41 protein-coding genes and 2 pseudogenes (1 of these 43 only partly in view) are annotated in these 41,419 nt (G+C 37.8%); 37 read left to right on the top strand and 6 right to left on the bottom strand.

Going from position 1 to position 41,419, the window contains the following annotated elements; genetic code table 11:
* The 7 genes and pseudogenes from SCALIN_RS06930 to SCALIN_RS06895 form a co-directional block, all read left to right on the top strand.
* Positions 1–540: hypothetical protein (locus SCALIN_RS06930; RefSeq protein ID WP_203415385.1), on the top strand; the 540-nt coding region annotated here is incomplete at its 5' end.
* A 10-nt stretch (positions 541–550) separates the two neighbouring features.
* Positions 551–763, top strand: coding sequence for a hypothetical protein (locus SCALIN_RS06925; protein WP_096893712.1), 213 nt, complete (start codon positions 551–553; stop codon positions 761–763).
* Positions 764–982: 219 nt separating this feature from the next.
* On the top strand, positions 983–1,522 hold the full coding sequence (locus SCALIN_RS06920) for a DUF4365 domain-containing protein (RefSeq protein ID WP_096893711.1): 540 nt from the start codon (positions 983–985) through the stop codon (positions 1,520–1,522).
* A 5-nt stretch (positions 1,523–1,527) separates the two neighbouring features.
* Entirely contained in the window at positions 1,528–1,935 is a 408-nt protein-coding gene (locus SCALIN_RS06915) for a hypothetical protein (protein ID WP_133111737.1), read from the top strand.
* Positions 1,936–2,019: 84 nt separating this feature from the next.
* Positions 2,020–2,370 (top strand): hypothetical protein, encoded by a 351-nt coding sequence (locus SCALIN_RS06910; RefSeq protein WP_133111735.1) that lies wholly within the window; start codon positions 2,020–2,022, stop codon positions 2,368–2,370.
* A gap of 55 nt (positions 2,371–2,425) precedes the next feature.
* Positions 2,426–3,333, top strand: a pseudogene (locus tag SCALIN_RS06905) (tyrosine-type recombinase/integrase).
* The gene (locus SCALIN_RS06895; RefSeq protein WP_096892569.1) at positions 3,330–4,448 is read left to right on the top strand and encodes an IS91 family transposase; all 1,119 of its coding nucleotides are present in this window, start codon (positions 3,330–3,332) and stop codon (positions 4,446–4,448) included. The pseudogene SCALIN_RS06905 and the gene SCALIN_RS06895 overlap by 4 nt, the downstream one beginning before the upstream one ends.
* Before the next feature lie 110 nt (positions 4,449–4,558).
* On the opposite strand, the gene SCALIN_RS22025 is transcribed toward SCALIN_RS06895, so the two are convergent.
* Entirely contained in the window at positions 4,559–4,720 is a 162-nt protein-coding gene (locus SCALIN_RS22025) for a hypothetical protein (RefSeq protein WP_162532133.1), read from the bottom strand.
* Positions 4,721–4,763: 43 nt separating this feature from the next.
* Here SCALIN_RS22025 and SCALIN_RS06890 point away from each other — a divergent pair, with 43 nt between their 5' ends.
* From SCALIN_RS06890 to SCALIN_RS06865, 6 genes are all read left to right on the top strand, one after another.
* A complete protein-coding gene (locus SCALIN_RS06890; RefSeq protein WP_096893708.1) occupies positions 4,764–5,192 on the top strand; it encodes a hypothetical protein in 429 nt (142 codons plus the stop codon).
* A 129-nt stretch (positions 5,193–5,321) separates the two neighbouring features.
* Complete coding sequence (locus SCALIN_RS06885) at positions 5,322–6,371, top strand: hypothetical protein (RefSeq protein WP_096893707.1); 1,050 nt, start codon at positions 5,322–5,324, stop codon at positions 6,369–6,371.
* Positions 6,372–6,493: 122 nt separating this feature from the next.
* A complete protein-coding gene (locus SCALIN_RS22020) occupies positions 6,494–6,697 on the top strand; it encodes a hypothetical protein (protein WP_096893706.1) in 204 nt (67 codons plus the stop codon).
* A gap of 650 nt (positions 6,698–7,347) precedes the next feature.
* Positions 7,348–8,358 (top strand): protein rep, encoded by a 1,011-nt coding sequence (locus SCALIN_RS06875; protein WP_096893705.1) that lies wholly within the window; start codon positions 7,348–7,350, stop codon positions 8,356–8,358.
* A 333-nt stretch (positions 8,359–8,691) separates the two neighbouring features.
* Positions 8,692–9,012, top strand: coding sequence for a helix-turn-helix domain-containing protein (locus tag SCALIN_RS06870; RefSeq protein WP_096893704.1), 321 nt, complete (start codon positions 8,692–8,694; stop codon positions 9,010–9,012).
* Positions 9,009–10,082: a tyrosine-type recombinase/integrase gene (locus tag SCALIN_RS06865; protein WP_096893702.1), complete on the top strand. Its 1,074-nt coding sequence runs from the start codon at positions 9,009–9,011 to the stop codon at positions 10,080–10,082. Before SCALIN_RS06870 ends, SCALIN_RS06865 begins: the two co-directional genes overlap by 4 nt.
* A 173-nt stretch (positions 10,083–10,255) precedes the next feature.
* Here SCALIN_RS06865 and SCALIN_RS06860 read toward each other — a convergent pair whose 3' ends face one another.
* Both SCALIN_RS06860 and SCALIN_RS06855 read right to left on the bottom strand, forming a co-directional pair.
* On the bottom strand, positions 10,256–11,305 hold the full coding sequence (locus tag SCALIN_RS06860) for a tyrosine-type recombinase/integrase (protein ID WP_096893701.1): 1,050 nt from the start codon (positions 11,303–11,305) through the stop codon (positions 10,256–10,258).
* Between the two features lie 119 nt (positions 11,306–11,424).
* Positions 11,425–11,805, bottom strand: coding sequence for a GxxExxY protein (locus tag SCALIN_RS06855; protein ID WP_096893699.1), 381 nt, complete (start codon positions 11,803–11,805; stop codon positions 11,425–11,427).
* Positions 11,806–12,471: 666 nt separating this feature from the next.
* Between SCALIN_RS06855 and SCALIN_RS06850 the strand changes: the two genes are divergently transcribed.
* On the top strand, positions 12,472–13,332 hold the full coding sequence (locus SCALIN_RS06850; protein ID WP_096893698.1) for a reverse transcriptase domain-containing protein: 861 nt from the start codon (positions 12,472–12,474) through the stop codon (positions 13,330–13,332).
* Positions 13,333–14,048: 716 nt separating this feature from the next.
* Positions 14,049–15,332, top strand: coding sequence for a group II intron reverse transcriptase/maturase (ltrA, locus tag SCALIN_RS06840; protein ID WP_096893695.1), 1,284 nt, complete (start codon positions 14,049–14,051; stop codon positions 15,330–15,332).
* 32 nt (positions 15,333–15,364) lie between these two features.
* Here ltrA and SCALIN_RS06835 read toward each other — a convergent pair whose 3' ends face one another.
* Positions 15,365–15,850 (bottom strand): hypothetical protein, encoded by a 486-nt coding sequence (locus tag SCALIN_RS06835; RefSeq protein WP_096893694.1) that lies wholly within the window; start codon positions 15,848–15,850, stop codon positions 15,365–15,367.
* A 585-nt stretch (positions 15,851–16,435) separates the two neighbouring features.
* Here SCALIN_RS06835 and SCALIN_RS23845 point away from each other — a divergent pair.
* Positions 16,436–16,714, top strand: a pseudogene (locus SCALIN_RS23845) (type II toxin-antitoxin system RelE/ParE family toxin); the annotation flags it as partial.
* Positions 16,711–16,896, top strand: a complete 186-nt coding sequence (locus SCALIN_RS06825) for a hypothetical protein (protein ID WP_096893692.1) — start codon at positions 16,711–16,713, stop codon at positions 16,894–16,896. The pseudogene SCALIN_RS23845 and the gene SCALIN_RS06825, both read left to right, overlap by 4 nt.
* A 29-nt stretch (positions 16,897–16,925) precedes the next feature.
* On the opposite strand, the gene SCALIN_RS06820 is transcribed toward SCALIN_RS06825, so the two are convergent.
* A complete protein-coding gene (locus SCALIN_RS06820) occupies positions 16,926–17,579 on the bottom strand; it encodes a transposase (protein WP_096893690.1) in 654 nt (217 codons plus the stop codon).
* A 402-nt stretch (positions 17,580–17,981) separates the two neighbouring features.
* Here SCALIN_RS06820 and SCALIN_RS06815 point away from each other — a divergent pair, with 402 nt between their 5' ends.
* Together SCALIN_RS06815 and rbr are read left to right on the top strand one after the other, a co-directional pair.
* Positions 17,982–18,842 (top strand): response regulator, encoded by an 861-nt coding sequence (locus tag SCALIN_RS06815; protein ID WP_096893688.1) that lies wholly within the window; start codon positions 17,982–17,984, stop codon positions 18,840–18,842.
* Positions 18,843–19,024: 182 nt separating this feature from the next.
* Positions 19,025–19,603 carry a rubrerythrin gene (rbr, locus tag SCALIN_RS06810; protein WP_096893725.1) on the top strand — a complete coding sequence of 193 codons (579 nt, stop codon included), beginning with the start codon at positions 19,025–19,027 and terminating at the stop codon, positions 19,601–19,603.
* 192 nt (positions 19,604–19,795) lie between these two features.
* On the opposite strand, the gene SCALIN_RS06805 is transcribed toward rbr, so the two are convergent.
* Positions 19,796–20,422, bottom strand: a complete 627-nt coding sequence (locus tag SCALIN_RS06805) for a PEP-CTERM sorting domain-containing protein (protein WP_096893687.1) — start codon at positions 20,420–20,422, stop codon at positions 19,796–19,798.
* A gap of 154 nt (positions 20,423–20,576) precedes the next feature.
* On the opposite strand from SCALIN_RS06805, the gene SCALIN_RS23840 reads away from it, so the two are divergent.
* The 18 genes from SCALIN_RS23840 to SCALIN_RS06715 form a co-directional block, all read left to right on the top strand.
* Positions 20,577–20,864: a transposase gene (locus SCALIN_RS23840; protein ID WP_203415387.1), complete on the top strand. Its 288-nt coding sequence runs from the start codon at positions 20,577–20,579 to the stop codon at positions 20,862–20,864.
* A gap of 454 nt (positions 20,865–21,318) precedes the next feature.
* On the top strand, positions 21,319–23,070 hold the full coding sequence (locus SCALIN_RS21610; protein WP_133111733.1) for a glycosyltransferase family 2 protein: 1,752 nt from the start codon (positions 21,319–21,321) through the stop codon (positions 23,068–23,070).
* A 108-nt stretch (positions 23,071–23,178) separates the two neighbouring features.
* On the top strand, positions 23,179–25,131 hold the full coding sequence (gene asnB / locus SCALIN_RS06790; RefSeq protein ID WP_096893685.1) for an asparagine synthase (glutamine-hydrolyzing): 1,953 nt from the start codon (positions 23,179–23,181) through the stop codon (positions 25,129–25,131).
* Complete coding sequence (locus tag SCALIN_RS06785; RefSeq protein ID WP_096893683.1) at positions 25,125–25,613, top strand: hypothetical protein; 489 nt, start codon at positions 25,125–25,127, stop codon at positions 25,611–25,613. The genes asnB and SCALIN_RS06785 overlap by 7 nt, the downstream gene beginning before the upstream one ends.
* A 15-nt stretch (positions 25,614–25,628) precedes the next feature.
* Complete coding sequence (locus SCALIN_RS06780) at positions 25,629–27,077, top strand: radical SAM protein (protein WP_096893681.1); 1,449 nt, start codon at positions 25,629–25,631, stop codon at positions 27,075–27,077.
* A gap of 88 nt (positions 27,078–27,165) precedes the next feature.
* Positions 27,166–28,035 carry a sulfotransferase domain-containing protein gene (locus SCALIN_RS06775; RefSeq protein ID WP_096893680.1) on the top strand — a complete coding sequence of 290 codons (870 nt, stop codon included), beginning with the start codon at positions 27,166–27,168 and terminating at the stop codon, positions 28,033–28,035.
* Positions 28,036–28,054: 19 nt separating this feature from the next.
* Positions 28,055–29,194, top strand: a complete 1,140-nt coding sequence (locus SCALIN_RS06770; RefSeq protein ID WP_096893678.1) for a glycosyltransferase family 4 protein — start codon at positions 28,055–28,057, stop codon at positions 29,192–29,194.
* A 94-nt stretch (positions 29,195–29,288) separates the two neighbouring features.
* Positions 29,289–30,377 (top strand): NAD-dependent epimerase/dehydratase family protein, encoded by a 1,089-nt coding sequence (locus SCALIN_RS06765; protein ID WP_096893677.1) that lies wholly within the window; start codon positions 29,289–29,291, stop codon positions 30,375–30,377.
* A 23-nt stretch (positions 30,378–30,400) separates the two neighbouring features.
* Positions 30,401–31,162, top strand: coding sequence for a class I SAM-dependent methyltransferase (locus SCALIN_RS23835; protein ID WP_133111731.1), 762 nt, complete (start codon positions 30,401–30,403; stop codon positions 31,160–31,162).
* The gene (locus SCALIN_RS06755; RefSeq protein ID WP_096893675.1) at positions 31,156–32,205 is read left to right on the top strand and encodes an SPASM domain-containing protein; all 1,050 of its coding nucleotides are present in this window, start codon (positions 31,156–31,158) and stop codon (positions 32,203–32,205) included. The genes SCALIN_RS23835 and SCALIN_RS06755 overlap by 7 nt, the downstream gene beginning before the upstream one ends.
* Before the next feature lie 61 nt (positions 32,206–32,266).
* Positions 32,267–33,586 (top strand): protoporphyrinogen/coproporphyrinogen oxidase, encoded by a 1,320-nt coding sequence (locus tag SCALIN_RS06750; protein WP_096893673.1) that lies wholly within the window; start codon positions 32,267–32,269, stop codon positions 33,584–33,586.
* Positions 33,568–34,692, top strand: coding sequence for a glycosyltransferase family 4 protein (locus SCALIN_RS06745; RefSeq protein ID WP_096893672.1), 1,125 nt, complete (start codon positions 33,568–33,570; stop codon positions 34,690–34,692). Before SCALIN_RS06750 ends, SCALIN_RS06745 begins: the two co-directional genes overlap by 19 nt.
* A gap of 20 nt (positions 34,693–34,712) precedes the next feature.
* Complete coding sequence (locus SCALIN_RS06740; RefSeq protein WP_096893670.1) at positions 34,713–35,681, top strand: aldo/keto reductase; 969 nt, start codon at positions 34,713–34,715, stop codon at positions 35,679–35,681.
* Positions 35,682–35,701: 20 nt separating this feature from the next.
* Positions 35,702–37,030: a B12-binding domain-containing radical SAM protein gene (locus SCALIN_RS06735; protein ID WP_096893669.1), complete on the top strand. Its 1,329-nt coding sequence runs from the start codon at positions 35,702–35,704 to the stop codon at positions 37,028–37,030.
* Entirely contained in the window at positions 37,021–37,980 is a 960-nt protein-coding gene (locus SCALIN_RS06730) for a GNAT family N-acetyltransferase (protein ID WP_096893667.1), read from the top strand. The genes SCALIN_RS06735 and SCALIN_RS06730 overlap by 10 nt, the downstream gene beginning before the upstream one ends.
* Complete coding sequence (locus SCALIN_RS06725; protein WP_096893666.1) at positions 37,934–38,926, top strand: polysaccharide deacetylase family protein; 993 nt, start codon at positions 37,934–37,936, stop codon at positions 38,924–38,926. Before SCALIN_RS06730 ends, SCALIN_RS06725 begins: the two co-directional genes overlap by 47 nt.
* Positions 38,927–38,983: 57 nt before the next feature.
* Positions 38,984–40,741, top strand: a complete 1,758-nt coding sequence (locus tag SCALIN_RS06720; RefSeq protein WP_096893665.1) for a hypothetical protein — start codon at positions 38,984–38,986, stop codon at positions 40,739–40,741.
* Between the two features lie 49 nt (positions 40,742–40,790).
* Positions 40,791–41,419, top strand: partial view of a hypothetical protein gene (locus SCALIN_RS06715; RefSeq protein ID WP_096893663.1) — the start only. The gene runs 1,135 nt beyond the window's last position; only the first 629 of its 1,764 coding nucleotides appear in the window; its start codon is at positions 40,791–40,793; its stop codon lies off the right edge, out of view.

Raw genomic sequence — 41,419 nt, 5'->3', positions numbered from 1 at the left:
AAGGAATATGATATGAAACAATTCATACTTACAACAATTTTGCTTCTCACTATTGCTGGCAATTCTTTCGGCAGTGAAACGGGGAATAGTATTATAAAGGAAAAATGGCCGGAGATAATTATTGCTAGCTGTAGTATTATTAGCTTGGCTATTAGCTTGGTTGCCGTTTATTTGGCAGGAAGAGCTTCAAATATAAACAAGAGGATATTCAAAAGGCAAGGGATAATTGATCTACATATGGCATGGAGAGGTGTAAACGAAATTGACACTGACAATTTAATTGGGCCTGATGTTAACAATGCAGCTAACGCTCTAGATTTAACTGCATCCTTATGGAATCATGATGTAATTGAAAAAATAGTATTGTATCAAAGCTACTGGCCTTCTTTTAAGCTTTTATATGAAACATTAAATGTTTGTAACAAGCAAGTCCCAGGTTATGCGAAGAGTTGCAAAGCTTTTTTAAGCTCTGAAATGACAAGGGCATATGAAGATATGAAGAAATTTGACATTTTATCAGTTAAAACCACGTCAGTATAGGAGGTAAAGCATGACAAAAAAAGAGGTTTTGCAGAAAATCAAAGAAGCTCGAAATGTAATAGAAGAATATAATAACGAATTGCGACCAAAGCATTCTTGGCAAAAAGAAACGACGGAAGATGAGAATATTAAACTTGAAGGGCAAATGCTTATCAAAGAAGCACTTACTTTGGGGTCTTCAGGTAAACCGTGCCCACAATGTGGTGGATCTGGTAGAATTTAATGGGAGTAGTAGTATAAAAGGATGGGGGCAATCCTTTATCGTTGATATGCATTTTTAACTGCGAAAAGGAATAGTCATTATTAAAATCGCATTAAGCCAACCACCAATAACCATGCGATTTAGTATTTATTGAAGCTGCCACTCCAAGCCTTTCTTGCTAACGTCACCGCATAGGTAGTGGTTACTTATGCAGGTCGTTATCCTCATAAAGGAAAGAATATGCCCAAACAATCTGAAGCTCAGATAATCGGTCGAGAGGGTGAAATATGGTTTGAGTCTCAACTTCCTTCGGGCTGGGTACTTCAACCTCCCAAAACTGATGTCGGTGTAGATGGTGTGGTTGTTATATGCGATAGCTCTGATCTAAATGGTCGAGAGTTTCGGGTTCAAGTAAAATCGTCAAATTATCCCAAGGTTCGTGAATTAAATATTGTAGTATCAGGTTTAAAGCACTCAACTATTGAATATTGGTTTCTAAGTCCTTTACCAACTCTTGTTGTCGTATATGATGCAACCGAAAAATGCGGTTATTACCGCTGGCATGTGGATATTTTTGAAGAAGTTCGGGATTCATTAAGAAATAGAGAAGATAAAACGATCTCAATCTGTGTTCCGAGAAAAAACTCATTGAATGTAGGCGCATGGGAAATCATCAAAGAAAATCTACGTTGGCACTACCGAAATTTGAATGAATCTCTATATGCAGCCCGTATGCCAAATCTTTGCTACCTACAATTCATGACCTTGTTGCTGCTGTAAGGCAATTGAACAGCATAGATCATCAGCCCATTCCAATTGATAGAAGAAACACAGAGCAGGACGGTATCCTTGGAATAATGGAAATGATACAGCATCGGCTAGTAGTTACTTCATTGTCGCAATTACTGTCTGAACTCGACCAAGATTCAGAAGGCACACATACGCTTCAAGCTTGGATTGGCTCCTATAGCTCCAAGGTTACTTCTGTATTTCCCAATTTTGAGAAATTGGATAGTTGGGAAAAAGTGCCTCCGGATTTTGATATTGTTTTCGATAAAAATAGCATTCATAACACTCGGTCTAAATTAATGGAATTGGTGCTTGAGATGGTAATGCTCTTAGCACCGGGACGATTTAACCATGAGGGTGAACCCAATCGCACTAAGCCAACCACTAATAAACATGCGGTTTAATATTTGTTGAGGCTGCCACTTCAAACCTCTCTTGCAAGCATTGTGCACAGGTGGTGGTTGTTTATGTGAAGCGTGAGTCGCTGAATGAGAATAAACATGTCTGATGATAAACAAGTCCTTTGCCTTTTTGATATTCTTGGCTTTGAAAGCCTTTTCTCGGCCATTGGACTCAAACAAATCAAAGAACGATATGACAGGTTGGTCGAGTATGTGAGGGAGCAAACTGGTGGCGTAGATGTTGTTCCAACCCCCGATGGACATGTTGCAGTTGGGTGGCTTGAACTTGGGAATGCCTATTTTAGCGACACGATACTTTTTTGGACTAAATATAGCAAAATGTCGTTGCCAAGTTTTACACATCTAATTGCTGAAACAATCTGTTGGACGAAGCCGCTATCGCGGAGAACAAAATCGGAAATTTATTATATAATGTAACCTCACACCCTCAACGGGAGGGTGAATCTATTAACAAATAGGAGGTTACAGGTCTATGAAAACATTATCTCAATCCGATTTCAACAAAAATTACCAAACGCATCTAAAGCACCTACGCTTGAAAGGACTCCGGCCAAAAACAATCGAGGCTTATTCACGTGCCATCCGACGGATCGGTGATTATTTTGACAATCAGATACACGATCTATCTGAACAGCAACTACTTGACTATTTTTCCAATCTCCTCAATACCCATTCATGGAGCGCAGTCAAATTAGACCTCTACGGACTAAAGTTTTTCTACACTCATGTGCTTCATAAGCGTTGGGAGCAAGTAAATCTTATTAAACCACCCAAAACGCAACGTTTGCCCGATATTGTCACCATTAATGAAGCCCACCAACTTTTCCAGGTGACGAGAAAACTCAGTTACCGGGCCTTCTACTTTGTTCTTTACAGTCTTGGTCTCCGCCTGGGTGAAGGACTACGTCTTGAGGTTAGCGATGTCGATTCTCAGCGAATGCGGGTGCATATCCGCGATAGCAAAGGCAATAAAGACCGTTTCGTACCCCTGCCAAAGGTAACCCTGAATCTCTTACGCCGTTTTTGGCTTGTTCATCGCAATCCTGTCTTTCTATTTCCAGGCCGTCATGGTGGCTTGAAATCAGCCCACCTGGCAAAAACACCTCTGAATAGAAATGGCGTTCAGGCCACTCTGCGTAAGGTAGCCCGGGAGTGTGGAATTAAAAAAAAATTACACCACACAGTCTGCGACACAGCTACGCAACCCATCTGATTGAGGCGGGTGTTGATCTGCTTGAAGTACAAAAAATCCTCGGCCACCACAGTATTTTAACCACTGCCAAATATACCCACCTGACCTCTCATACAAATCGTAATGCCTTGCAATTAATTAATGATTTGATGAATGGTTTTTCCATAGAATGGGGGAATGTTATATGATATCTCTCTCCTCTATAATTGAGACCTTCATTGCTGACTTTATCACTCTTTATCATGGTTCGATCCTGCCAAGTCAATTCAAAGCCCTGGCAGCCATGAAGGATTGTCGCACTACGCAAAGCCGCGTCATGCTGGTCCAATGTAATGACTGTGAAAAACAGGTTTTTGTACCGCACTCCTGCGGTAACCGCAATTGTCCTCATTGTCAGAGTCATGAGTGTCAGCAGTGGTTGGAGCGTCAACTGAAAAAAGAAGTGCCTGCTGACTATTTTATGCTCACCTTTACTATACCCAAAGAGCTTCGATCATTAGCATGGCAGCATCAACGCTTGCTTTACTCGATAATGATACAGTGTTGTTGGGAAACCGTAAAAACCTTTGTCCAAAATGACAGCGTATTACAAGGAAACGCTGGAGCCATCACTGTTTTGCACACCCACTCTCGCTCTCTCGATTACCACCCGCATATCCATCTGGTAATGCCAGCCGGGGCCATCAATCAGAAGAAAAAGCTTTGGAGCTTCAAAAAAAGCGAAGGAAAGACGCGGTACCTTTTCAATCACAAAGCGCTGGCTAAAGTGTTTCGAGCAAAAATGCTCGATGCCGTGAACAAAGCGGCTCTTACGCTTCCAGTTAATTATCCCAAAACATGGGTCGTCGATTGCAAATTTGTCGGCAACGGTGAAAAGGCACTGGTCTATCTTGGTCGTTATCTCTACAAAGGGGTCATTCAAGAGAAAGATATTATTACGTGCAAAGATGGTCAGGTGACCTTTCGTTACCAGGATAGTAAGAGCAAAAAAATGCTCACAAGAACACTTCCCGGCCCGCAGTTTCTCAGGTTGATTCTCCAGCATGTTCTACCCAAAGGTTTCAGGCGAACACGGAACTTTGGTTTCCTCCACCCTAATAGCAAACGCTTGATTGCATTGCTTCAGTACCTTACCGGTATCAACCCGAATAAGTCGTCAGCCTGGTTCAGAGAGCGTCCAAAGCTTACGTGCAAATGCTGTGGAGGAATAATGAAGATCATAAAAACGATGATACCTCCATCACACAAATCCAGGTCTTTCCCCTACAAGTTAACAAAAGAGGAGGCTGTTCTGGTTATGTAATCGAATCCGCTATGCATCTAAGATTTGCAAAAACGGCATTATCGGGTCGAGATGGCCCCCGTTTGCCCAAATTTGAGGTAAAATGGCCGAAAAACCATGTTCTGTAGCTCCTAAAGCATGACGACAGCAATTGAAAAATCCACTTCTTTGGCTTCATAGCTTCTGCGGTAAAAAAGAGAAGCAATCTTCATAAGATATTTTCTTATACAATGTTTAGCACCCAAACAACGGGCTTGTCCAACAAACGGTTCAGATTGTGGTTCGTCCCTCACACAATCTAACCTTATTCGTTATGGCATTGAACATAAACTTCCATTGCGAGGGACAATTTCTGTTGGTGATGCGATCCTCAATAAAGATTCTGGTAAATATCTCGGACAACCAATAATTGAAGCTGCAAGAACCGAACGGCTACAAAAGTGGATTGGTGTTTCATTCGGCAATTCATTCAACAAGCCTGGTTTTAACAATGGATTCCATTTGAACACCGTTTTACCATACATGAGTCATTACAAACCGGATGTTCAAGAAAACGACGAAAAGAAGAAATATTGTACCGGCATGACTGTGGATTGGCCCAGGAGATGGAGAGAAAGCAGAACAATAGATATACAGCCTTTAGTTTCTAAGCTTGATACTGATCCCCGTTTTTCGGATTACTACGAGCAAACTCTTCGCTTCATTAGATTTTCAGAAGAGAATCATGACTGGTTTAAAAAGGAAAAGCACTTAAGCTACGGCTAACCAGCCTATTCAGTTAAAAGGAAGAAGCGTAGTGGCGCTGAAACGGCATTCTTATTAGCTTATGCCTGATTTTTTCGTTATGAGGTAAAGTCAGATAGCAAAATAAACAATAATCTCTTGAGGAAAAATATGTCTCAAATAACATTTGGTGGTCGCAAACGTGAGGTTGCTGAAATCGTAAAATTCGAGCGAGCAGCTCAAGTTGGACTACTCTTGTTGGGTGAACTGGATGGAGAGATGGAACTTATCTTTCCCGACTCGTATATCGAGAAACCGAGAAAAGTACTCAAAACAAGAATAGAATCTATACGAAAGGTCTTACGAGGTGAAGTTGCGAAGTTTTGTAGGAGAAATTTTAAAAACCTACGGCCTGAAGACTTAGCAAAGTTATACGAACCATTAATCGAGCATAATAGTAGTTGGCGGCTACCACTACTTGAATTTATCAGAGATTTCGGTGAACCAAAAGAAAGGGTTTTGAAAGGCGCTCCTTTGCATTCTACAATTATTCTTTCACCTTGGGGCTTGCAAATGGAATATCCTGAGATGCATCTTTTTAGAGATATGGCCATTGCGTACAATAACGTCATCAAGATTGAAAAACAATTGAAACTCTTTCACGGCACATCCTGGAAGGATGTGAAAGAGCAAAATAAACGACAAAAGATTTCGGAACTCTGTAGAGAATGTGCGTACAATCGTAGAATGTGTATTTTATCCTGTTTCAATCTTGTTGAGGCATACATAAATGGAATTTCTTGGGCTTATGTTCAGACCCACGATATCTCAGAATTATCAAATAAAAAACAGAAAATACTGACTGAAGGGCAGGCCAGCATTATTGACAAACTTACCAAGATTCCCGGTATTGTAGCTAACGACACTGAGCCGTTGAACGTTGACGATGATCCATTAAAGTCTTTTAGAGAGACTATCAAACCATTTAGAGATTCAATCGTACATGCTTCGCCATTCTCTGCCCCTGAACGCTTTGGTGGATATGAAAAGTTATCCAAAGTTTATGAACTCGATTCACCAACAGTGGAAAACACAGTCTCTGTTACATTTGAGATTATCAGCAAAATCCACCTCGCTGTTGGAGAACAAAATCCGTTGCCGGATTGGATTACACGGAATGATGAAGGTCTTTTCATTATTGAGATGGACACAAACATATAACAATATTTAGCAACCGATTTTGAATCACGTGCGTGATTTCTAAGTTTGAACACTGTTAAAGTATCTTTTATTTGCAGCATTGGTGGATTGAAATCCCACAACGGCTGAAAAACACATTTTGCATGAAAGTTGATAAATACAATAGTTGGAAAGAGAAGATAGACCCCGCCTTTGATGATCTCATCAAAGTATACTTGGATTATATAAAATGTACACATATTTGCAGCTCTGATATATATAAGAGATACTTCTTTCTTGATGAGGAATCATTAAAAGTCTTGGGGCACAAAGGACACATGACGATTAAAAAGTCAGACATGAAATAATTATTTGATGTCATGGATATGTCTAACAAGATTTAATACTATAGGCCGTAGTGTAAAAACACTATGGCCTTTTTAATTTTAAATATTAATTTGTGATTAATGTTTCCGCCGGAAACTTGTTAGCATTTTATACCCCCATAAAACATTAATGTGCTAAAACATGTTATGGTATTTTAACTTCAAACAAGAAATAGATGATACAATGAGAATTATTACTCTTGATATAAAAGTAGGTGGAACACCTCTGTACTTTTTTGAATAATCAGATACTGTATTTGAATTACGGTAATACACCGTTTTACTTTTTATAAATATTTGTTATAGATATTTTATTACATAAAAAAGGAAGACATAAGCGGCAACTTATGTTCTCCTGAACATTATTCCCATTCACCAATGAAAAAGAATAATAGTAATAGCTTAGTTAAAATCCATAATATATCAACTACAAAAACCAGTGTTGAGTACGCCCACCAAGCGCACGCAAACACTGGTTTTTTTTTGGTTTCAGCTTGGCTTGTTTATGGGAGAAGCCCTATAGACTTGATACTAAGAAACAACCGGAACACGATTTTTTAAGATGTTGAAATACAACAACTTACAATTTGGCAGTTTTAAGCCGTTTTTATAGCCTTTTCAGGAGAAAAATTATGTGTAAATGCGCAGTGAAAAAAGAGAAAAAATCAAGAGTTATGACCATTAAAAATAGCTGGAGACTTAGAGCTCTTTTCCGTATTGAAAAATATATCCGTGAAATTGGTCAGGATGCCAGAGCCAAAAGGATGGGTATATGCGGAAATACTATTTTTGTGAAAGTAAAGAAGGGAGACCCATCCAATGTTTTATATGAGCCGCAGGTTCGTTGTAAAGACAGAGTATGTCCAGTATGTAACTCATATCGTGCGTCTATTCTGTCTCGAAAGGTAGAAGAACTTGGTAAAAACATGGAAAACCCTCATTTACTGACAATAACTGCTAATGAACTAAACAGGGATAGTTTAAAAACTGCTGTTGAGTGTTTTAAGAAATCAACAAGCTTACTCAAAAAAGAGCGTTCTTGGTGGAAAAGGTATATACGTGGAGGTGTAGAGCATATCGAAATTACGTACAAAGTAGGAACTGGTTGGCATGTTCACTCGCATATGCTTGTTGATCTGGCTGTAGATCGTAAGGTTGAGAATATGCAGCTTAGAGACAATGGTTATTTTCTAGACCCACTAAAGAAAGACCTTGAGCATGTTCTCTTAAAAGTAGGACTTGGAACAATTTCAGACATCAGACCGGTAACAGAAGGATACGGAAAGGAGATTTCAAAGTACTCTATGAAATTTGGTCTTGATATTGATGAAGCCAGGCTAAAAGAGATTATTGTCGATATGAAGGGAAAAAGGATGGTGTCAAAGTTTGGTAACTGTTACGGCCTGAAAAACCTGGACGATACGAACGGTGAAGGAATGGAAGGGCTTTCACCGGAGGAGGAAGAACAATATGAAACGTTAGGAACCATTAAGGAGGTTGTTGATAAATGCTTTAAAGAGACTGGTGTTGATAGTGAACTGGTCGGGTATGCTCTTGGAGCAATAAAGATAGGTCTCATAGAGATATGGTCAGCCAGTTATGAACCTGAACCTTTTCAAAGTGGGAGGATTGACTCATCTTAATACTATTCCTGCTTTCCTGATCTTTTAGTAAAAAAACTTTTTGAAGATTCATAAAACCATCTTTGAAAACGTTTTTTTATAATGCTTTTAAACTAAAGGTTTCTGGAAGTATATATAAGCATGACAAAAATGCCTTATCTTTGGCATGCTTTTTTATACTGTAAGAAATTTCAATATTGAAAAGGAATATACATAAAATTTTAGAAAGCTTTGTGTCAAAGTATTTGTAATATGTTTTTTACTCCAGGATGATTTATTAAAAAACTTTTTACAAATACGGCAAAAGCAAAAGGTGTTGGAATAACAAAATTAACCGTTTGATAAATCTGAATTATGAAAATTGAAATTGATAATTCACAACTGATAAATGATATTGTTGAGAAGGTGGTTGCAAGGCTTAAACCATTGCTTAACAGCTCTCATGATTCAGAATGTAATACGTTAATGACGGTAGGTGAGTTAGCAAACCAATTAAAGGTTAAAGAGTCCTGGGTATACGAAAAGATTCATACAAGAGAAATACCTTTTAAGAAAATAGGTAAATTTCCACGTTTCCGAAAAAGAGATATTGACATTTGGATAGACAATCCGTACCATCCCGATTTGAGTCATTATAACCTTAGATATATTGGGAAGGGGGTGAAGAAAATATGAATGGCAGTTTATACAAACGTGGTCAGACGTACTACATTGATTACAGGCTTAATGGCAAGCGTTATCGAGAGAGTACCAACACAACGAAGAGACGTGAGGCTGAGCTTATTCTGGATAGCCGTAAAAGGGAAATCCGTGAAGCCAGGAGACCAGAGATTAAGAATACTGTGAATAACTGTAAACTTGCTGAGTTGGCGCAGGAATATCTTAAATGGACAGAGAGGCAGAGAGTACATAAGACGAAGAAGATTTGGGTCAAACAACTGGTTGAAGTCTTTGGCAATCTTTATGTGAAGGATTTGAATCCAAGGGTCATTGAGCAGTGGCAGAGTGTAAGACTTAAATACAATAAGCCTTCTACTGTGAACCGCCTTACAGGCTGTTTAAAGCACATGATTAACAAGGGTGTTCAATGGGAGATGGCAAGTGAGGTTGCTTTGAAACTTGTGCGTATGGTAAAGCCATTGGAAGAGAACAATAGGCGTCTCAGGTTCTTAATCATTGAAGAGTGTAAAACGTTGATTGATTGTTGTGCTCCTCACTTAAAGCCGATTGTAACTGTAGCCTTGCATACTGGAATGAGGCGTGGTGAGATTCTAGGCTTGAAATGGAAACAGGTGGATTTGAATCACGGCTTTATCCTGCTTGATACAACTAAGAACGGTGAACGTAAGGAAATCCCGATAGATGATACACTTCAGGAGATGTTTAGTGAGATGCCACACAGCATTGAAAGTCTCTACGTCTTTACTGACAGGGATGGTAATCCATACAAGTCAATCAAGCATAGCTTTAGAACAGCATTAAGGAAGGCTGGTATCCATGATTTCAGGTTCCACGACTTAAGACATACTTTTGCGAGTCATCTTGTAATGGCAGGTGTTGATTTGGTCAGTGTAAAGGATTTGCTTGGACACAAGTCATTAACCATGACGCTGAGGTATGCTCACCTTGCATCAGGACACAAACGAAAAGCAGTCAATACTCTTGATAGTCTTTTACAGAAGGGACAGGGAGTTAGTGATTGTGACCACGTTGTGACCAAAACATTTCAAAACAGTCTGCAATAGACTGGAAATGGTCGCAGTAAAATTGTCATAAACCTAGACGGGATAAACCAGTCAGTACTAAACTGGAAAACTTTGTGATTAGAAGAATTAATCGACAAGCAAGGGGTCACTGGTTCGAGTCCAGTATCGCCCATATTATCAAACAAGGACTTACGACAAAACAAGAACTACTTTCAACCACCTTTTTGAGCCATTGTAGTAAAATTGTAGTCAAACTTTTCCAAAATCTGAACACCAACCATTAAACTTTCCGGACAATGGTGCGAATAGCGTTGCGTATTCTTCAGGTCTTTATGATTTAAGAGCTTCGCTATTTTATAAATATCTACACCATTCTGGGCTAATCTTGTGGCAAAGGTGTGACGAAGACAATGAAATGTAAAATCCTTAATCTCCGCCTTCTCTAATGCCTGGGCAAAAGCCCTTATCAGGTTACGCTTACAAATCTTTGAACCTGACTTACTGATAAACACAAGATCATTCTTAATGCTTCTCACCTTACTTTCATGCTTTTTCATAAGGACATTCAATGCTATGCTATTCAGAGGAAGAGTGTTGGGCTTATTATTCTTAGTCTTTTGTATCAGAATAGTTTTACGGAGCAGATTTACACGGCTCCACTCAAGGGATAACAATTCATCCTGTCGTAAACCTGTGTTCAAAGCAAAAACTATTATCTCACGTAGCCAGTCAGGACTATTTCCAAGAAGCCTTCTCTCCTCATCTTCTGTCAGCCACCTGTCAACTTCATTGTTCTCCCGCTCCTTCTGTACCCTGGAAACAGGATTATCCTTTAGCCACTCCCACTCTTTAACTGCCAGATTGAAAGCCTTTGAAAGCATATAAAGCTCACGGTTTACAGTTGAAGGGCTTGCTCCGTTATCTCTGCGATACAATTTATATTTCGTTACAATCTTAGGTGTTATAGACATCAACCCCGGATTGCCAAAAAACCTGTTAAGATTTTTTAAATAATATTTGTATCCTTCTTGAGTATTCATTGAGACTGTAGGAGCATAATCCTTCATAAACCTGTCCATCATATCCTTGAAGGTTTTGCGCTGTCCTGTCAATCTCTCATAATACTTTCCCTCCACAATCTCAGTCCTGATCTTCGCCTCTATAGCTTGTGCAAGCTTTTTGTCAGAGGTTTCAAGACTTCTCTGAACCTTCCTGCCGTTATGACTAATACACGTCCACCAGATATCGCTTCGTTTAAACATTTATATATCCTTTCCCGAAGCCTGATTGTATCTGTATGTCGCTATCGGCAGTATTATATACCATTACTATGTCTCTGAAAAGAAATAGTTCACCGCAAAGTCGCAAAGAGCGCAAAGCTTTAAAGATTATTGACTATTCTCTTAATCCCGTCTTTTAAAATTGAAACATTGAAATTGATCAAAATTCCCAATTTTAAACCTGCAAGCTTTAAATATGTCAAAAGTTGTGCGTCGTGAATTGGTTCAAACTTGTTAACAGACTTTAATTCCAAAATTACTTTGCCTTCGACTATTACATCCAGTTTATATCCACAATCTAATGTTATTCCCTTGTAAACCACAGCAAGAGGTTTTTGTCTCTCAAACCCAATATCTCTAATTTCCAATTCCTTACAAAGACACTCTTCGTATGCTGATTCTAATAACCCCGCACCAAGGTGACGATGCACCTCAATTGCTGCACCTATGATTTCTTTTGACAACCGATCTTCTTCTTTCATCACTCTCGATCTCCTTTGCGCTCTTTGCTTGTGCCGTGAAGTTAAAGAACGGAGTTCTTTAACATGTTGTAATAAAGATGATACACCAATGGAATCGTTAACCATTGCGAAGTATCGGCAACACCATGCAGGTGGGGTTGCCAAACCACTCTACGCTGCAAACGCTGTAAAGCTGCTGTGGTGAACGGATAGAGAAAAGGTGAGAAAGACTCATCAGGTGTGGCTTTAAGAGATGAATGCAAATGAATCGCTGAAGAAGTAACGAAATCGCATAAGTTGTAGGGCAAAATCGCATTGTGCTGAGGATGCAGAGATAAGCATAGCGGAAACCTGTTTACTGGCTATGTGCCCGCCGTTATACAGGCGACATGACTTAAAGTTTGGCTTTATTATGGAACACGGGATATCCGTTTCGGGGTAACGTGTGTAAAAGACGTGAAACGGAAGTCGGACTGAGCCATAGTAGTGATGGCATTCCGCGAAAGCGGAAAGGAGTGAAGGGCTCAGGTTATTCAGTGGAATATTCACTACAACAACCTTGCAGAAGAAAAAAAAGGTGAGGGAAGATTAAGAAATGAATATGCACGTATGCAAAACAGTACCAATTGAGTACAACCAGGTGTTAAACGCATACCGCAAGGTAAAGAGAGGCGGAAAGGCCGCAAAATGCGTAAATTAGGAATAACGACACTGCGAGATCGTATAGCGCAACAAGTAGTGAAGGACTACATGGAGAAGAGGATAGACTGCCTTTTTCATGAGAATTCCTATGGATACAGGCCAATGAAAAGTGCACATCAAGCCATAGACCAAGTCAAACAGAACTGCTACAAGCATGACTGGGTGATAGATATGGACATAAGCAGGTTCTTTGATGAAATAGATCATGTGCTGATGCTAAAAGCAGTAGAACATGTTTCAGGAGAGAAGTGGGTAAAGATGTATGTAGAGAGATGGTTAGGTATGCCTGTGCAAAAGCAAGATGGCACGCTACAGCCAAAGGCCGGGAAGGGCACGCCGCAAGGAGGAGTAATAAGCCCTTTGCTTGCAAACCTCTACTTGCACTTTTCACTTGATGTGTGGCTATCTAAGCACTACCCGCAAGTGAGCTTTGTGAGATACGCAGATGATGCAGTGGTACACTGCACAAGCAGAGCAGAGGCAGAAACAGTACTGGAATCGATAAAACAGAGACTGGCAGAGGTAAAACTGCAAGTTAACGAGGAGAAGACACGTATATCGTATTGCAGAGACTACAGACGTAGAGCAACGCATAGCGATTGTAAGTTTGAATTCCTTGGATTCAGCTATCAGCCAAGAGCAAGAAAGAGCAAGAGGGATGGCAAGAATTTTACAGCATTTGCAGCCGAAATAAGCCGATCCAACCAGAAGAGAATACGGTCAGTGATAAAAGAGATGAAGATCTGGCGTAATACGAAGGTTGAAATATCTGAGATTTCCAAACGATTTAATGCTAAGCTTCGAGGGTGGATAGCGTATTATGGGAAGTATAGTAAAAGGAGCTGAGAAACACATTACTGCTGATAGACCGGAAACTGGTCAAATGGCTAGGTAAGAAGCATAAGACTGGTTATCGAAAAGCAGTGGCAAAACTCAAAACGATAAGACAAGTGAACCCGGAGTTGTTTTATCATTGGAAAGCTGGCTACAGTTGAGGCATATCAAGAATAACACGAGCCGTATGACGGGGTACTGTCACGTCCGGTTGTGCGTCCAGATAAGGCTGGCGTGTTCAGCAGGAGTTAGTCCTGTCAGGGGAAGAGCCAGAACCCTTCTAGCTTGAATGGCAGACAAGAGGGAAACCAAATGTCTGAAGCCCATTGACAAAGCCTCTTTTAGAGAGGTGAGTGAGTTGCCGGGCCGTAACGAGAGTGAACGCATAGGTGGCCCCGAAAGTGAGAAGCCCCGGAGGTCGAGCTTGCAACCGTAGAGCGAAGACAGCATGGATATTCGAAATCTGACTGACACGAATATTCACTCCGGCGGGGTGGTAGCGATAGCACGGCAACAAGGACATGCAGGGCAACTGGAGAAGCCTTCCTCGTCCGAGAGAGAAATTTCTTGGAGCAAGGTAGATGCTATAACTGTATCAGCAGGAAGTGTATCGAAAGACGAGAAGGTGGCGGATAGGTTTGTAGTAGTCGTGAAGCGAATTAACATTCGTGGAGCAAAGAAACCTTGCTGTTAACATTCTTCCAACAATATTGTGAGGTAAGGGTTTTATGATAAAGGAGCCCATTGGGTTACAGGAACTGAGGCGGAAGATATATTTAAAGGCGAAGGCTGACAAGACATGTCGTTTTTGGGGACTGTATGTCCATGTCTGTAGGTTTGATACACTTCATGAAGCCTATCATATGGCAAAACGAAACAACGGAGCGCCTGGAATTGATGGTGTAACATTTGAAGATGTCGAAGAGGGTGGAATTGATGACTTTATCAAGCAGATACGAAATGAGCTGGTCTCAAGTACCTACAAGCCACTACGAAACCGCAGGAAGGAAATTCCCAAAGGCAAAGACAACGTCAGGGTTTTAGGGATACCTTCTATAAAGGATCGGGTGGTTCAAGGGTCTCTCAAGTTGATCTTGGAAGCTATTTATGAAGCTGATTTTCAAGAGGGGTCGTATGGTTGTCGTCCTAAAAGACATGCTCATACGGTTGTTAACCGTGTAGCGGAAGCAGTAGTCAAGGCGAAGACCCAAATTATCGATATAGATCTAAGTGCCTATTTTGATAATGTTCGTCATCATATTCTTCTTAATAAGGTGGCGGAAAGGGTCGATGATGACAAGGTTATGAGGCTGCTGAAGCTCATATTGAAAGTTAACGGCAATAAAGGCGTTCCTCAAGGAGGCGTCATCTTGCCCTTACTAAGCAATATCTACCTCAACGAGGTGGATAAGATGCTGGAGAGGGCCAAGGAAGTCACTCGAAAAGGCAAATATACTTACATTGAGTATGCTAGATTTGCTGATGATCTGGTGATTTTGGTTGACGGCTTTCGTAAATGGAACTGGCTGGTAAAAGCAGCTTGGAAAAGATTACTTGAGGAGTTGGATAAGCTTGATGTCCAGCTTAACCGGGAGAAATCGAAACTGGTTGACCTTACCCGTGGTGGAACATTCAGTTTTCTTGGATTTGATTTTAGAAGAACTAAAACACGTCTGGGGAAACAAGGTGTGCTAGTCACCCCGAGAATGAAAGCTCGAACTGCCTTTCTTGGAGAACTCAAGGAGGTGTTTCGTCGTTTTAATTCACAGCCAGTAGATCGGATTATACAAATAATTAATCCTATGTTACGTGGATGGGTAAATTACTTTCGGATTGGAAATTCCAGCAGGTGCTTTGGTTATGTTAAAGACTGGGTGGAAAAGAAAATCCGTAGAAATCTTATGCGTGCTAGAAAACGAGGTGGCTTCGGCTGGAACAGGTGGAGTAGAAATTGGCTATATAATACTCTGAAGTTATTCAGTAACTATAGAATTGAACGATACCAAGTTTGAAAGTGCTGCCAGATCGATAGGTCTATAAGCCGTTAGAAGAAGTTAATAGGAAAGCGTAGTGCGGGAAAACCGCATGCTGCGTTTGACGTGGCGGGAATTGGAAGCGGGCATTGTACTTCGCCAGTTCTCGACCCTACCTGTGAGAGGCTTGGGAGTGAAACTCTCCCTTGCCTACTCGGCGGTGAATAATTACTCATTTCGTTGGACAATATAACGCGCTGTCTGTTGCAATAAATGAAGAACTTCCTCATGTTTTGAAATATTACATTCTCTAATTCCAAATCACTTTTAAATAGCCACCTCCTGTCATTTTTTTTATCATCGTTCAGTGCCGGTCTAGTTAAATGCAGAATTATATCTTTGTTTGACAGATTAGGCAGAGGCGAGGAAAGCAGATCGCTTGTTTTCATTTTTGGAAAGAAAATATCTGAAGGAATGTTGTACAATATACCTCCAAAATTATATTTCAATTTAATTAGTTCAAATAAAAACAGGCATGCGGTGCTATCTCTCAACATGTGAAACGAATCTTCTATTTTTGGTGATTGATTACGAGTTTTGCGAGTTAATACCTCAATTGGTGCTGAATGTGCTCACCAATAGTATTTTCCTGATTCACTCTTGTTTGTGGATGTATTCTTCATAACCCCTCCAGTTATTGTTTGTATTAAATTTAACTAAACGTATTCTAGCATATTAAAATTATCTGAAGTGTATAAAAGGAAGTAAATTACCGCCGGAAATTAATCACAAATTGTGCTATTTTGATATTAAGCATACTATCGCATCAGGATAGTTTACATACAAAATACTATACCGTTATATGACTATAAAGAATACACTTGAAACAATTCAGATATACTATTAAAATCACAACGATACAAGATATGGTGAAAACCAAATCAATTAATTTCCGTAGAAACAAAGGAACCAATGCTTAAAACAATTACACATGAAATCTGTAAAAAAATATATCCACTTGACGTTGGGTGCAGGCTCAGATAGAAAGATTAATTTTGAATATAGAATATGAAATTGAATACGTAGAAATAAAAAATAATGATAAGCCATTTGAAGAATTTGTTTAGAGCCTCAATACAAAAGACAGGGCTAAAATATTTGAAACAATTAATTACTTTTTAGAACTAAAAAATAATAATTTACCCATAAAAGAGAAACTATCTAAACATGTAGAGGACGGTATTTTTGAATTAAGGACACATCTTAGTGATAGAATTGCCAGAGCATTTTATTTTTACATAAAGGGAGCTAAAATCATTATAACTCATGGTTTCATTAAGAAATCTCAAAAAACTCCAACTAAAGAAATAGAGAGGGCCAAAGTGCTAAGAAAAATATATAACGATAGGAGGGAATTATGACAAATTACGAAAGCTTACTTCGAGAACAAATGCAAAATCCTGAATTTGCAAAAGCCTACCATGAAGCTAAATTAGAGAGGAAATTAGATGAGATGTTGGATGATTTAAAAGAAAAAATAGATAGAAATGCGCCTAAAAAAATATTGCTAGAAACCATCAACTCAATTCAACACCAGATATGATTATGGCAGTAGATTTTATTGAAATTTTTTCACCAAGAGAGATCACTGCAAATTGCCTTTAATTTTCCAGATCGTTCTTTACCAAAATCAATAAAGAATCGCAACAATGTTTTAGCACATCGGTTCTGCCCTACAAATAACAATCTCTTACAGGCAGTGTCTATTTGAAAAACCAATGTCAGATATTTGTGTCCTTTTAAGTATTGTATCTCGTCTATACCTATTGCGTTGATATTATCCATGTTACGGTGCTTTAATCCATATTCAACAACATGCTCTACTGATTCAAATACGTTTCTCCATGAGACACGAAATTGTCTGGCTACTTCCTGCCAGGAAAGATACTTCGCCCAATGTGAAAGAAATATTCTGAAAGGTTCACAAATAGGACTTTTGCCCTGGGCCCATGGAATATGTTCTACGGTTACTCCATGTTCAGGACAACTTACGCGTCGCGGTTTGTATGCCAACATGACCATGTAACCCCACAAAGGTATAAAGCGAAAATATCGTTCATTTAGATGATCGTAAGTTGGCGCAGCTTCTTTGCACTGGTTACATAAACCTCTGGTTCCTTTACGTTCTTTTACTTTGACAGTAATTTTGGTATCAGACAATATAACATTGCCATAGATGAATCCCTTGACAGGGTAGCATTTATTGAGTAGTGTTTTTATAAGCATTGTTGTTTACTTGTAATTTGTTAATTATATTGTTTATAGAGAACTTATTTTAACAAATTGTAACAGCAATGCTTATTATTGAAATTTAAAGAAGGCTTTATTTTTTATTCCTTTCGGAGCCGCCCACCCTCACCAAAAAGAGGGGTGGGTGGCGGAGAAAGGAATAAAAAATATTCCTTTTGGTGAGACTCCCTTTAAATAAAACAATATTTTTTTCTTTTTCTTGGCTTACTTTTACCCATAGATTCTGCAAAAGAGCCAATATTAATTATTGACAATTTGACAATAAATAAATGTATAGCGAATAAGATTAGATTGTGGTTCGTTCCTCACACAATCTAATCTTATGTCTCAAAATCAAAATCATGGTAGAATAAAATTTTTTTATATGGTAAGAAATCAATGAAAGAAATAATTAAATGGCTTCGAGGGATTGAACATCTTGCAGGTGAAATGTATCACCAAGCCGCATCCATTTATTCCGATGACGATGTATTTAAAAAATTTCTTGAACATAACGCAGAGGATGAAGCTTGGCATTACCATGTCATGGGAAGTGCAGCATTGTTTTTAGATTCCGAACCTGATTTTACCGTTGCCATTTCTATTGATAAAGAAACAAATGAAAAAATTATCAACCAAATATCGACCATAAAAAACGGGCTTGAACAAAACACACTGTCTAAAGATGAACTTATCAACAAGATTGTCGAACTAGAACTATCAGAATGGAATGACGTTTTTCTATACGCAGTAAATTTTTTAAAAGATAAAACAAGTGAATTCAAATATCCGGCAGCCAGGATTCAAGCCCATATTAAGGAGATAGAACACTTCTTAAGGACAGTAGAACGTAAATCGGACGCTTTGCAAAAAATAAAAGAATTACCTCCTATCTGGATTGAAAATATTTTAATCGTTGATGATGAAGAATTAATAACAGACCTGATTAAATCGCTGCTAAATCGTTCAGGAAATATCGATGTTGCGCATAATGGCAAAGAGGCGTTCAAGTTGATAAAAAGGAAATTTTACAAGTTGATCATCGCTGACATTGATATGCCGATAATGGATGGCCTCTCTTTTTACCAAAACACAATTGAAGAATACCCAACATCAAGTAACAGGTTTTTGTTCATGACAGGAGATTTATCATCTGAAAGGAAAGCTTATTTTGATCAGAATCGGGTAAAATACCTTGCAAAACCAATGGACATAAGTGTGTTGAGGGAAGAAGCTGCAAAAATTATTATTTCTAAATGAAATCAACAACATGGCATAACGAATAGCATTACGCCAACCACCAGATTATGTGTGATTTAATAGTTCTTGAGGCTGCCGCTCCACGCCTCACTTGCAAGCATGCACACGGATGGTAGTTGCTTATGCGGAAAGTTATACAGGAAAATACATTAATAAAATTTGTAATTTTAAAGGAGAAAAAAATGTCAAAAAGCATAAAAAGAACTCAAACTGAGAAAAATTTACTCACAGCCTTCGCTGGAGAATCTCAAGCGAGAAATAGATATACCTTTTTTGCAAGTAAAGCCAAAAAAGAAGGTTTAGTCCAAATTTCAGAAATATTCGAAGAAACTGCAAATCAGGAAAAGGAACATGCCAAACGATTCTTTAAATTTCTTGAAGGTGGTGATGTGGAGGTTTCAGTGTCTTTTCCCGCAGGTACAATTGGAAGTACATTAGAAAACCTTAAAGCTGCAGCGGCTGGTGAAGAATATGAATGGACAGAAATGTATCCAGGATTTGCCAGGACCGCAAAAGAAGAAGGATTTGAAGAAATAGCAAAAGCATTTGAGGCTATATCTGTGGCAGAGAAGCAACATGATAAACGGTATAAGGATCTTGCCGATAACCTTGAAGCGGGTAGGGCATTTAAAAGAAATAACAAAGTAACATGGCGTTGCAGAAACTGCGGTTATTTGCACGAAGCGGAAGAAGCACTAAAATTATGCCCAGCTTGCCTTCATCCACAGTCTTATTTTGAACTATTAGGTGAAAACTGGTAAACAACATGTAAATGCACATTGATTGTCTAACGATGTGGGTCTACAGAGGCTGTCCTGACTTTTGCGGTTTGCTTGGTGTAGTGGTTTCAATAAAGCAATTCGTATATTTATTCCGTGGCTTTTATTGGGGCATCTGGTAAAGCCAGGCCGCTTTGTCAGGTGAAGGATTGGAAAGATAGTGTAATCTTACACTCAAAATCTGGTCTTTTTCAGTCTGCGTCTTACTATTGCAGCTGCAAGGCCGACTAAGCCTATGCCCAAGAGGGTGACGGTTGTTGGTTCTGGGACAGAGTTCGGCTCCATAAATGTCCTGAATAACATGTCACTATTAGACACTAACCATGGATTTCCATTATAATATAGTGATCCACCTGCATATTCAGGGACGTTAGTATTGTACTCCGATCTCAATCCACCACCTATTCCCTTTATTCCTATGACAAATGTTTCATTTAGTGCTAAAGAAATATTGGAGGCAGTGAGATCTATAGTCTGCCACCCCCATCCCGCGTCCCCAGTTATAATCCCATTATATTCATCTTTATCCGTCTCCCACGGAGCTCCCTTATTTATATAGAGTGAAGTAGTCCCTTCTTCTAAGAATAAGTCTATGCTTACTAATACTCCTGCTATACCGGTAGTGACTCCCTGTTGCCAATTGTGGCTCACACCGTCTGCGTTGAAGATCGTAGGTGTTGTTGTCGTTCGGTCATCATTGACTTGATCCTCGATAGGAAATGCCTTCCCTTCCCTGCCTAGGAATAGTATCACTGTGAGTGTTGTTATAATAACTATCATTATTGCTTTCATCTCATCCATCCTCCCTTCCTTATTAAGACAACCTATCCACTTATTTCATGCGGTATAGCCATTTTTATTTTTATTAGAAATTGCATAATCTTCTTTTATAACATAATACAATACTAGAGCCAAGTGGAAACTCAGCGATAACAGCACACGGGAGTATCCCTCAATTGCAAAAAGAGCTAAAAAAGAGCGAGCAGAAATTCACTGGGGAGATGAGACTGGGCTTTGTAATGAGAGCTATCATGGCAGATGCTATGCACCAAAAGGACAAACACCAGCAATTCGTCTTCACCCCAGGTGCAAACGGGTCAATTTGATCTCTACCGTTACGAATCAAGGCAAAGTGAGATTTATGGTATATGAGAATAAAATGAATTCTGATACTCTCATAAGGTTTATGAAACGTCTTATTAAAGAATCAGCAAGAAAGGTATTTCTGGTTCTTGATAATTAAAAGGTGCACCATTTGTATACTGATATTATCAGCTTTTCTAGGGCCTACAGTTGAGCATTCTTTGATAACCCCATTTGTAAGTATATCATCAATTGCTTCCGGTATTATCTTATATATGTTGTTTCTCACAAATGTGATTCTGCACCTGTCACAGTATTGTTGAATAATTGAAAAAGTATTGTTGAATAATTGAACACCCATGATGGAGGCATAAAATGAAGAGAAAGGCTACTATTTTTCTCACATTACTGACGCTTCTAAGCTTCTGTTATATAACCAGTTACAAAAAACAATATGCAGGTTTTATAAATTACAGAAAATAACTATATTAGGCATGGATTATGCTAACCTTAGTTTAAGGAAAAATGGCTTTATAAAAAAGTATCATTATTTTAAACCTAATAACTGTCTGTTTTAGCCAAAATTTAATGTCTGGCATCAGTAGAAACAAACCATGATTGATATTGAGGTAAAAGAACAATTTCAGAAGAAGATTAAAAAGAACGGGTTAAAGCAACTACACCGTAAGCTGAACAGAGAACCAGATTCATATGAGATCAATCTTCAGTTGGGAATTTTTTATTTTCAAAAAAGTGAGATATCAAAGGCAATATTCTATCTTGAAAAGGCCGCCGATTTAAATAAAGACCATGCTGAGTTACAATTCATTCTTGCCAATGCGCACAAGGTACTGAATAATGCTTCAAAGAGTGAGGTGTTCTTTAAAAAGGCACTTGCTTTACAGCCTGAAAATTTTGAATTTCTCTATAATTATGGATTACTATTGCACAGCTCAAATCGCCTGAGTGAAGCAACAGAGATATTTGAAATGGCTATTAAAACTCAGCCAGACAATTATAAATTGTTAAATGATATTGGTGTCCTTTTCCATTTACAGCATAAATACTGTAAGGCTATCCATTTTTTTGAGGAAGCGATTAAAATAAAACCTGACTACATCGTAGCAGTCGTTAATACAGGCTATGTATATCTGGCAGTCAATGATCTTTCTAAAGCGCAGAAAGTGGTTAACAAGCTTTACATCAACCACAGGAAAAACTCTGAAGTCATTAATCTTAAGAAAAAATTTGAATTTGCAATAACCAAATCGGAGAATGTTAATCTCGACCTTAATACTGAATTATATTTTTCAGATCAACCGTTTCAGATATCACCGTTAAAGATAATCAAAGATTTTGAGGACAAGGCAAACCTTCAAAATATTGGGCTTTCTGTAGTCATTCCAATATGTAATGAGAGAGAAAACATTCCTTTATTATATACTGAGCTGCTTGATACATTAAACAACCTTAAACAGGCATATGAGATTATTTTTGTTGATGACGGAAGTATTGACGGAAGCGGTAACGAACTTGAAAAAATCGCTGAAAGAGACAAGGATGTAAAGGTGATCTATTTGAGAAGAAATTACGGACAAACAGCGGCTCTCAATGCAGGATTCAAGTACTCCCGGGGTGCGGTAGTAATAACGCTTGATGGTGACCTGCAGAATGATCCTGCAGATATACCAATACTTCTTGAAAAAATGGCTGAAGGTTATGATCTGGTCAGCGGTCTTCGTGAAAAACGAAAGGATAAAATGCTCACACGCAGAATACCTTCATTCATCGCAAACAGATTGATAAACAAACTGATAAAGGGAACCGGTGTTCAGTTGAGGGATTTTGGATGCACCCTTAAGGCATACAAGCGTGGGATAATAAAGAATATTAATTTGTATGGGGAAATGCATCGATTTATTCCAGTATTTGCCGCGTGGCTTGGCGTTAAAGTTGCTGAAGTTCCTGTAAATCACCGACCACGTATAAACGGAGTACCAAAATACAATCTATCTCGGGTATCAAGGGTTATTTTTGATTTAATCGTCATACGTTTCTTTTCAGATTATCTGACCACTCCGATACAGTTTTTTGGCAAGATTGCAGCAAAAATTGCCGGAATGGGATTAATTGTCGTACTCGTATTATCTTGCTTAGCTTTGTTTACAACGCTGTCTGTTTCTTTTAATACCATAATATTACTCTCAGGAATATTACTGCTGACGGTCTTACAGATTGCCTTTATGGGACTTCTGGGTGAAATAATTATGCGATCCTATTTTGAAGGACAGAATAAAGACTATTATGTAGTAAAAAACATTACCAATGATGTTACTGAAACCAGTCAAAGAACACTTGGTTTATAATAATCCTGAAAATAGTTATTGCTTACTCCCCATCCGTCTTCTATTCAAGAAGATTCAGGGGCTTTATTAACTAGCTGTTTCTCTTAACGCAAACGAGGTTTTATATAAATGTGTGGAATTGCCGGTATTATCTGTAAAGAAGGAAACCGTTTAGAACGGAACTTTCTGGAAAACATGACCAATGCATTGAAACATAGAGGACCAGATGATCAAGGGATATACATAAACAGAAATCTTGACCAGAACGGACAATCGGATTCTGAAACTGGACATTCGAAAGTAAAGATTGGATTGGGACATAGAAGGCTTAGTATTATTGATGTTTCAGAAAACGGACGTCAGCCAATGGCCAATGAGAATGAAACAGTATGGATTTCTTATAATGGGGAAATTTATAATTACAGAGAATTAAAAAATGATCTGATCCCTCATGGCCATGTGTTTCGTTCAAATTCAGATACAGAAGTTATCATTCACGGTTATGAACAATATGGAGAAGAAATATTTAACAAATTAAATGGAATGTTCGCATTAGGTTTGTGGGATGCTAAAAGAGAGGTATTGTATCTTGTAAGGGACCGTTACGGACAAAAGCCTCTTTATTACTGGCACACATCAACCGATATTGCATTTTCTTCAGAGCTTAAATCATTGACCAAATATCCATACATAAAAAAAGAGATTGATATTCACAGTCTTAGTAGATACCTTTCTTACGAGTATATTCCCGCGCCACACTCAATTATTAAAGATGTCAAGAAACTTCTTCCTGGACATTTTTTGAGATGGGAAGCCGGAAATGTACAGATAAAACAATACTGGCAAATACAATTCAATGGAACAGAAGCAATTCATTCCCTCTCCCTGCCTGAGATAGAACACCAATTGGTAGATATGCTTAAAAGATCTGTAGAAAGGCGATTGATAAGTGATGTCCCTCTTGGAGTATTCCTAAGCGGCGGTATTGATTCCAGCTGCATAGTAGCATTAATGTCAGAATTGATGTCGACTGACCAGATCAAGACATTTTCAATAGGGTTTGAAGAAGAATCATTTGATGAATCAAATTATGCCAAATCGGTATCCCGCCTTTTTGGAACAACCCATCACGAACAAATCCTGACACCGGAAAAAATGATTAAAATACTTCCTGAGGTGTGGGACTTTATAGATGAACCATTCGCGGACGCGTCTATTATCCCAACATACCTTCTCTCTAAATTCACACGTGAGCATGTTACAGTGGCGCTGGGTGGTGATGGTGGAGATGAATTATTTGCGGGATATGATTCTTTCCAGGCCCATGTGATTTCTCGATATTATGAAAAAATCCCGGGTTTTCTTCATAATTTTATTGCCAAACAGATTATTCCTAGAATACCGGTGTCTATAAATAACATGAGTCTTGATTTCAGAATGAAACAATTCTTAAAAGGAATTTCATATAAACCATCAATAAGAAACCAGGTATGGCTGGGTTCTTTTACAAAAGAAGAACAAAAAGGTTTTTTATCAGAGGATATAAATCATATCATTAATGGATCCAACCCTTATGATGACATTTCTCAAGCACTTGACGGCATGAAATTCAGAGACTCTCTGGACGAAATTATTTTCTGTTATTCTCATTTCTATTTAGCTAATGATATTCTTACAAAAATAGACAGGGCCAGTATGGCAACATCTTTAGAAGCGCGTTCACCATTTCTTGATGTTGAGTTCGCGGAATTTGTTAACAATCTGCCCTCAAAACTTAAATTAAGGGGTTTGGCCCGTAAATACATCCTCAAAAGAAGTCTGAAGAATAAACTACCAAAAGAAATACTTTTCCGGAAGAAAAAAGGGTTTGGTGTTCCCTTGGCAAAGTGGTTTAAAAAAGAATTAAAGCAGAACCTGCTGGAGGTACTCTCCCCTTCCAGAATCAGAAAGGAGGGTCTTTTTAATGCTGACGCGATAACTGTCCTCCTTAACGATCATTTTAGCGGGAGAAAAGATAATCGCAAGTATATCTGGACACTTTTCATGTTTGAGATGTGGAAGGAGAAATTCATAAATTGTTAATTACTCCACATGTTTTACTCGGTGCCGCTATAAGCAGAGGTATTGGTTCTTTACTCTGCGGATTACCACTTGCTTTCGCAAGCCACTTTGCACTGGATGCTATTCCAAACTGGGATGTCGGTTTAACAAGTATAAAGAATATAGGTATTATCATTACAGACGGAATAATTGCTCTCCTGTTAATCAGGTTTCTTTCCATTACAACAAGTGGAAGGCCGCTGAATAAAATTCTTCTCTGGACTGGCGGACTCTTCGGGATTCTACCGGACATCCTGTCGCAAAGCGGAATGATACTTGCCATTAGGAGAATCCCATTTGAGAATTTTCATCAGAGTATTCAGAAAAGTGCTCTCATAAGCTGGAGCTTACCCGTACAGATCTTCTTATCATTCACTCTGTTCAGATGGATATACTCAATGCAAAGATATGCTGTAAGTAGCCGTAAAATCATAAATTATCAAAATACAGAAAATTATTTTTAAAGTAAAATCCAGAATATGAATAAAACATGTAATGCTGACAACTTACCAGGCAACACAACAGGCATGACCAAAGAAAATTATACGTTATCATATCCTGAATACCATTTAGTTGAGAAAATGGTGGCGAATAATGAAATTCATGAAGCAATAACCATGCTTGAAGAATGTTATGAAGAAAAACCAAAATCACCTGTTGTCTGGAACGATTTGGGTGTGCTTTATTTTCAAACCGGTAATACACCAGAGGCCACTAATGCCTTCTGCAGGGCGCTCGAACTAGATCCTGAAAATAATAATGCTTCAGACAATCTCGTTGCCCTTGAAAAATCCATTGCGAATTCAAATGAAACTAACTCTGGGTTAAAACCACAGTGTCATAAAATATTTAATCGTAAAGTAATGATAGAAAGAGGAAAGCTTATTAAAAATAAGATCCAAAACCCTTCAAGATTTTTTAACCTGAATACTGTCTACTTTCACACTACTAATTTCTGTAATTATAAATGTACACATTGCCATTTAGCCGAAAACGAATGGAAAGATATTGGTAATAAAAGAAAATATATGCTTTATGACAATTTTGTACGTTATTTTGATAAATTTATTCACGGAATAAGCAAGGTAGAGAATACTTTTGGCTTAAAATATCAACGCGATAAAATACTTATTCATCCTCAAGGTAACGGTGAACCGCTTCTGCACCCGGAGTTCTCTCATATCATTAATCATATAACGAATAATGGCTTTCCTGTTAAACTGACCACTAATGGGGCTTTGCTTAATGGGAAACGGGCAGATGCATTGTTTAATGCGGACTTGAACGAACTGCATATCAGTCTTGATGCGGCAACACCGGAGATTTACGGAAAAATCCGTCAAAATGGGCAATTCGAAAGAGTAGTAGAAAATTTAGAACAATTTATGTCTCGTTACAAGGGTAGAAAAAAACGTCCGGTATTTGTCGTTTCATTCTGCAACACACCACAAAACAATAAAGATCTGAACAAATTCTGTGAATATTGGGCACCGCGTGTAGATGTTGTGTGGATACAGAAATATAACGATCCTCACAATCCTCAACATAATACCTCAGATACACCGCTGAACCGCACTTTCTGCAATCGGTTGTCTGGATACTTCATGATTGAAGATGATGGCAAAGTAAAAGGATGTCAATGCGGTGATTACGTGGCAGGAAATTTAGAGGATCAATCATTTGAAGAGATTATGCTATCAGAAAACAGAATACATATATTTGAGTCACAGGAAAGAGGACTCTATAATATGATAAATGAGTGTCATAATTGTACAAAATGGTCAGATAAGGTCTCGGCCTCTGAACCTGAAATTATATCCATAAATAACAAGGCTTATCACGCACAAAGGTCTAACGCAAGTCTGCATATTAGAAATATATATGGATTAGAAATTACTACTCTTGAAAACAACTCTCTTCTTCCATAAGCGTGTTAAATGTTTTCAATAGTTTTTTTCAGCATCAGGATAATTATTTTATACATTAACTTATTTCATATAGTAGAAATTTATATCAATGAAGACTGTTTATTTACATATAGGTTTACACAAAACCGGTACAACAGCAATTCAATGGTTCCTTTTCAGTATTATGAATTTATTAAAGGAAGATGCTTCTGCTTTTTATGAAACGAAGAGCGTTGGTTTAGTGAATGAAATTTATCGCAAAGTACATGGATCTGAATCAGATTTAGACGCGATACTCAATGAAATTTCTATGAAATATAATAATCTACACGAAAGAACTATAATCATTAGCAATGAAGAACTTTCCGGCACGACTCGCACCGGATATAAGGATTCAGGATTATTAGCCAATGTTATTAAGTACATTTTTCGCGATTTCAACGTCAAAATATGTGTTTTTGTCAGAAGGCAGGATACCTTTTTAGAATCATTTTATGTCCATGGTTTAAAAGTCGGACTTTATCAGCATAGCTTCCATGAATACTTGAACAGAATTGATAGGTACGCTTTTAACTGGTACACATTATTAGAAAAATATGAACAATTGTTCGGGTATGAGAATATGACCGTAATCCCGTATGAAGAGTTAGCGAAAGACAATACGAAGGTAATAAAACATTTTTTTGAGTCTATAAATGTAAACATAACTACCAAAAACATTAAACTGCCATACGCGCGGCCTGGTCTTTCTGAGAAAGGATTAGAAATAGTAAAAAGATGTCATCCCATACTCAACAATGAAGAAAAGGAATTACTCAGATTCTTTCTAGAAGATAAATTCCCCAGGCCAATTGATAAACCAAACGAATATTTAACAGTTTGCGAAAGAGAAGATATATTAAATTACTATAAAGAATCAAATACTGAAATGTTTAATAAATTTATCAGTAGATACGGTCCTGAAATATACTATGGATAAAGTTTAATAAAATATTTTCATGAAAATCCTGATTATAAACTATGAATTTCCTCCTTTAGGTGGCGGTGCCGGTAACGCTTCGTATTATCTGGCAAGGCATCTTTCTCAGATGGGTCATGAAATAGCTGTTTTGACATCTGCATTTCATAACCTTCCGAGGGAGGAATCATACGATGGTTTTCGTATTTTCCGCACACCTGTGATCAGAAGGAAAATTGACAGATGTTCAGTATTGGAAATGATCACCTTTGTAATAAGTGGCCTTTTTTTCTGTAAAACCATCATTAATAATTTTAAACCCGAGAAAGTAGTAGCTTTCTTTGGAATTCCCTCAGGAATAATAGCCTACTGGATGAAGAAGAGATTCAGTTTGCCATATGTTATCTCATTAAGAGGTGGAGATGTTCCTGGATTTTTTGTCCAAAAACTCAGGTTTTATCACTTGTTGACCAAGCCTGTTATTAAGAGTGTCTGGAAAGAGGCAGAACACGTTATTGCAAATTCTTACAGATTATATGAACTGGCAAAACAAACTGAACCTTATAAAACAATATCAGTTATTCCTAATGGTGTTGATACTGATAAATATAAACCAATATGCGGAAAACATACTGAAATTTCAAAAATAAGAATACTGACTGTTGGAAGGCTTTCAGTGCAGAAAGGTCTGAGTAATCTGCTGAAGGCGTGTTATATACTGAATCAGAATGGTTTACAGGGGAAATTTACCCTCGATATACTTGGTGACGGGCCATCCAGGAGAATGCTAGAAAAACTATCAAGGAATTTGCACCTGCAAAATGCTGTATGTTTCACAGGGTGGATTTCAAGGAAGCAGATATCAATAAGATACAACACGGCTGATATCTTCGTACTTACTTCTCTTGACGAAGGAATGTCTAATGCACTCTTAGAGGCAATGGCATCTGGGCTGCCTGTAGTAGCTTCAAACCTGGCGGGAGACAATTTCTTGATTAATGAGGAAAATGCCCTGATTGTTCCTGTTAATAATAAGGAATCGTTATCAAACGCGTTGAAACAATTGATAACAGATGATGATTTGAGAAAAAAAATGGAATTAAACAGCAGAGCGACAGCCAAAAGATTTTCGTGGGCAGAAAATGCCAGAGCCTATGATTCTATCTGCCAGACTCAATGAGAAAGAACTATTACAAGAAAATTAAACAACTTTATTAATATAAAAGGTAATAATTTGTTACCGTTAACTCATATGTTTTTGTAGAAAGGAAAAAATGATTTCAAATAAAAAAACCAGTTCCAAATTACGTGCTTTAGTAACCGGTGGTTCCGGATTTGTCGGAAGTCATTTGGCTGAACGGCTACTAGAGTATGGTTACCAGGTAACAATTATAGATGATCTTTCAACAGGATCTTTCGAAAATATTGCCCACTTAACAGAACGACCTGACTTCAATTTTGCTATTGATTCCATCACGAACAATGTTGTAGTAGATAGATTAGTAAGCGAATGCGATGTAATTTTCCATCTTGCCGCTGCGGTGGGTGTTAAACTTATTGTGGAAAAACCGGTACACACTATAGAAACTAATGTATTAGGTACAGAGTCCATACTAAAAGCAGCGCAACGTTATCGTGTTAAAGTTCTTTTAGCTTCAACTTCTGAAGTTTACGGTAAAGGGAACGGCATTCCTTTCAATGAAGAAGATGATGTAGTCCTTGGAGCCACAACCCGTAGTAGATGGTCCTATGCCACCTCTAAGATGCTTGATGAATTTCTGGCGCTGGCATACTACAAGGAAAAAGGCCTGCCAGTTGTTATTTTCAGATTGTTCAATACCGTCGGTCCACGCCAGACAGGTCGTTATGGTATGGTAATCCCGCGGTTTGTGCAACAGGCTCTGCAAGGTAAATCTCTAACTGTTTATGGTAATGGTAAACAGTCACGATGTTTTATGCATATACATGATGCCGTTAATGCAATTCTGCAACTTACCATGTGCCCGGAGGCAATCGGCGGTGTATTTAATATAGGATCCACGGAAGAGATCACAATAAGTAATCTGGCACACAGAACCCTTGCGGCAATAAACAAGCACAGAACATCATATACAACCAGAGACACTGAATCTATGGAAAACAGTGAACAGATAAAGTTCATCCCGTATGAACAGGCTTATAATTCGGGATTTGAGGACATGCATCAACGTGTACCAGACATTTCCAAAATACAGTCGGCTACAGGGTGGATGCCAGAAAAACATCTTGATAACATACTGATGGATGTTATTGAGAGTGTTAACTCTCCAGGGGAAGAAGCAATTCTTCTGGAAAGTAATAATAATAATGTTTGTACGCTATAAATACTCAGATAAATAAAATTGTTATGGATCCTGTTTCAATATATTTACAAAAATATGTCAATACATTATGTATAGGCAAGAAAGTTTTGGAAATCGGATGCGGAAAAGAAAGTATTTTTTCTGTCGACAAAGGAAAATATAAGATGTTGATTCTTGTTGATAAAGATAAAAATCATTTATCCAGTTGGTCAAAAAACAGAAAAAAAAACCAATATTTCTGTATTGCGGATTTTAATTACCTCCCATTTAGAAATGAAAATATTGATACGGTTGTATCCAAACATAGTCTGCATCACTCCTTTAACATCAAGAAAACGTTAAGAAGTATTTGGGGATGCCTGAAATCCAATGGCAGGATAATCTTATTGGAACCATGTAAAGGCACTTTTGTTTCTAGTTTCACAACACTACGAAATATGAATGATTCACCATTTGAAAATGAAAGAGTTTACAGTTGTCTTGAATGGAGCAGACTATTTACAAAATGCAATTTCAAAAAATTAAATTTTCAGAATACATTTTCATTGTGGTTAAGTCATCTTATTTACGCCAGCAAAGATGACCCTTATATTAGACAGTTAACAGGTCATGCAAAATTATTAGTCATTGCCTCAAGTTATACATTCAAACCGCTGGTTAAATGGATATCTTCAATCTTAAACCTATGGATGAAGCTTTGGGGATACCCACCTGTTATTCCACATTTTTATTCTAAATCAATTCTGGGCTTTGAATATTATGAATGTCTTATGGAAGGTAGCAAAAAACAGAGTATCATATGCTGAATTTTTCACAGGGTAAAAAAATAAATATGTTAGATAGAACACTTAGAGAGACAAACCTGGTTCGTAATTATAGGAAAGGTGTTGCTGCCGGGAGAATCCGCTTTCCGAAATATATATTCCTTGAGGCTACCAACGCATGCAATTTGTCCTGCATTCACTGTAATCGACCCTTGATGAAAAGGGAAGTAAACTATATGGACTTAAATCTTTTCAAGAAAATTATGGATGAAGTAGGGAATAAAGTATTAACACTTGATCTTAGTGGATGGGGAGAGCCATTCTCACATCCAGATATTTTTGAGATGATAGAATATGCAAAAAATAAAGGAGTAAGGGAGGTTATTGGAAATACGAATATTACAAGCCTGAATAATGCAATTATTGAAAAAATTCTAACATCTAAACTGGACACACTGATTTTCTCAATAGATGCCGCTTCTGAGTCTACTTACCAGAAAATTCGTATCGGATCAGATTTCCATGTTATTCATAATAATATTGCTCAATATTTTGCTTCTAAGAAACAATTGAAGAAAAAAGGCCCGGTTACCGTTGCACAGATAATACTCATGAAGACTAACGTTCACGAAGCAAAGGCGTTCAAGAAAAAGTGGAATAATATCTTTGATGTGGTGAGAATAAGCCCAATGGCAAGCCTGGGGCAGTTAAGAAATTCTTATCAAAACCTTAGTTTGGAAAACCATGGCGACCAGACTACTCACTGTTCATACCCATGGACATCGATGTTTATTTGCTGGAACGGTATTGTCACATTCTGCATGAATGATATTGATGGTGATATCCCTTTAGGTAATTTGAATGAACAAAGCCTATACGAAGTATGGATATCTGATAATTTTAAGATCTTACGGGATAATTTAAGAAATAAAATATATACCAGATTCTGCAGGAATTGCCAGGAATGGAAGATGTGTAAACCCTTAACATATACAAAAACATTGCTAATGGAGTTATTGCCATTCCAGTATGTTTCATTAGCTAAAAGAATACATATGAGGCTGTCTAAAGGGATTTTATCCTAGTCACAATTTTAAACTGAATTTGTATCAAGTAAGTGACTAATCGATTTTACGTGAAAAGATTATGAAAACAAAAAATATTATTCTCGGGGCAGGTCTCACAGGCCTTACAACAGCTTATTCGCTTAACGAAGCTGACCGCACATACGAAATTTTCGAAAAATCTAATTCATATGGTGGGCTTAGTTCATCATTATATGTGGAAAAAACACTTTTTGATATGGGTGTTCATATTTTTTATTTTCAGAAAGAACATATTCGCCATCTATTCTTATCTCTTTTAAATGGTGAACATACCAGCCAGGAAAAAACTGTTAAAATAGATTTAGATGGGAATCTCGTTAATTATCCCTATCAGGCAAATCTACACGGATTACCCTTGGAAAGAAGGATAGAATCTCTTTATAGTCTTTTTGAAGCGCAACGGCAGCAGCATAGTAAATGTTTTAATTTTAAGGAATGGTTGATAAGTACATATGGAGAAGTTATCTCTTATGATTTCCTGATACCTCATAATGAAAAACTTATGCAAATGGATCTAGAAAATGTATCAACAAAATGGCCGGAACGTTTCTTTCCACAACCTGATATTAAAGAAATTATCTCCGGTGCCTTTCAAAATAACGATAACCAGTTCCATCCAAATCAATACTTTTTATACCCAAAAACTGGTGGGGCCGGAAAGATGTGTGACATCTTCGCTGAAAACCTGAACATCCAATATAATAAAAATGCTATTAATATTAACACTATATCTAGAACAATTACCTTCGAAGATGGAGATGAAGTACAATATGATAATCTTATCTCAACAATTCCTTTACCTGTATTACTGGATATTTTAACACCTCAATTGGAAGTCACAGAATCTATAACCCATAATCTGCAATACTCTTCCGTCGTTATAATTATGGTGAGAGTTTCACACCGTTCAGCATTGTCTAAGGATGGAGTACATTGGATTTATTATCCGTACCCTTCTATAGCCTTCCAGAGATTATCTTTTTCAGAAAACTTTTCTCCTGATAATGTTCCTGATGGCGAAAGCGGAATATGCCTGGAATGCATTCTTCCTCCAGGACCTTCATATCCACAGGAATTAGAAGAAAATTGTTTAGATGATCTGGTAAATCTTGGTATATGTGACAAAGATCATGTTTTGGATGTTAACATTAAATTCTTTCAATACGGATATCCGATTTATCACGACAAATACGATGAAGATATAAAGAAAGTGAATAATTGTTTAGCTCCTTTACAGATCAAAACGACCGGTCGTAATGGATTATGGCAGTATTCAAACATGGAAGACGCAATGAACTGGGGACTGGAAAACGCAACTTGTATTATTAAGAAAGCCATGGCATGTATAGAAAAAAAGTAACTTTTATCTTTGGTATTACTCATCCGGTTTCTAACGGTGTTGGCAACTGCACACTTTCCTACGCAGCGGCACTCGCACAGGCAGGGTATGAAACTTCTGTGCTCACGTGCCTGCTGTCACCTGAAGATCCGGCATGCGAAGTTTACCATGGTGTCAAATTTTTCAGAATTCTGCGCTATAGAATACTCGGGTCACGCATTCTGGGAATTATACATATGGCAACTGTTGGTTATTTGCGTATTCTTTTACATCTAAGGTACACTAAACCGGATATCATTGTAGGCATGATGTTGGATTACGGCACTATCTCAGCTTTTATGGGAAGCTTACTCGGAATAAAATCTATAACGAATGCTCAGGGATCTGATGTTGATGAAGTGGTAACAACTTTTCGAAAGCTAGAAACTCTTTATGCGTTAAAGAAAAATAATATTGTTACCACCACTAACACAGAGTTTAAAGAAAAGTTACTTCTAAGATGGAAAAGAAAGATAATTCTATGGCCCAACATACTCGATGAAAATCTTATTCCTGAAACTAAATCAGTATCTTTAAATTATGGATTCTTTAACATTGTTGCTGTAGGAAGACTGGTTCGTATTAATGGCATAGAAACCAAGGGGATTGGGCATATAATAAAAGCCATGCAGGGGCTGGAAAGGTGCAACCTATATATTTTTGGGGATGGACCTCTTGCATCGGAATATAAAGAGCTGATAAAGGAACTGAACCTTGAAGACAATATAATCCTTTGTGGGCATCAGTCTCGTGAGATCATGCTGAATTATTTTAAGTCAGCAAACGTTCTTGTCTTTCCATCCTTAACTGAAGGCTTGAGCATGACGGTAATAGAAGCCATGTATTCGGGTTTGCCTGTAATATCGACAAAAGTAGGTGGACAAGCAGATCACATCAAAGACGGGATTAATGGTTTCTTTGTTGAAAAAGCAAGTAGTCAATCCATTAAAGACAAAATTAAATACCTTATGGCTAATCCTGATGTTTTGAAGACCGTTTCAAGGAATGCCAAATCTTATTATAATGAACATTTTTCTTTCAAGGCTTTCACAAAATCATTTGAGAAAACGATATCTACATTTTCTTAACTAACTCTCATCATATTACTATGGAAATTATTATATCAGATAATCGTTTTTACAATCTAAAAAAAGCAGTTAAAGGGGCAATCACAGGATTTGTTTTAGACAAATGCACGAATAATTCTATCCAGATGCAAAATCGTGCTGTAATGCAGAAGAGAAGATTAGGAAAAACAAATCTTGAAGTCCCGATTTTTTCGTTAGGAGGCCAGGGAGTACTAGAGTACTATTATTGGAACAAAAGGGCTGATAAGATCCTGAATCACGCGCTCGATTTAGGTGTCAGTTACATAGACACGTCACCTAATTATGGTAAAAGTCAACAATACATAGGAAAGTATATTTCTCATCGACGGCATGAATTCGTTTTGGCTTCAAAAACAAGGTCCAGGGATTATGATAATATTTTGCGGTCTATCGAAAAATCACTTAATCAGTTACGTACTGATGTAATCGATATAATGCAAATTCATTGTCTGGATACAGAAAGTGATTTTCATCAATTGTTTCAAGGAAATTATCCCGGTATAAAGGCACTTATCAGACTCAAAGATGAAGGGGTAATAAATTTTATTGGTGCCAGCAGTGATGCCTCTCCACAATATCTGGCCAAAGCCTTACGTGAAGGAGTCCTTGACACGGTATTAATACCTGTTAACCCGGCAGATGTTCATGAGAATAGTTACATTAAAGATATTATTCCCCTTGCAAGGGAAAAGAAGACTGGAGTGATGGGAATGCAGGTTTTTGCCAGCGGACGATTACCAGAATTAGCTCCTGATATCACCAGAGTTCAACTCCTTCATTATGCTCTTTCACAGGATGTAGATACCGTTGTAGTGGGTGTGGAGAACATAAAACATCTTGAAGAAAATGTAATTGCATGCAGCCGATTCCGGAAACCTTCTTCTGAAAGTATAGAGGAGATAGAGAAGCAAACAGAGAAGTTATTTCACAGAATTAATCGTTATAAATCGCGGGAAGTATTTTCCTGACTAAAATAAGCATTTTTATTATGAAAACATTAATCCTGAAACCAAATGATGGAAGTGTTGTCGAAATTAATGGAACCACTAATTTCAGTTCCCATGGTGACAAGGTGTTTCCCTGGTCATTGGGAGTCCTGAGCTCATTGATGAAAAAACGTGGAGACGAAGTTCTTTTCCTTGACGCGATGGCATCGGATCTTTCTTCCACTCAGGTGATAGAAAGAATAAGAGCCTTCTCTCCTGAAATTATTATTGCAACAGTAAATCCTGTTAGTTTCCGCAAATCTACTTCCTTTAATATAGGATGGGATTCCGAACTCATATATCTGATCAATGAACCATTTGAAAAGTGGGTTATGGAAAGAGCGCCTCATGTCAGAGTATTCTTCGGTGACTGGTTTTCAAAGGTAACCGGTAATAATATATTAAGTAAAGATATCCCACTACCGGCATATGACTTAATGCCTATGCATCTCTATAACCACCAGCAGTTATTAGCTACCGATGGATGTAATCATCACTGCATTTTCTGCCATTTTGGAAAATTATCAGAACGGTCATGGAATTCCCGTTCTGTTTCCTCAATAGTAGAAGAATTAAAGAGATTACGATCTTATGGAATGAGGTTTATTCGGATTTTCGATAATGAATTAGCATCAGATATGTATTTTGCGAAAGAATTACTGCGTGCGATTATAAGGGAAAAACTGGATATAATCTGGGAAACCAATACCCGTGTTTCTAATCTAAACGAGGAACTCGTTTCACTCATGTCACAAGCGGGTTGTATCTATACAGGCTATGGAGTAGAGTGCGCCAATCAGAAAGTCTTAGACTCAAATAAAAAAGAAATCACTCTGGAACAGATAAGAACGGCTGCCAGACTTTTCAGAAAGCACAACATTTTAGCTCGTACATATACTCTTGTAGGGCTTAAAGATGCAAATATCCAGTCCGTAATGGAAACATTTGAATTCCTTCAGAACGAAATTAAAAGTTATAACTCTACTTTCGATCTTGTAATACCCTTTCCGAATACTGATTACCATAGACATCTTGTTGAAACAGGTAAAATGCACTCTGAAGTTCAACCGTCACATATCACGTGGATAGAAAAACACATTTACAAGAATACCTTTTTAGAAAAAGAAGAATCGTTAAAACCGGAGTGGAATTATGATGCTATTTCTTTTGAAGATGCCTGCACGCTGGAGCATGGATTACGGACCAGAATCCAGATGAACACTCAATGGAGGAAGCTCAACGCACTGGTAAGACGTGGACCAAAAGGAGTTAGATTTCTTGCAGCACAGACTAAATATAGCAGGAGACTTTTGAGACAATTATGGAATTAGTCAGGATAAATGATCGTTTGGCTTGGGAGAATGTCAGAAAGGACAAACCTGAAATGCATGGCTATTCTTTTAGTTATAACTGGTTAAACTTTCAAGCCAGGTGGCACTCTGGTGAGAGAATTACTGCCGCACTGGTTGATGGAAGAAAAATCTACGATCTGTTTGCCGGTATACGAAAAGATAACATTATATGGGCAGGACCTGCCAATGCTCCAGGTGGCAGCAGTAGTTCTTACCATACCGATCTTTTTTGCAAACACTTTGGTGACGACCGAATCTACCTTAATTCTTACAACGCTCTTCCACTTGCCAGAGATGTTAATTACGAAATGGTTATTGATTTACATGAAATTAAATCAGTAGATGAGTATATTAGTGTTAATACATCAGAAAATATAAAGAGAAAGTATAGAAAAGGAGTGAAAAAGAATATTATCGTAAAAGAAGGAAATGTGAGTACTTTCTTCAAATGCTATGATGAACTTGTTAAAAGAAAGTCAATTCGCTATCCATTTACCATTGATTACTTTCATTCTATGATTGATCTGCTCGGAGAAGAAATCATTTTGCGTTCTTTTTATCTGGAAGACAGACTGATGGGATCATCCCTGTTGATGGTAACGCCATCGCATATTCATAATTATTTTGTATTAGCAAAGACTGAATCTTTTATAGAAGGGTTTCCTGCAGTTCTCTTTGTACAGATGATTGAAGAGGCATTGCAACGTAACAAACGATGGGTCAATTGTGGTCCCTCTTCTCCCTGGGATGGAAGCTATGAGTTTAAACGCCGCTTTGGTGCCAGACCAAAAGAGATATATTCTTATATTATTCAGGGGAAACCGTTAGAAGTATCATCCCTTCGTCTTAAAAGCTGGATAAAAAGATGGAAAGGCAAAAGACATGCAGAATCTGCGAAAGTTCAAAGTAGCAACAAAGCTGTTCCTTGACCGTTTTCGTCCTTATCCTTACATTATGGGATTAATGCCGCGACCAGGGTATATAGCCAGAACGCTTGGGAGCGTTATACATGAAAGTGCAGTGGTAAAAGGGAAATTAAATCTCAGTGAGCCTGCATGGTTTCAGATGAACAGTGGTGCATTTATAGAAAACCTGACGATTTCTGGCATGCACTTTTGTTACATAGGTGAAAATTGCTCTATACACGATAGACATATTGATCAGAATACTTTCGTTCTGAACAACCAGATAATTCAAGGGGTAGATAATTGTGTAAAAGAATTGACTGTCTCTGTTGATTTGGAAGGGGCTTATTCGTTAGCTGAAGGCAGTACTGGTAACCATCAGTTAATTCAGAAAGAATCAGCAGATCGTGCCAGGCAGATTCATTCAATATTCAAGGAATCAGGGATCAAAAGTACCTGGTTCGTAGTAGGTGATCTTTTTGAGGATCGTTATATGGGACCCGTTTGTGATGAAATAATGGCAGACCCAGATATTGAAATAGGATGGCACACACAGAACCATATCAACTATTTCTCAGTATCGGAACATGAAGTAGATAGAGATCTGGAGTGTGCAGCAAGAGTTCGCCTGCGCCATAGTCTGGAACTGAAAAGCATGGCATTTCCCTACAACGCAGTTGGATTTGTCGATAAAGTAGTATCAGCCGGCTTTTCACGTATCAGGGGTTATGTTGGACAATTTTACATACCAGCAACAGTTGATTTTGGTAATTTTGTCTTCATGGGAACATCAATGTTTGTGGGACCAGATACGGTTGAAAACTGTTTAAATAAAATTCCTCAAAAACCTGCAAATTTTAACATTTTTCTTCATCCTGTTGATTGGATTGGCCATGATATATCACCACTTCGTCATTTTATGCGTAATGTTCAGAAACCGGAAAAAGTCATGGAGAAGTATCACTGCTGATTAAACTTATCAGACAGATAAATTTATTTCATATTTAATTACAAGGCCTTACAATCTATGAATTTAATGATACTGGCAATTGTGTCAATTTCAGCATTTACGTTACATCTGAGAACAATAAAGCTCCCTCTCCACCCTGACAGCGGATATTTTCTCTACATCCCTTTCTTCAAAAGAATCGGTTATTTTTTTTCGCCTTCAAAGGTAATATCTTCATCACCTCCCATTGTTACTGGAGACTACAATATATTAGGCAGTAAATTTCTACTTCGTTCTTTCGCCGGCATAATCTTTTTTCTTGGAGGGAAGAGCAAGAGTTTTAGAATCTTCTACGCGTTTTATAATCTCCTGACGGGAATTGCGATATACAAGCTTGCAAGCCAGATTGGTTCTCCGCTGCTGGGTTTAATAGCTGCATCAATTTATCTGATTATGTCACTGAGTCCATACCACGATTCATTTCAATTGCATGCCGAACAATATGCGTACTTACCAATGATTCTGGCACTAATTGCGGTAATATTGGCTGGCACATTGAATGCTTCACATATTTTTACCGTTCAAAGTATTATGCTGCTTCTTGTCAGTGGTTTGTTGCTGGGAATGGTTATCATGTGCCTGAAAATAACATATGCTGTAGAGGCTTTTATAATCTGCTGCTTTTCTCTATCGAGGGGTCTCGGTGTTTGGGGTATACTGTTTATGATCTGCGGCATAGCTTTATTTGTTTCTTTTATCCTTGTTTATACATTTATAAGAACCAGATCTATTGATCTGTTTGTTTATACCTACTTTCCTAAAATGTTCCTTTACTACAAGAAGTCAATGCCAGCTGAGCATAATATCTTTAAATTCAACGTAAAAACATATTTTATTATTTTTTCCTGTTTCCTTTTCGGAATATGCTGTTTTTTAGCTGGCATCATCCTCTCAGTCATAAATCATAACACCAGCATTATTATTATATCTATACTGCCTTTTGTATCTATGGCTGGTATCTGGTTTCAAAATAAATTCTATATGTCACACTTCTATTCTCTACTACCCTTTTCCTCAATTGTTGCTGCTTATGGTGTGAAACAAATGCTGGGGTTTACTGGTTTAGGATTTGTCTTCTTTGTTGTTATTTCTCTTCTGCTTTTGATACCAGCTTTGTTACAGATATTCCAATATTATCTCAAATATGATGCACTTACTTTTCACATAAAAACATCCCAGGTTATAAATCAAAAACACACATTGAACTTTATTGCAGAAGAAGGCATTGCCGAATATGTTAAGCGTAATTCAGCAAAGGATGATTTTGTATTACAATGGGGATATAATCATGAGTTTTATGTTCTGGCTCAACGCAGGGCATCATTGAGGGGTCACTTAGCTTCTACGTTAATGACTGACCCACAACTGAATGATGCTATGTATATCAACTGGAAGAAGGATGTATTGTCGGATATAGAGAAACTTACTCCAGCGTTCATTGTAGATTTTGATGGTTCCTTGAGGATAGAAACAGTAAATAAGGTTTCAGGACATCGCTACAAACTGGAGAAAAATGTTTACGGAATATACCCTCTTTATCGTCTGGTTGATACCCACACCAGCCGGAAAAGATCAACAGCCACAGAAATCCTGAAATCCTTAACAGAGAATGATACCAGGAGAACCATAAACAATAAGATTTTTGACAGTAATTCTGTTTATATAAAATATGTAAATAACCTGGTAATGAAGGATAGATTAAAAGAAGCAGATATCTATTCTGAAGGTGGTATCACAGAGATGTTTGATGACTGGAGACGTATCAATAACCAATAATGATCAGGAAAAAGAAATTTAATCTAAAAACAGGAAGGTTCATTAAATCGTGATTATTCCATTATTAACGATACTAGCAATAGTAACGTTTGTTCTGCATTATAAAACAAGAGAACAACCTCTGCACCCGGATAGTGGTTTTTTCATCCATGTTCCCTTCTTTATGAATAATGGCTATAAATTGTCTCCATGGAGAGCCGACTCTTTGGCACCTCTCCGTTACAGCGGAGACTATCATGTTCTCTGTCCAAAATTCTTATTAAGAGCTTTTGTCAATATTATACTTATTCTTAAAGGGTCCATTAAGAGTTTTAGAATCTTTTACGCCCATTATAATTTACTTACTGGATTTGCAGTATACGCTTTAGCATGTCTGCTCGGTTCCCCTCTTATAGGAATCATTGCCGCTTCGTTTTACTGGATTATGTCACTCAGCCCTTTTCTGGACACTTTCCAACTACATGCCGAGCAATATGCTTTATTACCACTACTCCTTGCCGTAACTGCCATCTTGCTGTCTGCACATGGTGACCTTTCACAAAACTTTTTTTTTAACCGTATATTCTTTCTTCTGATAAGTGGCTTTCTCATAGGGTTAGTTACAATTTGTCTGAAAATGTCTTATGTTCTGGAAACATTTGCAATCCTGGGTATTTCTCTATGCTGGGGGCTAAACGC

Origin of the sequence: Candidatus Scalindua japonica (genome assembly GCF_002443295.1) — a bacterium.
GTDB lineage: Bacteria > Planctomycetota > Brocadiia > Brocadiales > Scalinduaceae > Scalindua > Scalindua japonica.
Note: the sequence above shows the minus strand (reverse complement) of the source record. Positions and strands in the feature narration are given on the sequence as shown.

Bases quoted from the DNA above. Each gene is read 5' to 3' on its own strand.
- SCALIN_RS06885 (WP_096893707.1), top strand. From the start codon at position 5,322: ATGTCTCAAATAACATTTGGTGGTCGCAAACGTGAGGTTGCTGAAATC.
- SCALIN_RS06820 (WP_096893690.1), bottom strand. From the start codon at position 17,579: ATGCTTATAAAAACACTACTCAATAAATGCTACCCTGTCAAGGGATTC.
- asnB (WP_096893685.1), top strand. From the start codon at position 23,179: ATGTGTGGAATTGCCGGTATTATCTGTAAAGAAGGAAACCGTTTAGAA.
- SCALIN_RS06770 (WP_096893678.1), top strand. From the start codon at position 28,055: ATGAAAATCCTGATTATAAACTATGAATTTCCTCCTTTAGGTGGCGGT.
- SCALIN_RS06855 (WP_096893699.1), bottom strand. From the start codon at position 11,805: ATGAAAGAAGAAGATCGGTTGTCAAAAGAAATCATAGGTGCAGCAATT.
- SCALIN_RS06925 (WP_096893712.1), top strand. From the start codon at position 551: ATGACAAAAAAAGAGGTTTTGCAGAAAATCAAAGAAGCTCGAAATGTA.
- SCALIN_RS23835 (WP_133111731.1), top strand. From the start codon at position 30,401: ATGGATCCTGTTTCAATATATTTACAAAAATATGTCAATACATTATGT.
- rbr (WP_096893725.1), top strand. From the start codon at position 19,025: ATGTCAAAAAGCATAAAAAGAACTCAAACTGAGAAAAATTTACTCACA.
- SCALIN_RS06870 (WP_096893704.1), top strand. From the start codon at position 8,692: ATGAAAATTGAAATTGATAATTCACAACTGATAAATGATATTGTTGAG.
- SCALIN_RS06780 (WP_096893681.1), top strand. From the start codon at position 25,629: ATGAATAAAACATGTAATGCTGACAACTTACCAGGCAACACAACAGGC.
- SCALIN_RS22020 (WP_096893706.1), top strand. From the start codon at position 6,494: ATGAAAGTTGATAAATACAATAGTTGGAAAGAGAAGATAGACCCCGCC.
- SCALIN_RS06895 (WP_096892569.1), top strand. From the start codon at position 3,330: ATGATATCTCTCTCCTCTATAATTGAGACCTTCATTGCTGACTTTATC.
- SCALIN_RS06750 (WP_096893673.1), top strand. From the start codon at position 32,267: ATGAAAACAAAAAATATTATTCTCGGGGCAGGTCTCACAGGCCTTACA.
- SCALIN_RS06805 (WP_096893687.1), bottom strand. From the start codon at position 20,422: ATGGATGAGATGAAAGCAATAATGATAGTTATTATAACAACACTCACA.
- SCALIN_RS06815 (WP_096893688.1), top strand. From the start codon at position 17,982: ATGAAAGAAATAATTAAATGGCTTCGAGGGATTGAACATCTTGCAGGT.
- SCALIN_RS06865 (WP_096893702.1), top strand. From the start codon at position 9,009: ATGAATGGCAGTTTATACAAACGTGGTCAGACGTACTACATTGATTAC.
- SCALIN_RS06725 (WP_096893666.1), top strand. From the start codon at position 37,934: ATGCAGAATCTGCGAAAGTTCAAAGTAGCAACAAAGCTGTTCCTTGAC.
- SCALIN_RS06920 (WP_096893711.1), top strand. From the start codon at position 983: ATGCCCAAACAATCTGAAGCTCAGATAATCGGTCGAGAGGGTGAAATA.
- SCALIN_RS06740 (WP_096893670.1), top strand. From the start codon at position 34,713: ATGGAAATTATTATATCAGATAATCGTTTTTACAATCTAAAAAAAGCA.
- SCALIN_RS06910 (WP_133111735.1), top strand. From the start codon at position 2,020: ATGAGAATAAACATGTCTGATGATAAACAAGTCCTTTGCCTTTTTGAT.
- SCALIN_RS06765 (WP_096893677.1), top strand. From the start codon at position 29,289: ATGATTTCAAATAAAAAAACCAGTTCCAAATTACGTGCTTTAGTAACC.
- SCALIN_RS06745 (WP_096893672.1), top strand. From the start codon at position 33,568: ATGTATAGAAAAAAAGTAACTTTTATCTTTGGTATTACTCATCCGGTT.
- SCALIN_RS06735 (WP_096893669.1), top strand. From the start codon at position 35,702: ATGAAAACATTAATCCTGAAACCAAATGATGGAAGTGTTGTCGAAATT.
- SCALIN_RS06730 (WP_096893667.1), top strand. From the start codon at position 37,021: ATGGAATTAGTCAGGATAAATGATCGTTTGGCTTGGGAGAATGTCAGA.
- SCALIN_RS06875 (WP_096893705.1), top strand. From the start codon at position 7,348: ATGTGTAAATGCGCAGTGAAAAAAGAGAAAAAATCAAGAGTTATGACC.
- SCALIN_RS06860 (WP_096893701.1), bottom strand. From the start codon at position 11,305: ATGTTTAAACGAAGCGATATCTGGTGGACGTGTATTAGTCATAACGGC.
- SCALIN_RS06825 (WP_096893692.1), top strand. From the start codon at position 16,711: ATGACAAATTACGAAAGCTTACTTCGAGAACAAATGCAAAATCCTGAA.
- SCALIN_RS06720 (WP_096893665.1), top strand. From the start codon at position 38,984: ATGAATTTAATGATACTGGCAATTGTGTCAATTTCAGCATTTACGTTA.
- ltrA (WP_096893695.1), top strand. From the start codon at position 14,049: ATGATAAAGGAGCCCATTGGGTTACAGGAACTGAGGCGGAAGATATAT.
- SCALIN_RS06850 (WP_096893698.1), top strand. From the start codon at position 12,472: ATGCGTAAATTAGGAATAACGACACTGCGAGATCGTATAGCGCAACAA.
- SCALIN_RS06755 (WP_096893675.1), top strand. From the start codon at position 31,156: ATGCTGAATTTTTCACAGGGTAAAAAAATAAATATGTTAGATAGAACA.
- SCALIN_RS06835 (WP_096893694.1), bottom strand. From the start codon at position 15,850: ATGTTGAGAGATAGCACCGCATGCCTGTTTTTATTTGAACTAATTAAA.
- SCALIN_RS21610 (WP_133111733.1), top strand. From the start codon at position 21,319: ATGATTGATATTGAGGTAAAAGAACAATTTCAGAAGAAGATTAAAAAG.
- SCALIN_RS06775 (WP_096893680.1), top strand. From the start codon at position 27,166: ATGAAGACTGTTTATTTACATATAGGTTTACACAAAACCGGTACAACA.